A 43436-nucleotide genomic window follows, 5' to 3' on the forward strand; every position below is an offset into this window, starting at 1 on the left:
AAATTAGTAGTAAATTGAGTGGTTTTGACCTTGATAAAGTGTGATAAGTCCAGTTTTTATGCGGATAACTAGATTTTTATGCTATTTTTTTTAGAATAAAAATAATCATAAAGAGAGATTATACATTGTTGGGGGATGTTCTGATGAAACCGGTCATAGAAACGCGCGGTATTTCAAAGCGTTACAAAAATTTTCAGGCGGTTAATGATGTGTCTATAAGTATTGATAAAGGGGAAATTTACGGCTTTATCGGTTTGAATGGGTCGGGAAAAACGACTACAATCCGGATGCTGCTCGGTATGATCAAGCCAAGTGCCGGGGTGTGCCATATTAAAGGTGAGAAAGTGTCACCTTCGAATCATCAGATTTGGAGAAGTGTCGGTCATATTGTTGAAACGCCGCATGCTTATCCGGAGCTGACCGTGAGAGAGAATCTGGAAATTTTCAGGCGTCTGAAACTGGTTGAAGCGGCTGAAGCGGTGGATAAAGTGATGAACCAGCTGAATCTGGCCCGTTATGCGGATAAGAAGGCGGGGAATCTATCCCTCGGGAATGCGCAGAGACTTGGCATCGCAAAAGCACTGATTCATTCTCCGGACATTATGATTTTGGATGAGCCGATGAATGGTTTGGACCCTTCCGGCATTGTCGAAGTGAGGGAGTTGCTTCAGGATCTGGCATTCAACAAAGGGGTGACGATTTTGCTGTCGAGCCATCAGCTGAGTGAAGTCGCGATGATTGCGACAAAAATCGGCATCATCCACGAAGGCAGTTTAATTGAAGAGATTTCGACGAATAAACTGAATGTCCTTCTTGATCAGCAGCTGATTGTGGGTACCCGTGATAACCAATCCGCTCAGACGTCCTTGGAGAATGCGGGTTATATTTCAAAAATAAACCACCATGGTCTGATTGAAATCAGTGATGAGCGGGCGATTCAGAAGCCTGATGACATATCACGGCTGCTTGTGAATAACGGTTATCCACCGATAAAGCTGGTGATTCAGGAGCGGAACCTGGAATCGTATTTCCTGAAATCGATTGAGAAGGGCGGTGACAGATGATGAAACATCTACTCGCTGCATTGTCTGTCGAAACTTTGAAAGTGCGCAAATCGAAAGTGATCTGGATCATCGCAGCGGCATTCACCATCGCACCGTTAATGGCGGGATTGTTCATGATTATATTGAAAAACCCGGAACTCGCAGAAAGTTCCGGACTCGTTGGTGCGCAGGCGGAGTTTGCTGGTGAAGCGGACTGGCCGTCCTACCTTGGATTGTTTGCCCAGATGATCGGTGTCGGCGGTATTTTCGTATTCGGTTTTGTTATCAGCTGGATATTTGGAAGGGAATACGCAGATCATACGGTGAAAGACCTGCTGACACTGCCTTATTCAAGAGCAGTAATTGTCATCGCTAAATTTATGGCTTCATTTATTGTGAGCTTTTTATTGAGTGTATACATTTTGCTGATTGGGTTTATCATCGGCTGGATGATCGGGCTGCCGGAATGGTCGTTGGATGTAGTGATGCACAGTCTATTCATCATACTCATCGTCACTGTTTTAACGATACTTTTAAGCACACCCGTCGCTTTTTTTGCCAGTTTTTCAAGAGGTTACTTGGCGCCGCTCGGATTTCTTGTGGTTGCATTGATATTTTCTCAAATTATCGCAGCCATCGGCTACGGTGAATATTTCCCGTGGTCCGTGCCGGCACTTTACAGCGGAATGACTGGGGAAAACATCATCAACTTAAGCGGTGTCATCATGATAATAATTACGAGTCTGCTGGGTGTTTTCAGTACGCTATTCTGGTGGCTGTATGCAGATCAGCATTAATAAATAGAGCCTTCAATCTGTTGAATGGATTGAAGGCTCAATATTTTATGAAATGACTATTCGATATAAAGCAGCAGTTTATTATCTTCCAGCGACTTCCGATGTATATTTTTCTCATCATCCGTCAGATCAAGCGCGTCCATCAGTTTTTCTTCACGGCTGGTCGTCGAGAAAAGCGAGAACAATTTAGCCAGCGGTCCGAGGTCGGTTGCTTTGTTACCGATATTTTTGAATTCTGAGACGGTCTTGTGCAGACTGGCATTCGCAATCACCGTCATCCGTGCCTCTTCCAACCCTTCAGCTTTTTTCTCCACAATACTGTCGATCAGCGCCGCTTCGGTTTCAAATGCTTCAATCCTGCCCATAGTTGCCTCCTGCGAAAAATCTTATTAAGTTAATGATAACAGAGGACTTCTTTCAACATTTGTTAATAAACTCCAAATCTGTAAAGTTCGGATTTTGGTCATAAATGGTGCAGGTCTCGAAAATAAATAAAGACCCGGACTCACGAAATTTCGTAAGCCCGGGCTGTATAAGTTCGCAGTTTACGAATCAGATATCGAAAAACGTAAGCGCCTGTTGAAACCGTAGAAAGCTTACGAAATCAGCACCGACTCTAAATCGACAGTATCTCCCGGATATCATCTTCCGACATGGAGGACAGCTTGGCTTCGCCCGGCTGGATGATGGAGTCGATCATTTCTTTTTTCTGCTTCTGCATCTCGTTGATTTTCTCTTCGATCGTGCCCTGGGCAATCATGCGGATGACTTGCACGACATTCTTCTGGCCCATTCGGTGGGCACGGCCGATGGCCTGTTCCTCGATCGCCGGGTTCCACCACAGGTCATACAGAACAACGGTGTCTGCACCCGTAAGATTCAGCCCTGTGCCGCCGGCTTTCAGTGAGATCAGGAAAATATCTTCGGCACCAGCGTTGAATGCCTCAACGAGGCGCACCCGTTCGGCGCCCGGTGTCTGGCCGTCGAGATAGTAGCTGCTCCGGCCGGATGCTTCCAGTTTCTCACGGATGATTCGGAGCATGCTCGGGAACTGGGAGAATATCAGCATGCGCTGGCCGTTCTCGCAGGCATTTTCAATGATTTCAAACAGTGCCTCGAGTTTCCCGGAATCTCCGGAATAGTCATCGATGAATAGCGATGGATGGCAGCACAGCTGTCTGAGCCGTGTCAGTCCCGCCAATATTTTCAGCCGGCCTTTATTCAGCCCCTCGGTCGCAAGCGACTCTGCCGCCTCACTCTGAATCTTATTCAAATAGCCGAGATACAGTTTTTTCTGCACCTGATTCATCTCGGAATAATGCACCGTCTCGATTCTGTCCGGCAGCTCTTTCAGCACATCTTCCTTCAATCTTCTTAAAATAAAGGGCTTGACCAACCTTGCGATGGTCTCCGGTTCCTGGTTGCGGAACGTTTTCTGGTCGAATAGAAACCCGGGCATGACGGCCTGGAACACTGCCCATAGCTCATCCATCGAGTTTTCAACCGGTGTGCCCGATAACGCAAACCGTTTTGGCGCCGTAATCATTCTGACGGACTGGGCAATTTTTGTACGGTAGTTTTTGATCGCCTGTGCCTCGTCGAGGATCATGGTGTGGAACATCTGTCCCATGTACCATTTGATGTCCTGTCTGAGTGTGTGATACGACGTAATGTAGACGTCAGGCGTTTCTTCAGACTCAAGTACTGTGCGGCGCTCTTTCTTGTTGCCAGCGGCGACTGCGACACTCAAGCCCGGGGCGAACTTATGAAATTCATTTTTCCAGTTATAGACGAGGGAAGCGGGCGCGACAATAAGAAATGGCGCGTCTCTGCCTTTGTCTTCGATTTCGGACAGTATATAAGTGATGCACTGGACGGTCTTGCCGAGACCCATATCATCAGCGAGAATCCCGCCAAGACCGTATTGAGACAACGACTTCATCCATTTGAAGCCGGTCTCCTGATATTCACGCAAGTCCGCTTCGAGTTCCGCCGGGAGCCCGATTTCCCTTTCTTCGGGCTGCCTGATTGCATCGATAAAATCTCTGAAGTTTTGGCTGAAGTCGATCACTTGGAAATCAAGGTCCTTCATCTGTTCATCGACGAGCATTCCGTGGTAGAGCGGCAGCGTCATCATGCCGTTGTCCGTTCCTGCTGCCTTGTCTTCAAGCTGATGATGCATATCCGCCATTTCGCCGAGTGATTCGTCTTCAAGTGAAACGAATGCGCCGCTCGGCAGTCGGATGTATCGTTTCTTCTCGACGACCGCCTGCAGGACGTTTGAGATTTCATCCTGGTTGATGCCTTCCAGATTGAAACTCACTTCAAGGAAGTTGCCGCTCTCCGGTGCGTTGACGGATACTTCGCCTTTCGGCGGTTCCGGCAGTATCATCGATTTCACCGACGAAGCCAGATAGATCTCCGCATGATCTTCGAGCACCGGCAGTGTGTCGTGCAGAAATTCGAACAGGCCGTCTTCGGTATCCGCATACAGCCGGTCACCCGCCACTTTCAAGTCGGAGTGTTCAAGAACGGACATGACCGCCTGTTCACGCTCGTCATCCCGGATGAGTATTTTATCCGCCGGCTCACGGTTTTTATTTGAGTCATCAAATGGATTGATGACGATGTCATCATAATGATACTCGAGACGGGCTTCCACGCCGAAGTCATTGCCGTCGACGTAGAGCCTCGCCGTGAGTTCGGGGTTGACGACGCTGTCGGACACTTTTTCGGACAGGGTGACTTCACCAATCCGCCTCACTTGCGGCAGCGTACCGGAGATGAATGTCCCGACCTGGTCGGCGGAAACCGGTATATCCGGATTCCTGCCTTCCTTCATATATTCGATAAAAGGCTCGAGCGTCCTGCTCTGGGTTTCGGATAATTTATAGAGTATGCCGTCTTCCGCGTACCATCCATACCGGTTGAAGTGGCTGCCCGCCGGACTGCCTGTGACTTTCAGGCGGAATTCATCGTGACTCCCTTTCTCCAGAGCAAAGGAAAATGGCAGGTGGCCGGTGACCAGCTCCAATCGATCGTAAACCAAGTATTGCTGCTCATACTTGCAGTTCAAATGCTGCAGTTTGAAAAGGAGGTCATCTGCTGCATATGCCGGAATCAATAATTCTTTTCCTTTCCTCCGCGTCGCCCAATAATCGGCACTTTCGTCATAGAAGGATTCAGTCTTCTTGATTTCAATCAGCTTGTCCATCACTTCCCGGTCTTCTTCGGAAAAATAGTGATGATCCGGGTCGTAAGTGAAATTTTTCCCGAAACGTATTTCTTTCTTCCAGGCAACTGCATCCAGAAACTCCCGGATGTCTTTTACGACATACAGTCGGTTTTCGCCGATCCTCAGCTGGATGTCGAACACTTCTTTCCGCCTGAAGTAGGCGCCGGCAACGTACGTTCTCAGCAGAAATTCAGTTTTGAGCAGACCTTTTCCGGTGGACGATGCATTCTGGGATTTCTGCAGATTATCGCCAAAGAAGTTGATCAACTCTTCAGCCTGCTGGTATCTTGCATTTCTTGTCGATTTATTTTCAGTTTTAGAACTTTTATTTTTAAGAGGCATATCGATATCCCTCTGATAAGTGTACTCCTGCTGCTGCGCATTTTGAATCGCAAAAAGCGTCGCGGCAAGATGCTTGCACTGCAGGTAGGTCGCATAAGCCGGACAATTACAATCTTCTTCTGAGATATGATTGTCACCCAGAGTGATGCGTGTACGATAGGTTCGGCTGCCCACGACATTTGCATGCCATTTATCCGATATATTATCATAGTGCAAATTTTTCACATTACCATTGAGATAGTATCTTTTACCTCTTTTATAAAAGGCATCCGAATAAAACTGTCGGATCAACTGATCAGTCACTTGCATCATCAACACTCCGTCTTTGAATATTTTCTAAAGCTGAAACAACATCCAGGTACCTCTTTTTCCTGTCGGGTAATTGCAGCTGGAATTCATCACTGCCGTCAAAGGCTTCCAAATACTCTTCCGGTTCGACACGAATGCTGCCTTCCATTTTCGAAGCACATGCATCCCACATGTTGAAGCTGTCCTTGAATTGCTCAGCGATAATAAAGACCGCCAGGTCCGGCAGAAATTGATATATATTGAAATCCGGTTCCGGGGCGAGTATGTATTTACTTCTTTTATATTCGAATAAAAGAATAAAACCGATATCATGTTGTAATACTAACGGATTTTTCACTTTCCTACTATAATAATGTTCACTGTGCTTTTCAGTGGGTGGATTGAAGTCGATCTTATCCAATCCCTCTTTTTTGCATTCTTTGCATAGACGCTGCTTGCGTCCCTTGCCGCTGAATTTTTCATTGGGGCGGTTTTCCCCGCATCCGTAACAGAAATGGCCTCTACCCATATGGTTCAACTCCTACTCTTCCATATAAATCATAAAGGTTACTCGCTGATAGTTCAATATTATATGCTGGTACAGTGGACTTCAATGGAATATTGATAAGGGCGTCCATTTAGAGTGTAATTATTGTTATTTTAAGTATGGGTGGTATTATGCAACTGACAAGAATTAATTCCATAGTCACCACCGACTTCCTGGTAAAAGTGCGCCAGAAAGTATAGGCGACTTAATGATTATACTATTATGAACATATAAAGTGACTGAAATATTTTTATATTTCAGAATTTGGATTATAATGGTTATAGGATTAAAATGAAAGATGGGTACTATGACAAAGACTCAGGCGTTCATCCAAAAAGGAATGATTCCCGGTCTACAATCTCCTGAATAGAAAATGCGGGTGTCCAAATGCTGGAACGAATCGCAGATGCGGTGAATAAGGAATTAAAAATTCCTTTTGTATAAATGAAATGAACATTTAACTTAACGGTATTGGAGTGTCTTCTATGAAATGTACAATAGTCGGTATGTGGGGCGGTTTCCCGAAGAAGAATGAACCGACGTCCGGATATCTCGTCGAAAAGGACGGATTTGCGATTTTACTGGATGCAGGGAGCGGTGTCGCGGCCCACGTCCAGAACTATATCGAGCTGAATAAACTGCATCATCTCTTTTTGTCCCATTACCATTATGATCATTCCGTCGATCTCGGTGCGTTCCTGTTCGGGCGGATGATCAGTACCTACATCGATCAGGCAGATAAGCATCTGAATGTATACGGACCGAGGGATAAGGACATCATGAGGCAGGTGGAGAATACGAAGTTCAACAAATTTCATCCATATGATAAAAACAGTGCGATCAAAGCAGGACCGTTCACCGTGACATTCCACAAAAACACCCACCCGGTTGAAACGTACGCCATGAAAATTACGGATGATGAAGGGCAGATGCTGGTATACACTGCGGATACGAGCTATAGAAAGAATCTGGTTAAATTCGCAGAGAATGCCGATGTACTGATTACCGAATGCAGCCACTATGAAGGTGAAGATGCTGAAAGACTCGGGCATATGAATGCTGAAGAAGTTGCCTTGCTGGCAGGAAAGTCAGGAGCGAAAAAAGTGGTACTGTCGCATCTGCCGCACTACGGTAACGTTGAAGAGCTGCTTCAGACAGTCAAGTCGGCAGGGATTGAGAATGTGGTGCTGGCAGAGACGGGGATGGAGATATAGGTGTAAAGTTATAGATTTACAATGTGAATATTATAAACTTAAAAAATCAAAGTAGGAGTGAAGTTTAATTAAAAGAAACTTAAAATATTCGGGGATTATTTTAGTTGTGTCTATTCTAATCATTGTTATATTTCCTTTAGGGATTAGTTATTTAATATCCACTGGTGATTGGCTCTCTTGGTTTGAAGGAAGTTCATCGGTATGGATAGGTTTTTGGGGGAGTTATTTAGGTGGTATTATCGGTACTGTTGGTGTAATTTATGTGGCTTATTTACAAAGTAAACAACAGCGAGAGTTGAATCAGTATCAGAGTGAAGAGCAAAGAGAATTGAATGAAAAAATGATGGTTGAGCAAAGAGAACTAAGTGAAAATCGAATGGTTAATGCTGCGAGGAGACTAGAAAGAGCAGAGACATATAATAGAGAGAGGGTGAGGATAGAAACACAAGTTAGATTACTTGAAAATTACATAGTGACCTTAAAAAAATTGCAAGATGATTTGTATATTATAAGGATGGGGTTAGTAGAACTGATAGGTTTTGACAGTATTAGAAATATTTATAAAGAAGGGACAATTGGAGAAACAGTTCAACACTCCGAAAGTCTACAAAAATCTCAAAGTGAAGCTGAAGAAAACTATCTAGAAATAAAAAAACGTTTTAATGAGTACAAAGGAAGTTATTTTACTATAAAGTTTGAAGATGTTTTTTATAGGAATATATTGTTGAAACATAAAGATATAGGTTTAGAAAGAACTGAATATTCTTTTCATACAAAATTAGATGGCATAATAAATATGATAAACTCAAAATTAAGAGAACTAGATATAAATTTATTAATTGAGACATATGCTGATGAAGAAACAAGATTTTATGGGGTGGAGGAAGCATGGCGATGGGTACGTAATGAGAAAGCTAATGCATATAATGGTTTAGTACAATTAATGGATGAGTTAAAATAATAATTTTAAATATTATTAAGGAATTTTAAAATTATTAAAAAAGAGGACATAACTCACCTATGTCCTCTGTAGATATTATATAGTAAATCATTTTCCCTCATCCTCATTCTTTCTCTCGATTACATTAATATCTTCATGTTTGACAACTTCCGAGATATGCTTGTTATCAGTAACGACCTTTTTCCGGACGATGATTTCTTCTGTAACCACCTGTTCTCTGATGACTTTGACCCGCTCTTTTGTGATTGGAATGCGGATGACACCTTCTTCATCATCTGAATCATCATGGCTGTATGTCTCAAACAAAGGCTCATCTTCAAGCTTGCGTCTTTCCACGGTGACATGTTCATGGTCGACCGGCACATCAAACTCCTGAACTTCAGACTCTGTAAATTTGTTGACGATGACTTCGCCGACCTGTTTCTTTTCTTTATTCACCGACAGTTCTTCTTTTCTCAGTTCAAAGCTCTCTTCATCGGGATTATGCATCCTTCTCTGCTCAGGTGCTCCCGTCAAATCACTTTTCACAGTATGACCGAGATTCGTGCGCCGGCGTGGATGTGCCTGATCCTTGTAGCTGTATTCGTCATCAGGATGTGTAAATCTATAGAAAGAACGCTCGTCATAATCGATATAAAGCAGCACCAGCCCTTCATACAGCTGTGTCTTATATTCCTCTTTTTCGAGAGTCGTCAGCTCGAGCGTACTCATGACTTCTTCTTCTCTGTCCTCACCCTGGAACCATGCAACGATGCCGTCCCATGGATCTCTGTCCGTTCTTTTTTGTTTTATACCGGCAAACCTCTCCTGAGTATCCGGCAAACCGTAACCGGAAATCACCGTCATGCGAGATTCCTCCAGCCCGTCGGACTTCAGTTGTTCTATTCGTTCCATCAGCACTTTTTCAGTCGAAAATGACTCAATCCTGCCCATATTTTCAGCCTCCATCTCTATTTACATATATCAATGTATGTATTCCCCGTCTAATTGTATATAAACCGTGATGACTAACGAAACATTTACTTCTTCAATTTGCATCCCTGAATTTGAAACTTGAAAAGTAAAGCGTTTTCAATTATATTGTATAATGTATACACATATAATGATGAACTCACTTATCATTAAAATAATTTTATTTTAAAGGAGGAATATCAATGTCGAGACCTGAAATAGAGTTTACGGATTACAAGGAATTTGAAACGAAGCAAATACCTGGTTCAACTGAGGGGAGAACTCAAAGAATCATTTCCAAGGATGAAGAAACTGGCGATTTTGTCAGAGTGACAGAATTTGCCCCAGGAGTAGATTCATCAGAAGAAGGCATACAGGCACATGATTACTGGGAAGAGATTTATATAATAGAAGGATCAGTTATAGATTTAACATTAAATAAAGAATTTACTGCTGGCATGGTTTCTTCAAGACCGCCTGGTATGAAGCATGGACCATGGAAATCGCCAAATGGCTGTAAAATGTTTGAAGTCGTTTATCATAAATAAAATTATTCTGAAGATATAACTCTGTGATGGTCAGGGTTATATCTTTTTTATTTAATCTTTAAACAGATTTTTCTAAAAAGTTCCTGAATTATTTTCTTGAAAGCCTTTACATTCTAAAGTTTATAAAATATAATGTATACAAAATACATTAGGGGTGAGGAATTGGAATTATACGCAATTGGTTACGCAGGCAGGAATAAGGATAAGACATGGGAACATATTGAAGAACTTAAGAAGATAGGTGTCCCGGAGCCTAAAAGCGTCCCGGAACTGTATCATTTAAATCCGGAATTATTAAATTACAGCGATACGGTCCATATCATTGGTGATGAAACTAGCGGTGAAGTAGAAATTGTATTGATAGCAGATAAAGATGGAAACATCGAGGTCACTGTAGGAAGCGATCACACAGATAGAGGACTTGAAACAATTTCAATTCAGAAGTCGAAGCAGATTTGTCCTAAACCTATAGCAGAAGAGAGAATTAAGTTTGAGGAGATTGAAGATGAGTGGGATGACTTAGAGTTATTCAGCTCTGTGAATAAGGACGGGGAATGGAAAGTATATCAATCAGGTAAAGTTTCCGCGATTGTGCCTTTGGATGAAATCATAGAATTTTTAAGAAAGCATGATGTTGAACTGAAAGATGTAACTGTATTTTGTGGTACTGTACCATTACTTGATGGTTTCGTCTTTGGAGACACATTCAGATGTGGTCTTAGAAGTAATAAGTTGGATAAAACCATCGAAATTGAATACAAAATAAATAAACTTAAGGAGTAAATAATGAGAGTAGTTATTTTGCAATATGATGTTTATTACGGTGACGTTGAAAAGAACTTGAGTAAAGTTAAATCTTTATTTGAGGAAGCGAACTTGGCAGAAGATGATATTGTAGTGCTCCCTGAAATGTGGACATCAGGTTATGACCTTGAGAATATTGAAAAACATGCAGCAAAAGAGTTAGAACCGATTAAGTCTGAAATCACAGAGCTCGCTAAGAAATATGCTGTAAATGTCATCGCAGGATCTATTCCAAACATTGTCGAGAAAGATAATGTATATAATACTGCTTTTTACATCAACAAATCAGGTGAGTTAGTCTACGATTATTCGAAAATGCATTTAGTACCTATGCTTAATGAACCAGCATTTTTAACTGGTGGTAAAAATAGCGTAGAAACTTTTGATTTACAAGGTGAGAAAGCCGGTATGGTCATCTGTTACGATTTGCGTTTCCCTGAATTGTTTAGAGATCTTGCTCTGCAAGAAGCTAAAGTTATTTTTGTTGTTGCTGAATGGCCGCTAGCAAGAAAGGAACACTGGTTGACGTTATTAAGAGCAAGGGCGATAGAAAACCAATGCTATATCGTAGGATCTAATAACGTTGGTACTCAGGATAATGGTACGACATTTGCAGGAAACAGTGTAATTTACAACCCATTCGGCGAGGCATTAGCACAAGGTTCAACTGAATCAGAAGAAATTCTAAAGGCGGAAATCGATTTAGATTATATTAAAGAAGTGAGAAGAGATATACCGATTTTTAACAGCAGACGGAAAGATATGTATAAGTTTTTATAATTATAAAAAATGGGGGATAAATTCATGAAAAAGCTTTATGGTTTAATTTTAGTTTTAGTTTTGGCATTAGCAGCTTGTGGCGGTGGAGATACTGATGGAGGAGAAAGTGCTGACTCAGGCGATGGCTCTGACAACGGTACAGAACCAAGAACAATTAAATTAGCTCATACAGGTTCTGAGACGCATCAGTATCATATTGCAGCAGAAGAATTTAAAGAAATACTAGAAGCAAACGAAGATGTTGACATGACAGTTGAAATTCACCCAAACGCTTCACTTGGTTCAGAAGGTGATGCAATTGAGCAAGTCATTTCAGGTTCATTAGAAATGACTACTGTCGCAGCCGATAGTAACCTTGCAAACACTATCCCTGAAATGAACGTATTTGGGATTCCTTATATTTTCGAAGATAAGGAACACGCATATAATGCATTGGATGGTGAACCAGGTGAAGAGCTTCTGGCGCTTGCAGAAGACAGTGGTATGAAAGGTCTGGGTTACTGGGAAGTTGGATTAAGACATTTAACAAATGATACTACAGAAGTTAATGTTCCTGAAGATGTAGATGGTATGAGCATCCGTGTTCAGCCTGCTGAAGTTTGGGAAACGCATATGCGTGCACTTGGTGCCAGCCCGACCCCTGTAGATTTTAACGAATTATATTCAGCACTTGACCAAGGTGTAATCGACGGACAGGAAAACCCATTACCGACAATTGACTCTATGAGATTTTATGAAGTACAGAGTTATGTATCACTGACAGGTCACACTTATAACCCTGCAGTGACATTGATGAATCTATCATTTTATGAAGAATTATCCGATGTAGAACAAGAAGCGGTAGACAGTGCAGTTACAGAGGCTAAAGACTATCAAAGAGAATTCCTCAATGAAAAAGAAGATGAAATCGTAACTATGTTAGAAGAAGAAGGTGTCACTGTCACAGAACCGGACAGAGAAGCATTCAGAGAAGCAACTTCAGAAGTAAGGTATGAGGTTGAGGATGAAGTACCAGCTGAAGTGGTAGATAGTTTTATCGATTCTAACTAATTAGGTTGTGAGAAAATGATAAATAAAATCGATGGGATACTTTCAAAAGTTTTGGAAACTATAATGGTTATTACTTTGTTAATAACCATTATAGTTACTTTTCTACAAGTAGTATTTAGATACTTCCTGCAAATAAGTGTACCGTGGTCTCAAGAGTTTTTGATGCTCTGTTTTGTTTACAGCATATTTGCTGGAGCAGCATATTTGGTCAGTACTCATGATCATCTAGTAGTAGATCTTTTTGATAAACTGAATCCAAAAATTGATTTGCTGTTGAACATCATAGAGTGCGTTATAGCTATATTAGTATTAGTAGTCTTTACCTATTACGGTTATGATTTAGTGCAGTCCAATCTCATCACTGGACAAACATTATCATCATTACCAATCCAAAGAGCATATTTGTACATGGCTGTGCCAATATTCTCCATTTTTATGATTTATTTTTATATAAGGAGGCTGTATAAGATATGCTTTGGATAGCTTTGATTATACTACTTTTTGTACTGATAATATGCAGAGTCCCTATAGCTTTTTCAATGGCGTTTATTTCAATTTTAGGGATTGCAGCAAACGATATTAGTCTTCTGACAAATGTTCCGAGAAATATATTTAGTGGTGTAAACAATTTTACGCTTGTGGCAATACCTTTATTTATATTAGCGGGAGAAATAATGGCCAGAGGCGGTATATCTAATAGGTTGATTGAATTCTCTAAAATTATTGTTGGGCCTATACCCGGGGGTCTTGCATTAGTGGTAATCGTAAGTAGCGTGTTCTTTTCAGCAATAACTGGGACAGCAATAGCAGCAGCTGCTGCTATTGGTGGTATGCTCATCCCTACAATGCTAAGGGAAGGATACGATCAAGGTTTTACAACATCATTAATAGCTACTGCATCTACTATTGGACCTATAATTCCTCCAAGTATTGTATTAATACTTTATGGAGTAATCGCGAGTGTATCAATCAGTGATCTCTTTATCGCGGGTGTGTTACCAGGCGTGTTAATGGCACTATCTTTAGCGATTTACAGTATTATCATAGGGAAAAAGAATGGTTACGTCATTAAAAGAGATGAAAAAGTTACAGTTAAAGACTTTTTCCTTTCTTTAAAAGATGCAGTTTTAGCACTTTTAATGCCTGTAATTATTATAGGTGGTATTATTTCAGGGATTTTTACAGCAACAGAATCAGGTGTAATTGCAGTGTTCTATGCTTTAATCATTTCAATCTTTGTTTATAAAGAAATTACCTTAAAGGATTTTTGGAATGTACTTAAAAACAGTGCAACAACAACTGCAGGAATTATATTTTTGATTTCTTCAGCAGCTATTTTTATCTGGTATATAAATTATGAGAGTATACCTAATCAATTAATGAACATGATGGGATTTGCAGCAGATAACCCTATCCTGTTATTATTAATAATTAATGTCATGCTATTAATTGCTGGGACGTTTATCGATACTATTAGTGCTGTGACAATATTTACACCATTATTTGGACCAATGGTATTGGCGGCAGGGGTGGATCCAGTTCACTTTGGAATCATACTCGCAGTGAATTTGACTATAGGTATGGTCACACCGCCACTAGGTGTATGTTTGTTCGTCGTATCTTCAATTGCGAAGCAAAAAGTACCTATAATGTTTAAACACTTGTTTCCACAGGTCGGTTTACTTATAGTAGTATTACTAATAGTGACCTATCTACCACAGATAATAATGTTCCCAGTGGAACTGTTAGCAGGTTAAATTTTTTATAAAGGGCGATAAGTATGGAGAAATTTGAAATTAAAGAGATTAAAACTAAAACCTTAAAAGATACTATTTACGTATCCTTGAAGGAGATAATTCTCAATAATAATTTTCCATCAGAAGAATTTATTACTGAAAATTCATTAGCACAAAAATTAAATGTTTCCCGTACGCCTTTAAGAGAAGCTATGCAAGATTTGGTTAAAGAAGATTTAATCGAATTCAGACCCAGAAAAGGTTACAAAGTAAAAATACATTCTGATAAGGAAGTCGATCAAATTTTCCTTTTGAGATATGTGATAGAAAAGGAGATAATCACTCCTTTGTTTAAAAATATCACACCGGAAAAAATCGAGTTCTTAAAAGAGATTGTTGAGAAGCAAAAAGAGACGGTTGCGAATGAAGACGGTTATCGATTTATGCTGATAGATAAACAGTTTCATAGAGAGATGTTCCTCATATCAGAATACAATATATTTCTACAGTCGTATGATCAGTTTCATAATTTAACAATTTTGATAGGTTCTCAGGCAATCAGAAAAAAAGGTCGTATGACCGAAGTTATCCAAGAACATCTGGAAATTATTAAAATGCTTGAGAAAAAAGATGAAGAAGGTATGATTGAAGCGATTAGAAACCATCTAAAAAGAACTAAAAGTATGTATTCAGATATTCAGGACAATAATAATTAAGTGTTCAGATTTATTAAAAAGGGCTTAGTCATCATTAAAAATGTTGACTAAGTCCTTTTATTATTCCTTTTTTCTGTTCTTCTGTATCTCCTCGATAACATCGGATGGATATTCATTCTTCTGCTTCATGGACTCCTGCCGTATGAAAAAAGCGTGGAGAAGTTTTAGGATCGGTCTGCCGAGCAGCTGCGCACTTCCGAGGATAAATAAAATCGTCCCTGCTGTCTGCGTCGAGTGAAACAGGAATAGCACACTCCCGATCGTGAACCATATTCCAAGTGTCAAATCGTTGATGATCGCAAGCAGCTGATAGCGTTTATTGAAAAAGATGCCAAATCTGCCTATATCGAACTCGAAGTAATTTTTATCTCTTTTAATCTTCGGCAATTTTTTCATCTCCTTTTAGAGAGTCTTACCACACAACTACCCGATTGATGCGAAATTCATTCATCTCTTTATTGTCCCAAGCATTTTAGCCATCGGCCACTGAAGCAGCAGTCTTAATATCAACGTCCATTTCGGTATATATTGAAGACCGAGTTTATCACGGTGAGTCAGCATATAGATATTTGCCGGGAACACTGCCCATAGAAATGTCTGCATACCTGTAACCTGCCAGTTTTTAGATTTGTCTGCCAGAAGCAGAACGCCGAAAATCAGTTCCAATAATCCGGTAAACAACGCAAGAAATTTCTTGAATGGAATAAATCCCGGTATGATTTTCGCAAATCTGTCTGAAGCTAAAAAGTGGGCGGTACCAGCGACGGAGAAGACTATGCCCATAAATATTCGAATCATTATTTAACACTCCTTACTTTTAATTATTTAAATGCTATAGTATATGAAAAATGGAGGGGTTAAAATGCGAATACTGGATGTTCCCTACATTAACATAACCGATATGAAGAAATCTCCTAGATCCGCTTTTGAAAAAGCTGAAGAATTTAATTCAATCGTACACGTATTAAGAAACAATAAACCTTATGGCGTCGTTATGAAACCAGACCAATACGAAGCGATGTACAATGAAATTGAATCACTCCAAGACAGACTTGAAGAATATATTATTAAAGAACGTTTGGTTGAATCAAAGATTAAGACACATAATGAAAAAGAAGTTTTGGACAATCGACTTGATCAAGTCACAATTGATGAGAATGACGGTTGGAAGTAACTCATGTATGAATTATAGTATACCGATAACCCAAACATAAGAATCCCTTACGAGTAATATCGTAAAGGGATTCTTTCATATAGTATAAAGTTTTTTGATTATACTTCAGAATATGTGTTTCTGGTATATCTCTATTGTTCATCAACATCCCCCGACATGGCGCAAAAACGATGCCGGGGCAGCGTTGTTGCGCCGATATGGTATAAAACCGATGTCGGGGCAAAGCAGCTACCCCCCAAACAAACAAAAAAACACCGGAAATCCTCATGATTTCCGGTGGTTCCATATAATCTTATATATGTTCTTATTTCACTACCGCTTTCGACTTCTTAACTTTCTTAATCTTCTTACCAGTCACTTTGCTCCATACCCATACACCGGTCAATAGTACCGCGATCGCAACACCGAGGTAACCAAGGATCGGATAGAAGAAGTTGACCAAGTCTACGAATCCAACCAGGCTCAGGAAGTACCCGATAACGACACTTGCGACAAGCGCCACTTTATAGCGTCTTGAGTAAGGCGTCCAGAACCTCGTCAGGAACGGGTACAGCATGCCGACTGCCGTATTATAGATGATCAGCAGCATAACGATTGTCAGCGCCAGACCAAGCAGTGGATGTATCTCTCTCGCGAGTACCAATGTGGGCAGTTCAGCTGTGGAGGTTACATTAATCTGTGACAGAAGTCCGCCGTTCATCAGCAGCATCAGTACGAGTAGAATGATTCCGCCGAATAATCCGCCGCGTTTTGCGACTTTCATTGTCGACTGCGCACCGACGATGGATAGAATACTGAATGCCATCGCAAGGACGATACCACTGTAAGTGATGGCTTCAAGCCACCAGATGCCTGTCGGCGTTTTACTGATGTCCGTATAAGTACCGACTTCAGACATCGGCACCGATGGGTTCGTCATGTTCACAGCTGCAATGATTATGACAATAATAATCAACGCCGGTGTCACTGAACCGAGTGCGACTAAGATTTTATCAAAGCCCATCGTGAGTGTAATAAGCACCGCAACAGCCATGATCAATGAACCGAGCCATGCAGGGACGCCGAAACTTTCGTAAAATGCGGATCCCCCGCCGGCAAGCATGATGATCATGACACCGTATAAAAAGAAGACTAAAACGTAGTCGACGGCTGCCCCCAATTTCTCACCGAATAAAAGCTTCGTCGGCCCAAGATGCGAGTCTGCATCTAATCGATGGCCGAGCTTTGCGGCCTGTCTGCCGATAAACATAATCACTACAGCCGATAAAATCACTGCAGCATAGCTCATCGCTCCAAAGTTAGTAAAGAATTGTAAAATTTCCTGCCCTGTTGAGAACCCCGCACCAAGTACGACACCCACATAGGCAAATCCAATTTTCATTGCGCTCTTGTTATCAGAACTCAAAAAAATCATCTCCGTATGTATTTTTGTTATAATGTCCTTATAAAATCTAATCACGTCTGCGCCAAAAACGGATCGAACAATTTTTCATCCAGTCACATTCAAATGTGAAAAATGAAACACTAGTATCATTTTAAACATACATGTATGTGTCTTGTCAAAGTTGCTTGTGAATTCTGACAAAATTAAAACGGTTACAATTTAGTAGCGACAAGGGAAGGAGAATTTTTAATGAAAATAAATTCTAAACGGCTTTTGAACCACCTCGACGAGGTAAATATGATCACCGCTGATGGTGACGGCATGACGAGACCCGCATTTTCAGATCTCGAAGATCAGGCACATGAGTGGTTTATCAACAAGTGTAAGGAACTGAATTTGAAAACCAGACAGGATGCGTTCGGCAACAGTTTCGCGAGCATCGGTCCGGAAGATAAGAAGGGCATACTCATCGGTTCACACCTGGATACGGTCAATAACGGCGGGGAATACGACGGTGCGCTTGGTGTGGTCACAGCACTTGAAGTTGTACTCACTTTATTGGACGAAAACGTTGAACTGTCAAAACCCGTCACTGTCGTCGCTTTCCGAGCGGAAGAAATCGGACTGATCGGAAGCAGTGTATTCACAGACCTGATCGACAGAAGCGAAGGTTTTGAAGACAGATTGGCAGAGATGAACAGAACGGTGGCAACAGTCGATGATGCCATCGGCTATAAGGACTATACGGATTACGTAGAGCTGCACATCGAACAGGGCAAGAACCTTGAGTCCAATAACCTGGATATCGGTGTCGTCAGTTCCATCGCAAGTCTCAACCGTATGAATATCACTGTGCATGGTGAAGCGGGGCATGCCGGTACCATCGGGATGGAAGAGCGTAATGATGCACTGATGCATACCGCAAAAATACTGACTGAATTCGAAACAATCGTAAAATCGTTCGGACCGCCAAACGTCGGCACAGTCGGTGAACTGGAAGTCTTTCCGTCCTCATCCAACGTCATCCCAGGCAAAGTCGAATTCTCAGTCGATCTCCGAGGCGACAACTTAGATCAATTGAACGATATAAAAGAACAATTCAAACAATATATGAATGACAACTTTTCTGTGGATATTAAGGAAAACCCGGATAAAGAACCGGCACATATGTCACAGAAAATCATGGACCATATCACAGAATCCTGTGAAGCCGCAGACGCTTCTCACACAGTCATGACAAGCGGAGCCAACCATGATGCGAATCCGTTATCCAGAAGAATGGACGCCGGGATGATCTTTATTCCGAGCAAGAACGGCATCAGCCACAATCCGGCAGAATTTTCTTCAAACGAGGATATCGAGAAGGGTGCTCAAGTGATGCTCGGCACTGTGCAAAAGCTATTGGATGAATAGAAAGGCGGCTTCGACCGTCTTTTCTTATCAATTTTACATTAATCAGAAAAATCGGTATAATGAAACCTTATCTTGAAAAAAGAGGGGTTTAAATATTGAACAGAGAAGCTTGGAAAATTGCGTTTGCCTATACTGGCGTCGTGGTCGGCGCAGGGTTCTCCACAGGACAGGAAATACTCCAGTTCTTTACAAACCACGGCTTATACAGTTATTTAGGCATATTAATATCAGGTTTGATGGTTTTATTCATCGGTAGACAGGCAACGAAATTCGGTTACCGCATTCAGGCGGAATCACATAAAGCACCAATATTCATGATGTTCGGCAAAGTGTCGGGCACAATCATCGATTACTTATTCGTTTTCTTCCTATATGGTATTGCGGTCATCATGTTCGCCGGCGCAGGGTCCGCCTTCAATGAAAGTTTCGGCGTACCGTACTGGCTCGGTACACTGATCATGGTGATTCTCGTCGTCGTCACATTAATGCTCGACTTCGATAAAATCGTCTCGGCACTCGGCGTCGTGACACCATTCCTGATCGCGGTCGTCATCATCATCGCGCTGGTCAACATATTCAACCCGCAGGTGCCAGTCGACACGGTCAACGCATTCGCGCAAACAGACCGCACACCGAGCGGATTATGGTTCCTGGACGGGGCGATGTATGCCGGTTTCACACTGGCGACTGCATTCAGTTTCCTATCCATCATGGGTGCAAATGCATCCAACCATAACACGGCTGCACGCGGCGGACTGCTCGGCGGTGTGATCATTACAGTGCTCATGCTGATGATCAACTCGGGACTCATATCCAACATGGATATCGTGAACGATCTCGCACTGCCGACACTCGTTCTCGCACAAAACATCCACCCGGTGCTACAGGCGGCACTGGCAATCGTCATGCTGCTCGTCATATACAACACCGGCGTCGGCGTCATGTATCCGTTCCTGAAACGATACAGCGAACCGTACACGAAAAAGTATTACACAATACTCCTCATCGCAGCAGTCGTCGGGTACTTCCTGAGCTTCGTCGGATTCGTGGAACTCGTCGGCATCGTCTACCCGGCGTTCGGCATACTTGGGCTCCTGATCGGGCTCGGCCTCGCCATCCGCTGGTTTATGAACAGACGATCGAAGAAGAAATTAATATAGGTGAAAATAAAGATCAAAACTCCGTTTGATAGGGGTTTTGATCTTTTTTGGTCCTCAGTGTAGATTAGCGGAATTTGCTCTATCGGCCAAGTGGAAAGCGGTTTGACCGATAGGGGCGTTCTATCGGCCAAGTGAGAGTTGGTATGACCGATAGGAGTGTTCTATCGGTCAAGTGAGAGTTGGTATGACCGATTAGTACAGGAATGAATCAATTTATTGTGATCGATAAGTACATTTTATCTTTTCATCTCAATTTTCAATTTATACTTCATCTGATATACTTAATTCAGCCTTCGCATCTTCCCATGATACAAACTCAGTATTATCGTCTTTCATGACTTTAACAGCTTTTTTATACATTTCCCGATCAATTTCTTCATCAATCTTTTCTAAGATGATTTCCCTGATATAAGCGGACATGTTCGTATTTTTAGCTTCGACAATACCGCGTAAAATATCTTGATCGTCCTTATCCAATCGTATTGTAATACTCATTGTTGCACCTCCAATACTTTGTAATATGATTGCAGTACAAAATCCATATTTTAATCCTTCCACTCATCCAGCCATTCTGACATTCGGTTCAAGGCATACTGATATTCAAAGCCGTACCATTCTTCTTCTAAATCTAATTGTGCCAATTGGAATTTGAAATTACGGAATGGCTTTCTTAAGTTGAGAGCTTCCAGTAGAATCGCTCCTAACTCAGCGTTTTGTTCTTCAGAGAAAAGCACTCGTATATCATATGCTTCCGAACTCATAATTTGAGGGATTATAATCAAATTCTCTGCTTCATCGCTTTCCCAGTCTATTTCAGGTTCACCTGTCAAAGCCTCCGGCGCATCCAGTAGGATTTCTCCGGTTTCAATATTCAAAACGTTCCTCGTTTCCATACTGTTGAAAAGAAACGCGTCCGCCAGTTCCTCGATTAATTTCATTAGTTTCACTCCAGACATTGAATTGACTCATTTGCTAATTACCCGATATTATTTCACCTCTATAATAATCGATAAGTAAAAATTACACAATATGATTTGGAGCTGTTTATTAAAATGCTTTATAATAAAAATAAATGCTCAAAGGAGTTCTGAAATATGAACCTGCTCGATAAGATTGATTCGCACCTGACTTCTGAAGACACAGTCGTCCGCCAGTTTGCACTGGAGGCCGTCAGCACATATCCTTCCACAAAACCGGAATGGCCGGTGCGTCTGATGAATAGGGTCCTGGAACACCCGGAAGAAACGATCAACTATTCGTCCGCTTTAAAGAATATGACGCTCACCAGTGAAATCATCCCTTTATTAGTAGAAGGGATAGAAGAAGGGGATGAGTTGAATAAACTTCTGCTTAAGCGTCTGGCTGCCAGGTTGCCGCTTGAAGTAAAGATAGAGAACCGTGAAGCACTTCAAAATGTCTTCTCCATGGAGGTATGGTCATTCTTAACCGAATTGGATGAAGCAAAAGAGGAAAAACTCGAACTATGGCTTGTAAATCATCAATTGAGACTGGAGTTGAGTGAATAGTTCGATCAACAATTGTTTGACCGGGCCAAAACGATTGCTTCCATGCAGGCAGAGGAGGACTGGGTTGATACTGAAGAATTAAGAAACATTATCGAAGAACAGAATAAACAACCATATATCAATTTTGAAGGTATCATTGCTATCTATAAAATTGGCCTGATCAAAGAAGAAAGTCTGATTGAAGACATTGCGCCGATGTTGATGAGTGAAGATGATCTTCTACTGGAAGAGCTGAAAAATACACTTGCTGCATTCCAGTCGGACCGGGTTGTGGATGTGGTTGAGCCGCTCGTCACCGGATCTTTTCCCATATTCCAAATCGATATTATCGCAGGTACACATACACAATCTGCCGTCGCAGCATTGAAACGACTGTATCAGACAGTGGATGGTCTGGATCTTAAATCAGTGATTGTAAAAGGGTTGGCTGAACAGCTGTCAGCAGAAGGACGTCCTGAAATCGAAGATTTTATGACTTATGATAACTACGATGGAATCTTTGATATGGAGGAACTTGCCTACGGCTATTTCAAAGTCATGGGTAATGACCATCCGGAACTTGAAAACTGGAGAGAAAAAACACTCACAAGAATTGAGAATGCCGGAGATCCATCAGATATACTTTCCCATATGGAATCAATAATGCCAACGCCGAAAAAGCCGGTTGTATCCGAAAAACTCGGACGCAATGAACCATGCCCATGCGGCAGTGGAAAGAAATATAAGAAATGCCACGGAGAATAAAATGCTTGCCGGCATTGATGTGCCGGAAAGCCCCGTTAAAATCCTTATGACACATCCCACGTGTCGGGATGACCCATTAAACGTTTCGTGACTCATCCTAGTCCTCGGGACGAGCCATTAAAAATATATCTGATCATTATAATAAAAAAACTGACCCCATCTACAAAAGTAGGTGGGGTCAGTTTTATCTATATATAGGGTTGGAGATATTAGTGAATGAAGTTATGGTTTGCTGCTTCTGAAGCGGACAGTGTTCTGAATGATTTGCCACCCAGACCGTTGCTCCAGTTCATTTCTGAAATCATGATTGATCCATCACCATTAACTTGCTCAACAACACCGACGTGACCAGCACCCCAAGCGCCGTTTGACCAGGCGTTTGATTGGATGATTGCACCTTGTGATGGTGTATTGTTTACAGTCAGACCTTGTGCTCTAGCGTTACCAGCCCAGCTGGATGCGTTGCCCCAGCTTCCGCTGACAGGTTTGCCTAGCTGCTGACGGCGTTCGAACGCGTACCAAGTACATTCACCGTAAGGGTACCAGTTCGTACCGTATGATGCCGGTGCCGCAGGTGCCTGTGCTTCAGGTTCTTCCTCGACAACAGGCTCTTCTTCTACAACTTCCTCTACAACCGGTTCAGGTGTCGGTTCCGGCTCTGGAGCAGGCTCAGATTCAACTTCTTCAACTACAGCCTCTTCCTCGACAGTTTCCTCCTGTACCGGCTCAGAAACTTCCTCAACGACTTCTTCCTCTACAACCTCAGGCTCTTCAACTTCAGCTGGACGGTTGTCTACAAGGTCAAGTACTTTACCAGGGTAAATTAAAACCGAGTCCATGTTGTTGTATTCCATAATGTTGTTGTAGCTGACCCCAGCTCGGTTGGCAATGCTCGCAAGCGTGTCGCCGCTTTGAACTGTGTAAGTGTCGCCGGAGATGTTTTCCGGTTCAGGTTCTTCTTCAACGACTTCCTCTTCAACTGCTTCTTCTTCTACAGTCTCTTCCTCAGCCGGTGCTTCTTCGACGACTTCTTCTTCAACGACTTCCTCTTCAACTGCTTCTTCCTCTACAGTCTCTTCTTCAGCCGACTCTTCTTCGACGACTTCCTCTTCAACTGCTTCTTCTTCAACAGTTTCTTCCTCTACAGCCTCTTCTTCAGCCGGTTCTTCTTCGACGACTTCCTCTTCGACTGTTTCTTCGTCAACAGTTTCTTCTTCAGCCGGCTCTTCCTCGACAACTTCCTCTTCGACTGCTTCTTCTTCTACAACTTCTTCTTCAGCCGGTTCTTCCTCTACAACTTCTTCTTCAACTGGTTCTTCCTCGACGACTTCAGCTTCTTCAACTTTTTCGCCGTTAAGCTGCAGCACTTGTCCAGGTAAGATCAGGAAATCTGATAATCCGTTAAGTGACATCAACGCACGGTATGACATGCCGTGTTCGCCAGCGATGCTGTAAAGTGTATCGCCGTGTTTAACTGTATATGTATCCGCATCCGTCTGAACCGTTTCCTCTTCAGCCGGTTCAACTTCCTCTTCGACAACTTCTGCCTCTTCCTCAACTTCAACCGGTTCGGTCTCTTCAACCGTTTCTTCTTCTTCGACTGCACCATTCAAAGTTAATGTTTGGTTGACAAGAATCAGATCGCTCGATAAGTTGTTCCATTCTTTCAACTGTTCAACGGAAACATTGTTACGGTTGCCGATGCCCCAGAGCGTATCTCCCGCTTTGACCGTATATGTAGATGGTGAGCTTGTATTGATATTTTGACCGACTGTGATCGTATCCGAGCTCAAGTTATTATAATTTTTAAGCTGACTGACAGTCAGGTTATTGTCCTGGGCGATTTTCCAAAGTGAATCTCCGCCTATGACCGAGTATGTACCATTAGCAGTATCTGCAGACGCATTATCCGCCAGACCGTAAGTAGAAATTGCTGCTGTTGCCGTGAGTGCCGTAATGACTTTTTTCATAAAAGGAAATCCCCCTATAATTTTTAATATCAATTTTCCGACTAATTGTCTGAATTATTTACTTTATTTATCAACAGCTCCTATACTAACAGAAAATATGCTGAAAGTTTCATTTGTAACATAATTGTAATGTAACTAAAATATATGTAAAAAAAGCCCTTCTTTTTTCACGAAATATTACAAAAATCAGTATATACAACTGCGAAGTTCCTTGAGAAATAAAACCGATCTGACACGGAATTTACCCGATATTAATATTGGGAATATCTTCTCAAGCTGAAGTGGTTTTTGTCTGGAAGGATAAAGGGTATAATTGAAGGCAGGAAGAAATATCGAGGAGGTTGTAATGATGACCCAGAAGATGATAACGATATATAACGTCGGCGGCGATTCGACGGAAATCGTCCAGCCGGAAGCGGTGGAGCATCTGATCGGAATCTTCAGCAAGCCGATCGATGAAGCGAACTTCATACACGTCCCTCTGGAACACGGCAGAACATTGCTGCTCAACCCGAATCTGATTACGTCAATATCCATTCAGGAAATCGAGAACAGACAAAATTAAGTGAGAGTGATTCAAGTGGTAAATAAGATTGTACTCAACAACAAGGAAATTGAACTGAACGACTACCAGGAGAAACCGATCTACGCCGAGGGCGAGAAATCAGGTGCAGAGGATGTCGAAGAAATCACGGTGAAGTTTGATGTGACGAAGGATGTCTACAGTGAAACTGCAGGCATATTATATGAGAGGGTGCTCGATGTGGAAGTGCCTGAAAAAGATATTAAATTCAAAGGAGAGATTATCAACTTCTACAGCGGCATCGTCAATCTGTACGAAGCAGAGGATAATACGACGGCGGATGAGTATACAGTGACTTTGAAAAATATTGGCAAATAGAGGGAATGTTATGAAACTGAGCATATTGGACCAGGCACCGGTGTCAAAAAACTCGAGCGCCCGGGAGGCACTGAACAACGCAATCAGACTCGCACAGGCAGGGGAGGAATCCGGTTACGAACGGTTCTGGCTGGCAGAGCACCATTCGATGCTGGCTTTCGCCTCCAGTACACCGGAAATTACACTCGCAGCCATCGGCAGTGAAACGTCAAAAATCAGAATCGGCTCCGGTGCGACCCTAATTCCTTATTACAGCCCGTACAAAGTGGCTGAAAACTACCATACCCTGGCGACGCTGTTTCCGGAGAGGGTGGATCTCGGAGTCGGCCGCGCACCGGGAGGCCCGGCGGAAGCGACCGAAGCTCTGAATAAGGAATATCTTAAAAACGTCTATGCAAATAAGGATCGTGTAAGTGAACTGATGGGTTTCATCCATCATGATAACCATATTGAAAAGGTTAAAATGAGTCCCAGGGCCGACTCGCCACCTGAAGTATGGATGCTCGGCACCAGTGTGAAAAGTGCGGAACTCGCGGGCGAACTCGGCATGAACTACTGCTTCGGCTACTTCATGTCGAATGCCGGGGATATGAAGGAAATCATCGATATTTACAGAGACAGTTTCAAACCCGCTGTCGATGGTCAGAAGCCGCAGGTGATGATCACCGTCACCGCATTCGTTGCAGAAACAAAAGAGAAGGCGGAAGACATCGCCATGAGCACTCTGATCTGGGGCGTTGAAAAAGAACGTGTTTTCGGCCAGAGCGATGTGGACGACGGCATCCCAAGCATCGAAACTGCGAAAAACTTCGAGCTGACCGAAGAAGAGCAGGATAATGTTGACGGGAGGCTTGACTCGATGTTCATCGGTACCGGTGAAGATGTAGCCGGCAGATTAAAGAAACTCGCGGAAACGTACAAAATAGAAGAAATAATGGTTTCCACGAATACCTACTCTATAGAAGATAAGATAAAATCGTTTGAGTTGTTGAAAGCAGCGATGGAATAGAATAACCCATACGTTAGACTCCCGGGTGCCCGGGAAAGATAACGTACGGGTTATTTTTTCTATAGATATTTAAGTACTAATTCTCTTTAAATACAACTTACCCTTCATCCTCATTATAATCAAACACCGTCGCAATGAACATCTTCCCGATATTGATCATCGAACGTTCATCGACATTGAAGTTCGGATGGTGGTGCGGATAGACATCTTCCTTATCTTCCATCGCACCGCCGACGATGAAGAAGCAGCCGGGACGCTCGAGCAGGTAATAGCCGAAGTCTTCCATACTCGTCTGAGGCGTAATATCAATGACATTTTCCTCACCCATGACTTCTTTCTGCAGCCTTGAAATACGCGCAGTCTCGTCTTCATCATTGACCACGACCGGATAACCTCTCGTGTAATCCACTTCAGCACTCATGCCGTACGCCTTCGCAATATTCTCCGTCATAACCTTGATCTTTTCTTCAGCATTATCACGTGTATCATCATCGAGTGTACGGACCGTCCCCTTGATCTCCACTTTATCCGGGATGACATTGAAGTTAGGTTCGCCAGTATTGAAAGTGGTGACGGATACGACGCCGGATTTGAGCGGATCTGTATCGCGGCTGACGATCGTCTGCAGGCTCTGGAACAGCGTCGTTGCGACAGTGAGCGGGTCTTTATTATGCTGAGGCATGCCGGCATGGCCGCCCTTGCCCTGTACCGTAATTTCAAAAGTGTCGCCGCTTGCCATAAACGCACCCGGCAGTGCACCGACCTTGCCGTACGGCATTGTTGAAATGACATGCGCACCGAACACACCGTCGACACCGTCAAGTGCACCGTCCTCGATCATGAACTTCGCACCGCCCGGAATGACTTCCTCTGCGAATTGGTGCAGGAAGACCACTTTGCCCGGTACCTCGTCCTTATTGGCAAATAAAACCTTGGCAACATGGATAAGCGTCGAAGTATGCACATCGTGACCGCACGCGTGCATCACGCCGTCGACCTTTGACTTGTACTCCACATCTTTTGCATCCTGGATCGGCAGTGCGTCAAAGTCCGCCCGGAGTGCCACTGTTCTGCCCGGCTTGCCGCCCTGAAGTGTCGCAACGACACCGCGGCCGCCGACTTTCGTTCTGACATTGTCGACACCCAGGTCTTTATAGAACTGTGCAATCTTTTCCGGTGTCTTCTCCTCATGGTGGGAGAGTTCCGGATACATGTGCATATCCCGTCTGAAATCCACCATATTATCGAATTCGGATTCGAGTGCCTTAAATAATTCTTCCATTATATATGACCTCCTGATCATTTGATCAATTTCATTTCCATACCACTATCATTTTATCAAACTACGTGACAGCTTTCCTAAAATATCACTCCAGTACTCTATGCCATCGTTATCAGTCTCTTAAAACCACGATTATCATCCCGGGCTGGACTTTTAAAATGTCTAGTATAAATGGGCTGGATGTGATAAATTCATTTCATTGCATATATTCATAGTAAATGGAGGGAACAGTATTGAACCAGAAAGATGAGCACAACAAAGAAGAAACATCATTCGTTAAAAAGAGTTATGACAATGTTTGGAAGGAATCAAGGCGTACAAAGTCATTGCTCAAGTTTTTCAGTTCGAAGGATATGAAGGAAGCGGTGGAGGGTAAACCGGATGATGACAGTTCAGGCTACCCGCCGTACAATAGATTGCAGATGACCGGTCTGATTTTAGGTCCGTTATTATTCATTTTAACTTTAATGGTTTTACAGACCGACGGTCTCGATGCAAACGGGGTATTCGTTGTGGCATCGGCATTATGGATTGCGACTTGGTGGATGACCGAAGCCATTCCGATTCCCGCGACTTCGCTCATGCCGTTGTTCCTGTTCCCGATGGGCGGGGTAATGGGCAGCGACCAGGTATCCGGCAGCTATGGCGCAGATATCATCTTCCTGTTTCTCGGCGGTTTCCTGCTGGCGGTGGCCATGGAGAAGTGGAATCTGCATACGCGTGTCGCTTTGACGATCATCCGTGCAATCGGTACCACATCGGCGACGATCATGCTGGGTTTCATGATAGCAACGGCGCTGTTGTCTATGTTCGTATCGAATACGGCAGCAGTCATGATCATGATTCCGATCGGTCTTGCGATCATCAAGGAAGCGCACTCACTGTCGACTGAGGAGATGGGTGGCGACGTAACGAAGTTTGAAAAACAGCTCGTTCTTGGAATCGGTTACTCAGGGACGATCGGTGGTCTAGGTACTCTGATCGGGACACCGCCGCTGATCATACTGGCGGGTCAGATGAATGAAATTTTCGGTTATGATATGAGCTTTGCACAGTATATGCTGATCGGTGTGCCGACGGTAGTGATCATGCTTGCCATCGCATGGTATTTCATGACATTTGTCGCATTCAAACATAATCTGAAGGAACTGCCCGGCGGCAGCAAGATCATCAACCAGGAATTTGAAGCATTGGGTAAAACGACGAAAGAGGAGAAATGGGTGCTCGCCATATTCCTCTTTGCAGCTTCAATGTGGATATTGCGCGGATTTGTTTTCGAGCATGTAGCATTTCTCGAACTGATGACCGACGGGTCTATTGCGATGTTGGCTGCAGTGCTATTGTTCCTCATTCCGACGAGAAGACAGAAAGGACGTATACTCGACTGGTCGGTTGCACGCGACCTGCCATGGGGCGTACTGCTTCTTTTCGGCGGTGGTCTGGCACTTGCTGCAGCAATAGTTGAAACCGGTGTCGACCAGTGGCTGGGCGACCTGCTTGTTGGTATTGAAGGAACGCATATCATCATCATGATCGGGGTTGTATCGTTAATGATCCTGTTCCTGACGGAGTTCACTTCGAACACGGCAACAGCGACGATGATCCTGCCGGTGCTGGCAGGCCTTGCGATGGCGGTGGAAGTGCATCCGCTAGCACTGATGCTTCCGGCTGCGATGGCAGCGAACTGTGCGTTCATGCTGCCGGTGGGAACACCGCCGAATGCGATTGTATTCGGTACAGGTAAAATATCAATTCAGGAAATGGCGAAAGCGGGTTTCGGACTGAATCTCATTGCACTGATTCTTATAGTCGGAATCACATATTTACTGATGCCGATCGTTTACGGCATCGATTTAAATGTCTTTCCGTTTTAAGGACTAAAATAGACATCATGAGAAATGGCATGGCTTTTAAAGTCATGTCATTTTCTGTGTAAATGTCACAAATAAGTACATATTACACATGTGTAACCAAATATTGTATGTAAGTATGAAATTAGGCAGTAAATCAGATGAATGATGAAAATTGTAAATAACATTATCAGGAATTGTAAATATTTTGTAATGCTCTTATATATATTTATATTGAATGTGTTATATTTATGTTTACTGAAATTTTGAAAAAAGGATGTTGAGACGAATTGGAAGAAACGTTGAATTTGGAAGAAATTCTTGAAGTCATCAAGAAGAATCTGGCAATGATCATCGGCCTCGCATTGTTGCTTGGGGCACTGACGGCATTTGCCACGGCATTTTTAATGACACCGCAGTATCAGGCGACCACACAGGTGCTTGTCAGTCAGGCAGAGCAGCAGGAGACGATATCCAACCCGGATGTTCAGACCAGTCTGCAATTGGTGAATACATATAGTGACATCATTACGTCACCGGCAATTCTCGATGAAGTTGTCGAAAATCTTGATTTGAATTACTCCTCTGCCGCACTTGCACAACAGGTGACCGTGAACAACGAAAGTGAATCGCAGGTCATCAACATATCGGTGGAAGATGAAGTGGCAGAAAATGCCGAATTGATAGCGAATGAAATCAGTACTGTCTTTCAAAATGAAATTCCGGACATCATGAATGTCGACAACGTATCCATCCTGACAGTGGCGGATGTCGGGGAAGACCCGTCACCGGTTTCACCTCAGCCGCTTGTGAATATCGCGATCGGTGTCATTCTCGGTGGACTGCTCGGACTCGGCATTGCGTTCCTGAGGGCTTTCCTGGATAAGAGTCTGAAAACGGAAGAGGATATTGAAAAACACTTGGAACTGCCGGTCATCGGATCGGTTGCGAAATTTGAAAAATAAGAGGAGACGACTTCATGTTTGGTAAGAGAGGGAAAAAACATAAATACAGTTCAGGACCGAGAGAGCTGATTGTACGGAATGAACCGAAATCTCCGGTCAGTGAACAATATAGAACAATCCGCACGAATATCATGTACTCTTCTGTGGATAACGAAATGAAAACCATCCTGTTTTCATCAGCCGCACCGAATGCCGGCAAGTCGACGACTGCTGCGAATGTCGCAGTCGCTTTCGCCCAGGCGGGCAACAGGACATTATTGATTGATGCGGATCTACGTCGTCCGACGACGCATTATACTTTTGAGATGAACAATGCGAGAGGATTGTCCAGTGCGATTGTGGGAGAAGCAGAAATCGAGCAGATTTTGAGACAGACGGATGTAGATAATCTGGATATCATCACTTCGGGACCAGTACCGCCGAACCCGGCGGAACTGCTGCAGTCAAAAAAGATGGAACATCTGCTGAAAACGGTCAATATGCAGTATGACAACATCATCATCGATTCCCCGCCCTTATTATCCGTTGCGGATGCACAGATACTGGGGACGAGAGTGGATGGTACGATTCTTGTCGTAAATTCTGAAGACAGTGACAGGGACCAGCTTCAGAAGGCGAAAGACCTGCTCAATAAGACGGATACCAACATCATAGGCGTCGTGCTGAATCAAAGAGATATGGGTTCAAAGGACAGTTACTACTATTACTACAGTAATGGAGAGTGATCATTTTGATCGATATTCACAATCATGTACTGATTGGAGTGGATGATGGACCTGGGAATAGTGAAGAAGCTGTAAAACTGCTGAAGCAGGCAGTGGATAATGGTATTACGGATATCATAGCCACTCCGCATCATAAGACGACACATTATACCAACCCGAGCAGTACGGTTTTTCAAAAACTGGACGAGCTGAACACAATCATCGAAGAAGAGAATTTACATATTAAAGTGCATCCCGGTCAGGAAATCAGAGTGAATGGTGATATTCTCCGGGATTTGTCGTCTGAAGACAGCCTCACGCTGAACCGTTCACAGTATGTGCTGGTGGAACTGCCGTTCAATGATTTGCCGCACTATACTGAAAAGCTGTTTTTCGATATGCAGATGAAAGGATACATTCCTGTCATCGCACATCCGGAACGGTGCAAGCCGATTATCCAGTCACCGGGCAGGTTGTATAATCTGGTCGAAAAAGGTGCGCATGCCCAGGTGACTGCAACGTCGGTCACCGGCGATCTGGGCGAGAATCTGAAAGAGACGAGCCTGAGAATGATTGAAAATAATCTTGTTCATCTGGTGGCGAGTGATGCGCATAATGCAGAAGCAAGACCGTTCGCATTGAACGAGGCGTATGAAGTCATTACGGAAGAACTTGGTTCGGATGTAACTGTAAAATTAAAGAAAAATGCGGAAAAATTGTTAATAGGGCAGGATTTGATTGTTGGGCCGCCATCTGCGATGGATTCGCATTATACGAAAAAGAGGAAGAAAAAGAAGAGACGCTTTTTTGGATTTCTATAGAAAGAAGGTATGCAGTTGGGAGCGAGAGGACGTTATATTTTATTGTTGGCGATTGACTCGCTGATTGTCACGTTTTCTGTGTTTTTAGGATATTATATTTTGGCGCCGTTTTTCCTGCATTATACGCTGCCGGTACTTGCGGGTGTGTCCATCATACTGTTGCTCAGTCACCATGTGTTTGCTTACATCTTTAATCTGTATCACAGAGCATGGGAGTATGCGAGTGTCAGGGAATTGATGTCAATAGCGAAGGCTGTGACGGCATCGATTGTTGTGACGTATATATTGAGTTGGATTTTCTTCCAAACATCATTCACAAGGCTGATGATTATTACATGGATGATGCATCTGATATTAATTGGTGGTTCCAGGTTATGGTGGCGGGTTTCCAGACATAGGATTGTGGGCCAAAAAGATAATAATAAAAACAAAAAACGAACGTTAATAGTAGGTGCTGGCCGTGGTGGTTCGATGCTGATCAAACAGATGTTGGATACACCTGAGATGAATATGGCACCCATTGTTGCGGTGGACGATGATATTTCCAAACGGCGTATGGAATTGACGAACCGGGTGAGAGTCGAAGGGAATCGTAACGATATTCAAAAACTGATCAAAAAGTATGATATTGAAAAAGTGGTTATCGCAATTCCGTCATTAAGTAAGTCAGAACTGAATGAGATTCACGCACTGTCTGTATCTGAAGGAATAGAAGTCATGATTATGCCGAATATCGATGATGTCATGTCTGGCACAGTTGAAGTCAGCAATCTTAAAAAAGTGGAAGTTGAAGATCTGCTAGGCAGAGAGCCTGTGGAACTGGATACGGATGGGATTGAAGACCAGGTTCTCGGTAAAACGATATTAGTGACAGGTGCCGGTGGAAGTATTGGATCAGAAATAGTCAGACAAATAACAAAATTCCAACCTAAAAAAGTAGTATTATTAGGGCATGGAGAGAACAGTATTTATACGATATTGGATGAGATGTCTTTACTCGATAACACAATTGATTATGTACCTGTAATAGCTGATGTGCAGGATCGCGAAAGGATGTTTGAAGTATTTGAAATACATCGACCGGATATAGTTTACCATGCTGCAGCCCATAAACATGTCCCTCTTATGGAAGCTAATCCTCAAGAGGCAGTCAAGAACAATATTATAGGCACAAAAAATACAGCAGAAGCAGCAATTGAGTATAAGGTGGATAGGTTTGTTTTGGTTTCGACTGATAAAGCAGTGAATCCACCAAACATAATGGGAGCAACAAAAAGAGTGGCAGAAATGGTAGTGCAAGCATTGAACCATGAAAGTGAAGTAACTGCACTAGTAGCAGTAAGATTTGGAAATGTCCTTGGAAGTCGAGGTTCAGTTATACCAAAATTTAGGAATCAAATAGAAGCTGGTGGACCAGTTACAGTAACTGATGAAAGGATGACACGTTATTTTATGACCATCCCAGAAGCTTCGAGATTAGTCATTCAAGCTGGAGCAATAGCAGAAGGCGGTGAAGTGTTTGTCCTAGATATGGGAGAGCCGGTAAAAATAATTGAATTGGCTCGTAACATGATTAGATTCAGTGGATATAAAGAGGAAGATATTGGAATTAAAGTAAGTGGAATTAGGCCGGGTGAAAAGTTATTTGAAGAGTTACTCAATGAAGATGAAATTCATTCAGACCAAGTTTATGAAAAAATCCACAGAGGTAAATCTAGTTACAAAGATTTAAATGAAATTGAAAACTTCATTAAGAATTATTTGTATAATAACATGGATGAGAGCCTGTTATTTAAATTAATAGAAAGTAATAGCGGAGGTAAAAATGGATTACAAAAAAATTAAAAGATTTTTTGATATAATATTCTCCTTAATTGGAATAATTATATTATCACCATTATTGATTATTGTTTCTTTGCTAATAAAAAATGATTCAAAAGGTCCTATAATATTCAAGCAAAAAAGAATTGGAGAATTTGGTAAGGTATTTAATATTTTTAAATTTCGGTCTATGGTTGAGGATGCTGAGAAAGGTGGCGTATATGAATTAAAGGGGGATAATAGAGTAACCAAAGTAGGGAAATTAATTCGCAAAACTAGTATTGATGAACTACCTCAATTTGTAAATATCCTTAAGGGAGATATGTCGATTATTGGGCCAAGACCTACTTTAACTTATCACCCATGGGGCTATAGTGAATATAGTAATCACCAAAAGAAAAGATTTGAAGTGAAACCTGGTGTGACTGGTTGGGCACAAATTAATGGAAGAAAGCAATTAAGTTGGGATGAGAGAATAGAATATGATGTTCATTATGTTAATAATATATCGTTTTTATTTGATTTAAAAATACTCTTTATGACTTTCATAAAAGTGCTCAGAAATGAGGATAATATAAATGTTGGCACTACGAATAAAATAGAGGAGTAGTTCAATAAATGAGTTTAAAACTAATGTATATAACTAATAATCCTAAAATAGCTGAATTAGCAGACACTTCTGGAGTTGATTGGATATTTATTGATTTAGAAAAACTAGGTAAAGAAGATCGTCAAAAAGGTTTAGACACAGTGAAGTCTCAACATACTATTGAGGATATAAGTCGTGTGAAAGATGTTATTCGTTATTCCGAATTATTGGTAAGAATTAATCCGGTTAACAACAATACTAGAAATGAGATTGAGGAAGTTATTAAAAGAGGAGCAGAGATTATAATGCTTCCATATTTTAAATATGCTTTTGAAGTGGAACAATTCATAAAAATGGTAGACGGACGAGTAAAGACATGTTTATTACTCGAAACAGAAGAAGCAGTAAATGCAATAGATTCAATATTGGAAGTTAGAGGTATTGATTATATTCATATAGGTTTAAACGACTTACATCTTAGCTATGGTATGGATTTTATGTTTGAACCTTTGAAAGAGGGTATTGTTGATAATTTAGGTAATAAGATTAAGTCGAAAAATATACCTTTTGGATTTGGAGGAATAGCAAAATTAGGAGATGGAGCACTACCTGCAGAAAACATACTCGCAGAGCATCATAGGTTAAAATCAGAGATGGTGATTCTATCAAGGAGTTTTATAACAAACAAAGAGTCATTAAATAAAATAAAAAAAGAATTTATAGATGGTATTAACAAAATAAGATTTTTCGAAGCATCCTTAAAAAGTAAGAGTGATCAATTTTTTATTGACAATAAAAATGAAACATACAAGATAGTAGACCAATTATCTAAAGTGAGACATTAACCCTTATAGACACTTATAAAAATCTTAATGATACTAGAGGTGATTTTCTTTGGAAATACTCATTACAGGTGCATTAAAGTACAATAAAGTCTTTTTTAAACATTTAGAAGAGCTGGGACATAATATTACATTTGTTAAAGATGAGAGAACGGAATTGAATATGGATGTTGAAAATATTGAGGTAATAATTTGTAACAACTTATTTCAATATAATGAGATAGATAATTTTAAATCCTTAAAAACCATTCAGTTAACGAGCGCTGGCTATGACAGAGTCCCTTTAGAAAGAATTAAAGAAAGAGATATAAATATATTTAATGCAAAAGATACATACGGTGTGCCTATTGCTGAATGGGTAATATTAAATATGTTGGAAGTATATAAAGAATCGTTTTTCTTCTACGATGAACAAAAGAAGAAAAATTGGAAAAAAATAGAAGCTTAAGGACTTTGGAAAATAAAAATGTAGCATTAATAGGTTATGGTAATATTGGTCAAGAAATCGCTAATAGGCTTTCTGTGTTTGGTGTTAATATTTTAGCAGTTAATACACAAAAAAAAGATAAAGATAATTCTGATATTACCTATTATAGTATTGAGGATTTAGATGTAGTGTTAAAACAAAGTGATATTGTTGTGGTACTTTTACCGTATAAAGAGAATACTCATCATCTATTTAACTATAAAACCTTCAACGAGATGAAAACAGATTCAGTCTTCATAAATGTATCTAGAGGAAAGGTTGTTAATGAAAATGAATTAATTGATATTCTAAATAGCAACTTAGAAATGTATGCTTGTCTAGATGTTTTTGAAAAAGAGCCACTTCCTTTAGAAAGCCCACTTTGGGAGCATCCAAGGATAAAAATCACTCCACATAATTCATTTGTCTCAGAATTAAATCAAGAAAAGCTACATAAAGTAATTACGGAAAATATCAGTGTATTAAAAATTAATGGTTAGTGGTGAAAACATGAAGGTTATAATGATGAGACCAAGCTATGCACCAGAAATTTCTGGAGGCACTCATTTAGCTTTAAACTTGGTAGATGATTTAATAAAAAATGGTGACATTGTAGAAGTGATTGCTCCAGCGCCCCATAGAGCGAATGAACAAATTAAAAAAAAATATAAAAATCTTAAAAGAGAAGAAAAATATAATGGTAAGTTAGTTATACATAGAGTTAGTTCACCGTTTGGGGAAAAGACAATATTTTTAAGAGCTTTGAGGTTATTATCAATTTCTTTGGGAATGTTCAATAAAGCGAGAAAAATTAAAGATGCAGGTGTCATCATGAGTCATTCTATGCCTCCATTCCTAGGACCTTTAGCAATTGTCGCAGGTAAAATAAAAAGGCTCCCTGTTGTTTATTGGGAACAGGATATAGTTTCGGAATCGTTGATAAGTACTGGAGTAGCAGCAAAGGGTATTAAAAAAAATATTCTGTTTAACTCAGCAAAATTATTTGAAAAAATCTCTTCAAAGGGAAGCAATCATATTATAACAATTTCAGAAAAATTCAAGAAAAGCCATACTAAAATGAATGTAAAAGATAATAAAATTGACGTGGTATACAATTGGATAGATACTGATAAATTTATACCAATCAACAAAGAGAATAACTTTTTATTTGATGATTTGGAAATTAAAAGAAGTGATTTTATTATCACCTATTGTGGTAATTTAGGGCTTCCTCAAAATGTTGAAATTTTAGTTGATGCAGCTAAGAAACTTAATCACTTAAAAGATCTAAAGATTGTGATTTTAGGTAACGGCGTAAGGAAAAATCACATTGAACAATATATTGAAAAGTCAAATTTAAATAATACCGTTAGTCTGCATCCCTTAGTGCCTTTAGAAAAGGCACACTATGCTTATAGTTTAGGTGATATAGGTGTAGTAGTAGGAAGGAAAGGGACCTCTAATAACGGTTTTCCTAGTAAAACATGGAGTATTATGGCAGCTGGTCAGGCCATGATTTCATGTTTTGATCAAGATAGCGAATTAAGCTCATTCGTGAGAGAAGGGGAATGCGGTATTTCTTTACCTCCTGACGACTCAGAAAAATTAGCTGAAGCTATTGAATATTATTATAATAATCGGGATAAAGTAAGAGAACACCAAGATAATAGTCGGCACTTTGTTGTAAATAATTTTTCCAGACCAGAAGCAACTTCTAAAATAATAGAGGTGTTAAAAAAATCTCGATTAAATAATGAGAAGGAGAAAAAGTATGTTTAAAAATAAAAGCTTACTAATTACAGGGGGAACAGGCTCTTTTGGTAATGCTGTTTTGGATAGATTTTTAGAAACTGATATAAAAGAAATCAGAATATTTTCTCGAGATGAAAAAAAGCAAGATGATATGCGAAAAAAATATAAAAATGAAAAGATAAGATTTTATATAGGTGATGTAAGAGATAAAGATAGTGTTAAAAACGCCATGTATGGAGTTGATTATGTATTCCATGCCGCTGCATTGAAACAAGTCCCTTCATGTGAATTCTTCCCGATGGAAGCAGTTAAGACTAACGTCGTTGGTACTGAAAATGTATTAGATGCCTCTGTAGAATGTGGTGTGGAAAAAGTGATATGTCTATCAACCGATAAAGCTGCTTATCCAATAAATGCTATGGGCATTTCAAAAGCGATGATGGAAAAGGTTTTTGTTGCTAAGTCAAAAACAGTAGATTCAAATAGAACTTTAGTTTGTGGCACAAGATATGGAAACGTTATGGCATCCAGAGGTTCAGTCATACCGCTTTTCATAGATCAACTAAAAAAAGGGCAAGATATTACTGTTACAGATCCAGAAATGACGAGGTTTCTTATGAGTTTGGAAGAAGCTGTAGAGTTAGTAATTTTTGCTTTTAAAAATGCTTCAGCTGGCGATATCATGGTACAAAAGTCCCCAGCATCAACTATTAAAGATTTAGCACAGGCGATTAAAGAACTTTTTGGAGCCAATAATGAAATTAAAATCATCGGTACAAGACATGGTGAGAAACTCTATGAAACATTACTCACTCGAGAAGAACATATAGTCGCCAAAGATATGGGGAATTTTTATAAAGTTCCTGCTGATGCTAGAGATTTAAACTATGATAAGTATTTTGTAGAAGGTGATAAAGAACTATCTACTGAAGAAGAATACAACTCACATAATACAGTGAGGTTAAATATAGAAGAGATAAAAGACAAATTACTAGCATTGAATTATGTTCAAGAAGAATTGAAAGGATGGAATCAAAGATGAATATACTAATTACTGGAGCCCAAGGTTTCATCGGAAAAAACTTAATTGCTGATTTAAAACATACTACTAATCATGAAATACTTGAGATAACAAGAGATACAGAAAACGATATAATGAATGAATATTGTAAGAAAGCTGATTTTGTGTATCACCTTGCTGGAGTGAATAGACCCAAAAAGAAACAAGAATTTATAACAGGCAATCAAGATTTCACTCAGAAACTATTCGACACTTTAGAAAAACATCAAAGTAAAGCTCCAGTATTAGTGACATCATCTATTCAGTCTGAAAAAGATAATCCATATGGCAACAGCAAAAAAGCAGCAGAAGAAATTACATTTAAATATGAAGAGAAAACAGGCAATAAAGTATTAGTTTATAAACTGCCTAATGTTTTTGGTAAATGGTGCAAACCTAACTATAATAGTGTGGTTGCTACCTTCTGTCATAACATAGCAAACAATCTTCCTATTGAAGTGAATGATGAGACAGCACAGCTTAATCTTGTTTATATTGATAACGTTATTGAAGAATTCAAAGCTGCACTGGAAGGTAATGAAAATGCAGTGGATTCATACTGTGATGTAGATAATAAACACCAGGTAAAACTAGGTGAAATTGTCAAGCTACTTCACGACTTTAAAGAGAGCAGAAACAGTCGTTCAGTGCCTGATATGGATGATCCTTTTACTAAAAGTTTATATAGTACATATTTAAGTTATTTACCTAAAAAAGATTTTAGCTATGACCTAAAAATGAATATAGATGATAGAGGATCATTTACAGAATTTTTAAAAACTCCGGATAGGGGTCAGGTTTCTGTTAATGTATCTAAACCAGGTATAACAAAAGGTAATCATTGGCATCATACTAAAAATGAAAAGTTTTTAGTTGTCAGTGGCACTGGTGTAATACGATTTAGAAAAATAAATGATAATGAAGTGATTGAATATCATATAAGTGGTGAAAAACTTGAGGTTGTAGATATACCAGTAGGCTACACTCATAACATTGAGAATTTAGGCAATACTGATATGGTAACCGTGATGTGGGTAAATGAAATTTTTGATCCTGAAAATCCGGATACTTATTTTGAGGAGGTTTGATTATGAAAAAATTAAAAGTCATGACTGTTGTCGGAACAAGACCGGAGATAATCAGGTTATCTGCAGTTATAAATCGTCTTGAAGAGTCTGAAGCAATAGAACATGTTCTTGTACATACTGGTCAGAACTATGATTATGAGTTAAATGAAGTGTTTTTTAATGATTTTAATTTAAGAAAACCAGATTATTTTCTTAATGCAGCCACAGGTACGGCTGTAGAGACCATCGGAAATATCCTTATTAAAGTAGACCCAATTATGGATGAAGTAAAACCAGATGCATTCCTTGTATTAGGAGATACAAATAGTTGTTTATGTGCAATAGCCGCTAAAAGAAAGAAAATTCCAATTTTCCATATGGAAGCTGGGAATAGATGCTTTGATCAGAGAGTGCCTGAGGAAACCAATAGGAAAATTGTAGATCATATTTCTGATATTAACCTTACATATAGTTCAATTGCCAGAGAATATTTACTTAGAGAAGGTTTTCCGTCAGATCAAATAATTAAAATCGGTAGTCCGATGCTTGAGGTTATAAATTCAAGAAAAGATGATATTGATAAGTCGGATATTGTAGAAGAACTCAACCTAAAAAAAAATGAATACTTTGTTGTTTCTGCGCATAGAGAAGAAAATATAAACTCTGAAAAGAATTTTAACGGATTAGTGGAAAGCTTAAACACTATAGCTGAACGATATGGTATGCCTATAATAATTAGTACTCATCCAAGGACCAAAAAGATGATAGAAGAAAAGGGTATTAAATTTAACTCATTAATTAGAACTATGAAACCTTTAGGTTTTAATAATTATATTAAATTACAAAAAAGTGCTAAAGCTGTACTTAGTGATAGTGGCACGATTAATGAAGAATCATCTATTTTGGGATTAAAGGCATTAAATATTAGAGACGCACATGAAAGACCAGAAGCGATGGAAAATACAGTTACTATAATGGTTGGTTTAAATAAGGAAAGAATAATGCAAGGTCTTGAGGTCCTTGAAAAAAACGGCAATATTAATCAAAATATCGTTTATGATTATAATGTTACAGATGTGTCTCAAAAAATAGTGAGTTTAATACTCTCATATACTGATTATATAAACCGTAAAGTTTGGAGAGAATACAAGTGACTAAAAAAATGTTAATCATTACAGGATATTATTTACCAAGTATAAAAGGTGGCGGACCTATTCAATCAATTAAAAATATTGTCGAGAACTTTAATTCTGAATTAGAAATTTATATTATTACTGGGGATAGAGATTTGGGTGATAGCACCGCATTCCCAAATATAACCATCGATGGTTGGAACAAAGTTGGTTCTGCAAATGTCTTTTATATTAACTCAGAGAAGTATTCATTGTCAAAAATCAAAAATATTATACATGATTTAGACGTGGATATCATATATCTCAATAGTTTTTTTTCATTTAAATTTAGTATTTTACCTTTGATTATATTAAAATCTAAAAAGCTTAAGCAGAAAAGAATAGTAATTGCACCGAGGGGGGAATTTTCTCCAGGAGCATTTAATCTTAAGAGATATAAGAAAAATCTATACGTGAATATAACAAAACCATTTAATTTTTATAAAAATATAGTATGGCATGCCACTGCAATTTCTGAAAAAGAACATATTGAAAAAAAAATGGGTTACAAATCAGAGGTGATCTTAGCCAATAACTTAACTCCGGATTACTCTCAACTAAACTACTCGAAAAAACTTAATAAAGAACCGAATTATGTAAAATTAGTATATATTTCTCGTATCCATCAAAAGAAAAATTTAATTTTTGCCTTACAGCTTTTATCGTCTATAAAAGGGAATGTGCTTTTTAATATTTACGGCCCTATAGAAGACAATAATTATTGGAAGAAGTGCAAAGAAATAATTGCTAGGTTACCGCAGAATATATCTGTAAAGTACCATGGATTAGCTAAAAGAAATAAAATTATGAGTATTTTTCATGAAAATCATTTTTTCTTCTTTCCGACCCTTGGTGAAAATTATGGTCATGTAATTTCTGAATCTTTAATAGGAGCGTGTCCATTAATAATTAGTGATGAAACCCCTTGGAGGAGATTACAAGAAAAAAAAGTCGGTTGGGATATTTCTTTAGATAGAGAAGAAAAATTTATAGAAGTTCTAAATGAAGCAGTTCAAATGAACCAAGAAGAGTATGTAGAATATTCTAAAGAATCTTTCGCTTTCGGTAAAAATACTTCAAATATTCAGAGAGAGAGAGAGAATTATCAAAAACTATTTGACTTTTGATGATTTATTTCTGTTTCCTTCGTAGAAGGTGTGAATTTCGATTTGAATTCAAATGCATTATCGTTTAAAAAAAATTTTTCTTGGACTTTATTTTCAAGTATACTTTTTTCTTTCAGTCAATTGTTTATAATTTCAATACTAGCTAAATTAGGTAGTGTAGAATTAGTTGGTATGTATTCGTTGGGTCTAGCTATTAGTGCGCCTGTATTTCTCTTTTTTTCTATGAATCTTAGAGTGGTCTTATCAACTGATTTAAAAGAAGAGATGAGTTTTTCCAACTATTTAATGTTTAGACTTTTTACTTCATCTATAGCTGTCATATTAATTATACTTCTACTAGCAATACTAAACGTAAGTACTGAAAGTAAATTAATCATCATACTAATATCATTAGTTAAATGGGTTGAATCATTAAGTGATATTAGTTATGGAAAGTTTTTTCAGATGGAGACGATGCAATATGCTGCAATCTCAAAAATTATGAGATCAATATTGACAATTGTAGTTTTTTTAATCGTATTTTTACTATCAGAAAATTTAATTCTCAGTATTACATTTCAATTAACTAGTTGGATGATAATACTCCTTTTGTATGATTTTAAAAAATTAAAAAAGGTATTTAATGTATATTTAGTAAAAGGGGGAATTAACAAAAATAAGTTTAAAACATTATTTTTAATAGCTATTCCTCTTGGGATTTCAGGTACGCTCGATTCTTTGAACACAAATATACCTCGTTATTTTATATCAACATTCTATAGTTCAAGTGAACTTGGTATTTATACTGGTGTGACATATATTATGATAATTGGTCAAGTTTTTATTTCAGCGATGTCAAATGTTGTTATTCCAAGGCTATCTAAATATTATGTATATGATCTAAAAAAATATGTGATGTTTTTAAGACGACTTATGATTTTAGCTATTGCAATTAGTTTGTTAGGAATTTTAATATCGTCGATATTTGGAGATATCATTTTAAGAATCTTATTTAGTGAGGAATTTTCGGGTTATAAAAATCTCTTATCTTTGTCAATGATTACTGCATCATTTTGGTATATGTCTGGTTTCTTACATGCAGGGATACAAGCAACAAGAAAATTTAAAGTACAAATTCCATTATTTCTAATTACTATGGTGGCTACTTTAATTTTTTCAATCATATTCATACCTATTTTTGGAATCTATGGAGGAGTTATTTCTCTAATGATAGGCTATATTACTCGCTTTTTGTTTTCGCTAATAGTAGTCAATAGAATTATTAAGCTAAAAATATAAGGTTATAAATTTGCAAACTTAATTATTATTAATATTTGTAATCTTTTAACCTTTATAATTTATTATTGTTATCTCATTTAAATGCACTTTTCAAAAACTTATACCATTGTAATTTATACTTTAACCTGAATTATTCATAGAAAAATACTAACAGGCAATTAACGCCGGTTTCATTGGCTTTTCAAGCGAATGCCCATTCACTTGAAAAGTGAAAAAAGAACCCATTTCTGATAAGGTTAAATCACCACAAAATAACCAAAAGAAAGGGTTCTTATAATGGCTACTTTATCGCAAATCTCATTGGATTTCAATCGCAAGATCAAACTCTCAAACGACGGCGGTGCACT

General features: G+C 40.0%; 45 protein-coding genes. 34 read left to right on the forward strand and 11 right to left on the reverse strand.

Going from position 1 to position 43436, the window contains the following annotated elements:
- Nucleotides 1-143: 143 nt before the first annotated feature.
- A complete protein-coding gene (locus BO48_RS14140; RefSeq protein WP_496368376.1) occupies nt 144-1064 on the forward strand; it encodes an ABC transporter ATP-binding protein in 921 nt (306 codons plus the stop codon).
- Complete coding sequence (locus BO48_RS14145; protein WP_496368378.1) at nt 1061-1840, forward strand: ABC transporter permease; 780 nt, start codon at nt 1061-1063, stop codon at nt 1838-1840. The genes BO48_RS14140 and BO48_RS14145 overlap by 4 nt, the downstream gene beginning before the upstream one ends.
- Before the next feature lie 56 nt (nt 1841-1896).
- Here the strand turns inward: BO48_RS14145 and BO48_RS14150 are convergent, their stop codons facing one another.
- The 3 genes from BO48_RS14150 to BO48_RS14160 all read right to left on the reverse strand — a co-directional run bounded on the left by BO48_RS14150 (nt 1897) and on the right by BO48_RS14160 (nt 6234).
- A complete protein-coding gene (locus BO48_RS14150) occupies nt 1897-2205 on the reverse strand; it encodes a hypothetical protein (RefSeq protein ID WP_496368380.1) in 309 nt (102 codons plus the stop codon).
- Between the two features lie 251 nt (nt 2206-2456).
- The gene (locus BO48_RS14155; RefSeq protein ID WP_496368382.1) at nt 2457-5726 is read right to left on the reverse strand and encodes a DEAD/DEAH box helicase; all 3270 of its coding nucleotides are present in this window, start codon (nt 5724-5726) and stop codon (nt 2457-2459) included.
- Nucleotides 5713-6234 carry a hypothetical protein gene (locus BO48_RS14160; protein WP_496368384.1) on the reverse strand — a complete coding sequence of 174 codons (522 nt, stop codon included), beginning with the start codon at nt 6232-6234 and terminating at the stop codon, nt 5713-5715. Before BO48_RS14160 ends, BO48_RS14155 begins: the two co-directional genes overlap by 14 nt.
- Before the next feature lie 503 nt (nt 6235-6737).
- Here BO48_RS14160 and BO48_RS14165 point away from each other — a divergent pair.
- Entirely contained in the window at nt 6738-7466 is a 729-nt protein-coding gene (locus BO48_RS14165; protein WP_496368386.1) for an MBL fold metallo-hydrolase, read from the forward strand.
- 106 nt (nt 7467-7572) lie between these two features.
- Complete coding sequence (locus tag BO48_RS14170; protein ID WP_496368388.1) at nt 7573-8427, forward strand: hypothetical protein; 855 nt, start codon at nt 7573-7575, stop codon at nt 8425-8427.
- A gap of 87 nt (nt 8428-8514) precedes the next feature.
- Here the strand turns inward: BO48_RS14170 and BO48_RS14175 are convergent, their stop codons facing one another.
- On the reverse strand, nt 8515-9360 hold the full coding sequence (locus BO48_RS14175; RefSeq protein WP_496368390.1) for a YsnF/AvaK domain-containing protein: 846 nt from the start codon (nt 9358-9360) through the stop codon (nt 8515-8517).
- 221 nt (nt 9361-9581) lie between these two features.
- On the opposite strand from BO48_RS14175, the gene BO48_RS14180 reads away from it, so the two are divergent.
- From BO48_RS14180 to BO48_RS14210, 7 genes are all read left to right on the forward strand, one after another.
- Nucleotides 9582-9926, forward strand: coding sequence for a cupin domain-containing protein (locus tag BO48_RS14180; RefSeq protein ID WP_496368392.1), 345 nt, complete (start codon nt 9582-9584; stop codon nt 9924-9926).
- A gap of 162 nt (nt 9927-10088) precedes the next feature.
- Complete coding sequence (locus tag BO48_RS14185) at nt 10089-10709, forward strand: DUF2848 family protein (RefSeq protein ID WP_496368394.1); 621 nt, start codon at nt 10089-10091, stop codon at nt 10707-10709.
- A 3-nt stretch (nt 10710-10712) separates the two neighbouring features.
- Nucleotides 10713-11510 (forward strand): carbon-nitrogen family hydrolase, encoded by a 798-nt coding sequence (locus BO48_RS14190; RefSeq protein WP_496368396.1) that lies wholly within the window; start codon nt 10713-10715, stop codon nt 11508-11510.
- Between the two features lie 24 nt (nt 11511-11534).
- The gene (locus tag BO48_RS14195; protein WP_496368398.1) at nt 11535-12560 is read left to right on the forward strand and encodes a DctP family TRAP transporter solute-binding subunit; all 1026 of its coding nucleotides are present in this window, start codon (nt 11535-11537) and stop codon (nt 12558-12560) included.
- A gap of 63 nt (nt 12561-12623) precedes the next feature.
- Nucleotides 12624-13043 (forward strand): TRAP transporter small permease, encoded by a 420-nt coding sequence (locus tag BO48_RS14200; RefSeq protein WP_496368452.1) that lies wholly within the window; start codon nt 12624-12626, stop codon nt 13041-13043.
- Nucleotides 13031-14317, forward strand: a complete 1287-nt coding sequence (locus tag BO48_RS14205; protein ID WP_496368400.1) for a TRAP transporter large permease — start codon at nt 13031-13033, stop codon at nt 14315-14317. Before BO48_RS14200 ends, BO48_RS14205 begins: the two co-directional genes overlap by 13 nt.
- A 23-nt stretch (nt 14318-14340) precedes the next feature.
- Entirely contained in the window at nt 14341-15012 is a 672-nt protein-coding gene (locus tag BO48_RS14210) for a GntR family transcriptional regulator (protein ID WP_496368402.1), read from the forward strand.
- Between the two features lie 60 nt (nt 15013-15072).
- Here the strand turns inward: BO48_RS14210 and BO48_RS14215 are convergent, their stop codons facing one another.
- Both BO48_RS14215 and BO48_RS14220 read right to left on the reverse strand, forming a co-directional pair.
- The gene (locus tag BO48_RS14215; RefSeq protein ID WP_496368404.1) at nt 15073-15399 is read right to left on the reverse strand and encodes a YrhK family protein; all 327 of its coding nucleotides are present in this window, start codon (nt 15397-15399) and stop codon (nt 15073-15075) included.
- A gap of 60 nt (nt 15400-15459) precedes the next feature.
- On the reverse strand, nt 15460-15810 hold the full coding sequence (locus tag BO48_RS14220) for a DoxX family protein (RefSeq protein WP_496368406.1): 351 nt from the start codon (nt 15808-15810) through the stop codon (nt 15460-15462).
- Between the two features lie 64 nt (nt 15811-15874).
- Here BO48_RS14220 and BO48_RS14225 point away from each other — a divergent pair, with 64 nt between their 5' ends.
- Nucleotides 15875-16186 carry a hypothetical protein gene (locus tag BO48_RS14225; RefSeq protein ID WP_496368408.1) on the forward strand — a complete coding sequence of 104 codons (312 nt, stop codon included), beginning with the start codon at nt 15875-15877 and terminating at the stop codon, nt 16184-16186.
- Between the two features lie 304 nt (nt 16187-16490).
- Here the strand turns inward: BO48_RS14225 and BO48_RS14230 are convergent, their stop codons facing one another.
- Nucleotides 16491-17591: a YkvI family membrane protein gene (locus tag BO48_RS14230; RefSeq protein WP_496368410.1), complete on the reverse strand. Its 1101-nt coding sequence runs from the start codon at nt 17589-17591 to the stop codon at nt 16491-16493.
- A 228-nt stretch (nt 17592-17819) separates the two neighbouring features.
- Between BO48_RS14230 and BO48_RS14235 the strand changes: the two genes are divergently transcribed.
- Entirely contained in the window at nt 17820-18983 is a 1164-nt protein-coding gene (locus BO48_RS14235) for a Zn-dependent hydrolase (protein ID WP_496368412.1), read from the forward strand.
- Nucleotides 18984-19078: 95 nt separating this feature from the next.
- The gene (locus BO48_RS14240; protein ID WP_496368414.1) at nt 19079-20143 is read left to right on the forward strand and encodes a YkvI family membrane protein; all 1065 of its coding nucleotides are present in this window, start codon (nt 19079-19081) and stop codon (nt 20141-20143) included.
- A gap of 261 nt (nt 20144-20404) precedes the next feature.
- Here the strand turns inward: BO48_RS14240 and relB are convergent, their stop codons facing one another.
- Both relB and BO48_RS14250 read right to left on the reverse strand, forming a co-directional pair.
- The gene (gene relB / locus BO48_RS14245; protein ID WP_496368416.1) at nt 20405-20638 is read right to left on the reverse strand and encodes a type II toxin-antitoxin system RelB family antitoxin; all 234 of its coding nucleotides are present in this window, start codon (nt 20636-20638) and stop codon (nt 20405-20407) included.
- A gap of 50 nt (nt 20639-20688) precedes the next feature.
- Nucleotides 20689-21081, reverse strand: coding sequence for a hypothetical protein (locus tag BO48_RS14250; protein ID WP_496368418.1), 393 nt, complete (start codon nt 21079-21081; stop codon nt 20689-20691).
- Nucleotides 21082-21237: 156 nt separating this feature from the next.
- Here BO48_RS14250 and BO48_RS14255 point away from each other — a divergent pair, with 156 nt between their 5' ends.
- On the forward strand, nt 21238-21669 hold the full coding sequence (locus tag BO48_RS14255) for a hypothetical protein (RefSeq protein ID WP_496368420.1): 432 nt from the start codon (nt 21238-21240) through the stop codon (nt 21667-21669).
- 12 nt (nt 21670-21681) lie between these two features.
- Nucleotides 21682-22413 carry an SEC-C metal-binding domain-containing protein gene (locus BO48_RS14260; protein ID WP_496368422.1) on the forward strand — a complete coding sequence of 244 codons (732 nt, stop codon included), beginning with the start codon at nt 21682-21684 and terminating at the stop codon, nt 22411-22413.
- Between the two features lie 209 nt (nt 22414-22622).
- Here the strand turns inward: BO48_RS14260 and BO48_RS14265 are convergent, their stop codons facing one another.
- Complete coding sequence (locus BO48_RS14265; protein WP_496368424.1) at nt 22623-24383, reverse strand: LysM peptidoglycan-binding domain-containing protein; 1761 nt, start codon at nt 24381-24383, stop codon at nt 22623-22625.
- Between the two features lie 349 nt (nt 24384-24732).
- On the opposite strand from BO48_RS14265, the gene BO48_RS14270 reads away from it, so the two are divergent.
- The 3 genes from BO48_RS14270 to BO48_RS14280 are packed head-to-tail and all read left to right on the forward strand — an operon-like array spanning nt 24733 to nt 26293.
- Nucleotides 24733-24948, forward strand: a complete 216-nt coding sequence (locus tag BO48_RS14270; protein WP_092988067.1) for a hypothetical protein — start codon at nt 24733-24735, stop codon at nt 24946-24948.
- Nucleotides 24949-24963: 15 nt separating this feature from the next.
- Nucleotides 24964-25284, forward strand: coding sequence for a DUF3219 family protein (locus BO48_RS14275; RefSeq protein WP_496368426.1), 321 nt, complete (start codon nt 24964-24966; stop codon nt 25282-25284).
- A gap of 10 nt (nt 25285-25294) precedes the next feature.
- The gene (locus BO48_RS14280) at nt 25295-26293 is read left to right on the forward strand and encodes an LLM class flavin-dependent oxidoreductase (protein ID WP_496368428.1); all 999 of its coding nucleotides are present in this window, start codon (nt 25295-25297) and stop codon (nt 26291-26293) included.
- A gap of 97 nt (nt 26294-26390) precedes the next feature.
- On the opposite strand, the gene BO48_RS14285 is transcribed toward BO48_RS14280, so the two are convergent.
- Nucleotides 26391-27575, reverse strand: a complete 1185-nt coding sequence (locus tag BO48_RS14285; RefSeq protein WP_496368430.1) for an amidohydrolase — start codon at nt 27573-27575, stop codon at nt 26391-26393.
- A 353-nt stretch (nt 27576-27928) separates the two neighbouring features.
- On the opposite strand from BO48_RS14285, the gene BO48_RS14290 reads away from it, so the two are divergent.
- The 15 genes from BO48_RS14290 (at nt 27929) to BO48_RS14360 (ending at nt 43089) form a co-directional block, all read left to right on the forward strand.
- Nucleotides 27929-29449 carry an SLC13 family permease gene (locus BO48_RS14290; RefSeq protein WP_496368454.1) on the forward strand — a complete coding sequence of 507 codons (1521 nt, stop codon included), beginning with the start codon at nt 27929-27931 and terminating at the stop codon, nt 29447-29449.
- 266 nt (nt 29450-29715) lie between these two features.
- Nucleotides 29716-30390: a YveK family protein gene (locus BO48_RS14295; protein ID WP_496368432.1), complete on the forward strand. Its 675-nt coding sequence runs from the start codon at nt 29716-29718 to the stop codon at nt 30388-30390.
- A 14-nt stretch (nt 30391-30404) separates the two neighbouring features.
- A complete protein-coding gene (locus tag BO48_RS14300) occupies nt 30405-31115 on the forward strand; it encodes a CpsD/CapB family tyrosine-protein kinase (protein ID WP_496368434.1) in 711 nt (236 codons plus the stop codon).
- Nucleotides 31116-31120: 5 nt separating this feature from the next.
- Entirely contained in the window at nt 31121-31915 is a 795-nt protein-coding gene (locus BO48_RS14305; protein WP_496368436.1) for a tyrosine-protein phosphatase, read from the forward strand.
- 9 nt (nt 31916-31924) lie between these two features.
- Nucleotides 31925-33760, forward strand: a complete 1836-nt coding sequence (locus BO48_RS14310) for a polysaccharide biosynthesis protein (RefSeq protein ID WP_496368437.1) — start codon at nt 31925-31927, stop codon at nt 33758-33760.
- Complete coding sequence (locus tag BO48_RS14315) at nt 33741-34346, forward strand: sugar transferase (protein WP_496368438.1); 606 nt, start codon at nt 33741-33743, stop codon at nt 34344-34346. Before BO48_RS14310 ends, BO48_RS14315 begins: the two co-directional genes overlap by 20 nt.
- Before the next feature lie 8 nt (nt 34347-34354).
- Entirely contained in the window at nt 34355-35170 is an 816-nt protein-coding gene (locus tag BO48_RS14320; RefSeq protein WP_496368439.1) for an aldolase/citrate lyase family protein, read from the forward strand.
- A 49-nt stretch (nt 35171-35219) separates the two neighbouring features.
- On the forward strand, nt 35220-35615 hold the full coding sequence (locus BO48_RS14325; protein WP_496368440.1) for a Rossmann-fold NAD(P)-binding domain-containing protein: 396 nt from the start codon (nt 35220-35222) through the stop codon (nt 35613-35615).
- On the forward strand, nt 35594-36133 hold the full coding sequence (locus BO48_RS14330; RefSeq protein ID WP_496368441.1) for an NAD(P)-dependent oxidoreductase: 540 nt from the start codon (nt 35594-35596) through the stop codon (nt 36131-36133). Before BO48_RS14325 ends, BO48_RS14330 begins: the two co-directional genes overlap by 22 nt.
- A 25-nt stretch (nt 36134-36158) precedes the next feature.
- Nucleotides 36159-37412 (forward strand): glycosyltransferase family 4 protein, encoded by a 1254-nt coding sequence (locus BO48_RS14335; RefSeq protein ID WP_496368442.1) that lies wholly within the window; start codon nt 36159-36161, stop codon nt 37410-37412.
- Nucleotides 37405-38427, forward strand: a complete 1023-nt coding sequence (locus BO48_RS14340; RefSeq protein ID WP_496368443.1) for a polysaccharide biosynthesis protein — start codon at nt 37405-37407, stop codon at nt 38425-38427. Before BO48_RS14335 ends, BO48_RS14340 begins: the two co-directional genes overlap by 8 nt.
- Nucleotides 38424-39533: a capsular polysaccharide biosynthesis protein CapF gene (locus tag BO48_RS14345; RefSeq protein ID WP_496368445.1), complete on the forward strand. Its 1110-nt coding sequence runs from the start codon at nt 38424-38426 to the stop codon at nt 39531-39533. The genes BO48_RS14340 and BO48_RS14345 overlap by 4 nt, the downstream gene beginning before the upstream one ends.
- Before the next feature lie 2 nt (nt 39534-39535).
- Nucleotides 39536-40666: a non-hydrolyzing UDP-N-acetylglucosamine 2-epimerase gene (gene wecB / locus BO48_RS14350; RefSeq protein WP_496368446.1), complete on the forward strand. Its 1131-nt coding sequence runs from the start codon at nt 39536-39538 to the stop codon at nt 40664-40666.
- Nucleotides 40663-41811 carry a glycosyltransferase family 4 protein gene (locus BO48_RS14355; RefSeq protein WP_496368448.1) on the forward strand — a complete coding sequence of 383 codons (1149 nt, stop codon included), beginning with the start codon at nt 40663-40665 and terminating at the stop codon, nt 41809-41811. The genes wecB and BO48_RS14355 overlap by 4 nt, the downstream gene beginning before the upstream one ends.
- 30 nt (nt 41812-41841) lie before the next feature.
- The gene (locus BO48_RS14360; RefSeq protein ID WP_496368450.1) at nt 41842-43089 is read left to right on the forward strand and encodes an oligosaccharide flippase family protein; all 1248 of its coding nucleotides are present in this window, start codon (nt 41842-41844) and stop codon (nt 43087-43089) included.
- Nucleotides 43090-43436 lie beyond the last annotated feature (347 nt).

Source organism: Lacicoccus kunmingensis DSM 17847 (assembly GCF_059568765.1).

What these genes read in the sequence shown, in the direction of transcription:
- BO48_RS14140 (WP_496368376.1), top strand. Translation starts at nt 144, where the DNA reads ATGAAACCGGTCATAGAAACGCGCGGTATTTCAAAGCGTTACAAAAAT.
- BO48_RS14145 (WP_496368378.1), top strand. Translation starts at nt 1,061, where the DNA reads ATGATGAAACATCTACTCGCTGCATTGTCTGTCGAAACTTTGAAAGTG.
- BO48_RS14150 (WP_496368380.1), bottom strand. Translation starts at nt 2,205, where the DNA reads ATGGGCAGGATTGAAGCATTTGAAACCGAAGCGGCGCTGATCGACAGT.
- BO48_RS14155 (WP_496368382.1), bottom strand. Translation starts at nt 5,726, where the DNA reads ATGCAAGTGACTGATCAGTTGATCCGACAGTTTTATTCGGATGCCTTT.
- BO48_RS14160 (WP_496368384.1), bottom strand. Translation starts at nt 6,234, where the DNA reads ATGGGTAGAGGCCATTTCTGTTACGGATGCGGGGAAAACCGCCCCAAT.
- BO48_RS14165 (WP_496368386.1), top strand. Translation starts at nt 6,738, where the DNA reads ATGAAATGTACAATAGTCGGTATGTGGGGCGGTTTCCCGAAGAAGAAT.
- BO48_RS14175 (WP_496368390.1), bottom strand. Translation starts at nt 9,360, where the DNA reads ATGGGCAGGATTGAGTCATTTTCGACTGAAAAAGTGCTGATGGAACGA.
- BO48_RS14180 (WP_496368392.1), top strand. Translation starts at nt 9,582, where the DNA reads ATGTCGAGACCTGAAATAGAGTTTACGGATTACAAGGAATTTGAAACG.
- BO48_RS14190 (WP_496368396.1), top strand. Translation starts at nt 10,713, where the DNA reads ATGAGAGTAGTTATTTTGCAATATGATGTTTATTACGGTGACGTTGAA.
- BO48_RS14195 (WP_496368398.1), top strand. Translation starts at nt 11,535, where the DNA reads ATGAAAAAGCTTTATGGTTTAATTTTAGTTTTAGTTTTGGCATTAGCA.
- BO48_RS14200 (WP_496368452.1), top strand. Translation starts at nt 12,624, where the DNA reads ATGGTTATTACTTTGTTAATAACCATTATAGTTACTTTTCTACAAGTA.
- BO48_RS14205 (WP_496368400.1), top strand. Translation starts at nt 13,031, where the DNA reads ATGCTTTGGATAGCTTTGATTATACTACTTTTTGTACTGATAATATGC.
- BO48_RS14210 (WP_496368402.1), top strand. Translation starts at nt 14,341, where the DNA reads ATGGAGAAATTTGAAATTAAAGAGATTAAAACTAAAACCTTAAAAGAT.
- BO48_RS14220 (WP_496368406.1), bottom strand. Translation starts at nt 15,810, where the DNA reads ATGATTCGAATATTTATGGGCATAGTCTTCTCCGTCGCTGGTACCGCC.
- BO48_RS14225 (WP_496368408.1), top strand. Translation starts at nt 15,875, where the DNA reads ATGCGAATACTGGATGTTCCCTACATTAACATAACCGATATGAAGAAA.
- BO48_RS14235 (WP_496368412.1), top strand. Translation starts at nt 17,820, where the DNA reads ATGAAAATAAATTCTAAACGGCTTTTGAACCACCTCGACGAGGTAAAT.
- relB (WP_496368416.1), bottom strand. Translation starts at nt 20,638, where the DNA reads ATGAGTATTACAATACGATTGGATAAGGACGATCAAGATATTTTACGC.
- BO48_RS14250 (WP_496368418.1), bottom strand. Translation starts at nt 21,081, where the DNA reads ATGAAATTAATCGAGGAACTGGCGGACGCGTTTCTTTTCAACAGTATG.
- BO48_RS14255 (WP_496368420.1), top strand. Translation starts at nt 21,238, where the DNA reads ATGAACCTGCTCGATAAGATTGATTCGCACCTGACTTCTGAAGACACA.
- BO48_RS14265 (WP_496368424.1), bottom strand. Translation starts at nt 24,383, where the DNA reads ATGAAAAAAGTCATTACGGCACTCACGGCAACAGCAGCAATTTCTACT.
- BO48_RS14270 (WP_092988067.1), top strand. Translation starts at nt 24,733, where the DNA reads ATGACCCAGAAGATGATAACGATATATAACGTCGGCGGCGATTCGACG.
- BO48_RS14280 (WP_496368428.1), top strand. Translation starts at nt 25,295, where the DNA reads ATGAAACTGAGCATATTGGACCAGGCACCGGTGTCAAAAAACTCGAGC.
- BO48_RS14285 (WP_496368430.1), bottom strand. Translation starts at nt 27,575, where the DNA reads ATGGAAGAATTATTTAAGGCACTCGAATCCGAATTCGATAATATGGTG.
- BO48_RS14290 (WP_496368454.1), top strand. Translation starts at nt 27,929, where the DNA reads ATGAAGGAAGCGGTGGAGGGTAAACCGGATGATGACAGTTCAGGCTAC.
- BO48_RS14300 (WP_496368434.1), top strand. Translation starts at nt 30,405, where the DNA reads ATGTTTGGTAAGAGAGGGAAAAAACATAAATACAGTTCAGGACCGAGA.
- BO48_RS14310 (WP_496368437.1), top strand. Translation starts at nt 31,925, where the DNA reads ATGCAGTTGGGAGCGAGAGGACGTTATATTTTATTGTTGGCGATTGAC.
- BO48_RS14315 (WP_496368438.1), top strand. Translation starts at nt 33,741, where the DNA reads ATGGATTACAAAAAAATTAAAAGATTTTTTGATATAATATTCTCCTTA.
- BO48_RS14320 (WP_496368439.1), top strand. Translation starts at nt 34,355, where the DNA reads ATGAGTTTAAAACTAATGTATATAACTAATAATCCTAAAATAGCTGAA.
- BO48_RS14335 (WP_496368442.1), top strand. Translation starts at nt 36,159, where the DNA reads ATGAGACCAAGCTATGCACCAGAAATTTCTGGAGGCACTCATTTAGCT.
- BO48_RS14340 (WP_496368443.1), top strand. Translation starts at nt 37,405, where the DNA reads ATGTTTAAAAATAAAAGCTTACTAATTACAGGGGGAACAGGCTCTTTT.
- BO48_RS14345 (WP_496368445.1), top strand. Translation starts at nt 38,424, where the DNA reads ATGAATATACTAATTACTGGAGCCCAAGGTTTCATCGGAAAAAACTTA.
- wecB (WP_496368446.1), top strand. Translation starts at nt 39,536, where the DNA reads ATGAAAAAATTAAAAGTCATGACTGTTGTCGGAACAAGACCGGAGATA.